The sequence below is a fragment of the Pseudomonas sp. BF-R-30 genome (genome assembly GCF_019956175.1).
Lineage (GTDB): Bacteria > Pseudomonadota > Gammaproteobacteria > Pseudomonadales > Pseudomonadaceae > Aquipseudomonas > Aquipseudomonas jessenii.
Map to the genome: position 1 here is coordinate 1 of NZ_JAHBDE010000001.1, position 57,671 is coordinate 57,671.

The following is a 57,671-nucleotide window of genomic DNA, read 5'->3' on the forward strand; positions in this document are numbered from 1 at the left end:
TACCGGCCCTGGTGGACAACCTGGGCAACATCGTCGAAGGCGAGGCCGAGGGCAACCTGGTGATTCTCGATTCGTGGCCAGGCCAGGCGCGTACGCTGTTTGGCGACCATGACCGCTTCGTCGACACTTACTTCAAGACCTTCCGTGGCATGTACTTCACCGGTGACGGCGCCCGTCGCGATGCCGATGGTTACTACTGGATCACCGGTCGCGTGGACGACGTGCTCAACGTGTCCGGCCACCGCATGGGCACCGCCGAGATCGAAAGCGCGATGGTCGCGCACCCGAAAGTCGCCGAAGCGGCGGTGGTCGGTGTGCCGCACGACATCAAGGGGCAGGGCATTTATGTCTACGTCACCCTTAAGAACGGTGAGGAGCCGAACGAGCAGCTGCGCCTGGAGCTGAAAAACTGGGTGCGCAAGGAGATCGGTCCGATAGCTTCACCGGATGTGATCCAGTGGGCGCCGGGGCTGCCGAAGACTCGTTCGGGCAAGATCATGCGCCGGATTCTGCGCAAGATTGCGACTGCTGAGTACGAGGGGTTGGGCGATATTTCGACCCTGGCCGATCCGGGTGTGGTGCAGCATCTGATCGACACCCACAAAACCATGAGCGCTTCATAAACTACAAAAAAGCCATGTCGAGCATGAAGTTTCGTCCGGTCATTTACCGGGAGGAGCTTCTTTGCCGATTGCTGCCTGTCGCGAAGGGCCGCAGTCAACTGTGGACACTCAGAATGATGCGAAGAGGCGATTAACCTTTGGACGAACCAGAACGATCCAGGGGGGAGTTAAAGGCGACGTAGAAATGATCTGACAATCGATTTCGTAACATCGCTTGTGTCTGAGTCATGAAACGTGTTCAGAGAATGCCAAATGCACTCGATGATCTCGTTTTGAGGCGTAGCGTTTTCGGCATCTGGGACAGAGGCTTCAAAAACATGGTGGCGTGTGTTGCCTGCATCGAAGTCAAAAATGTACAGGAGCTGATCAACATGCAATTTGCCTGCTCTTGGCTAAAAAGCCGAAATAAGCACCAGATTGCGGTGTGTGAAGACGCAATGAACCGAAAGTTCGAGAAACACACAAATCTATCGCATACCCATTCGCTGGAGCGTTGCACAAGCAACGAACCGGTTACCGAATTTCTTGACGACCATAGAGCGTTGGAACCACCTGATCCCACCCCGAACTCAGCAGTGAAACGATGCATCGCCGATGGTAGTGTGGGGTTTCCCCATGTGAGAGTAGGTCATCGTCAAGCTTAAATTCCGAAACCCCTATCTGCGCATACAGGTAGGGGGGTGTTTGTCCTCGAAAAAGTATCCGGAGACTGGTACGGAGTACCCGCTGGGTTTGCGCTAGCTGTTGATTGCTCCTTGCCCGTCTTTCCATTGAAAATCACGGGCCCTTATCAGCATGGAGAGATTATGCGACTGTATTATCGTGATCTTCTTCTTGGGAGTGGAGTATTAGGCGGATCACAGGTGGCGATCCGCGAGAATGCTTACTCTGGCATTGTCCAGGATTGTAGCTTGTAGCCCTCCTGGCTCAACTCGGCTCGCACCTCTTCCAGCAGGCTTTCCAGCTGCGCCGGGTCGGAATAGGCACTGCTTGGAATCTGTTTGCGACAAATACGAGTGTTGGCCCGGTCGATGACGGTCAGGCTCAGTTCGCCATTACCGTCTTGCGGAGCCCAGGCGACGCATTGAAAAGGTTCGAATGCGTGGCCGGCAATCAAAAGTGCTTCGTTGATACGGAGCGGGGTGTTCATGGGGCGTCTCTCCTTGTATCCAAACAAATGATGTGCCGTCGGGTGGGCTTGCCGGTCGGCTGTTTATTAGTAGGGAGGCGGGTCACACGTAGTAATAATTTTGTTTAAACTTTATTTCATTCACAAAAATTAACCCGCGATTGTGAAAGTTGAATGGACGGTAGTAATTCGTTAGGGAAGCTCTGAAAAAGACTCCTGGATTTGGTGAGATTGTTGGCGCTGATTGAAAACTCACACACCCTGCCGATTGAAATTTGACCCAGGGCGGAGTGCTGATTGTGCAGCAGCAATTGTGGATAAACTTAGCAGCGTGCCGATCACATGAGCCGCGGAAGACCTGCTGCATGCAGTCATGCAGCAGGGAATTTCCACAACTACAGTCAAAATAGCTGGTCTTCCTCCGTACCAACCTCGTCCTTGCGCTTACGTTTGCGTGATTTGATCTTCGTCTGTGCAATCAAACTGCTGTGCTGCGGGCGGTACGACTCGTTGTCCGTTTCCGATCAGTCCTGTTTCGGCACAATCCACAATATCTCGACGCTGCCGTCATCCAGGAAGTCGAGAGTCACGTATCAGAAAGTGTCGCGCTCTGGCCCACAGCAATCTTTCATTGTTTTACATAACTGCCTGGCGCCGGTTCCAGAGGCGGGAATTTGTCATTCCCTGTGTGCGCAACCGCCGGTTGGCGCTCGCCGGAGTGTCCCTCCAGCCAGCTGAACCAATCATTCCACCAGCTACCGGGTTGCTGCTCAGCATTCTTGAACCAGGTCTCCGGGTTTTTCGTGACCCGATTATTGGTCCAGTAATGGCGCTTCTGCTTGGCTGGTGGATTGATGACGCCGGCGATATGCCCTGAAGCTCCCAATACAAAACGCTTGGCCCCGGAGAGCAGGTTGGTGCTGGCGTAGGCGCTTTTCCAGGGCACGATGTGATCGTCATGGGTGGCGAGGATGTAAGCGGGAGCGTCAATTGCACGCAAATCCAGCTTGACCCCGCAGCATTCCAGCTCGCCTGATTTCAAATCGTTTTGCAGATAGGTGTGGCGCAGGTACCAGCAGTACATCGGGCCCGGAAGGTTGGTGCTGTCGTTATTCCAGTACAGCAGATCAAGCGGAATCGGCTTTTGCCCCTTAAGGTATTTGTCGACGTTGTAGTTCCACCACAATTCGTTGGGGCGCAGCAGGGAGAAGGTATTGCCCATGTCCTCGCCACGAAACAGACCGATGGGACCATTTATGCCGCCGATTGTGCGCTCGCGGTAGGCCACCAGTTCTTCGTCGACGAAGACGTCGATGGGGCCGGTATCGAGGTAATCAAGGAACGTGGTGAACAGGCTCACGCTGGCGATCTCTCTGTCGCCACGTGCAGCCAGTACGGCCAGTGCAGTGCTCAACAGGGTGCCGCCGATGCAGAAACCCACGCAATTGAGTCGCTGCTGGCCACTGATCTTGCGGGTCACTTGCAGGGCGTCGATCACCCCGTGCTCAATCAGGTCATCCCAGGTGGTGCCAGCGTGTTCCTGGTCAAAGTTGCGCCAGGACATCAGGAATACGGGATGTCCCTTTTCCAGCAGGTGGCGGACCATCGAGTTGTCCGGACGCAGATCAAGGATGTAGTACTTGTTGATCGAAGGTGGTACGACGAATACCGGGTGCCGGTACTGGGTTTCGCTTTGCGGGTAGTACTGAATCAGCTGGAACAGGTGATTCTCGAAGACGATTTCGCCAGGGGTGCTGGCCAGATCGACGCCAACCTTGAAGGCGTCTCTATCACACTGACGCATTTTGCCTTCGTTCATGTCGCTGACCAGATGCTGCATACCTGTGAGCAGGCTGGCACCTTGAGTCTCGACCACACGCTGGAGCGCGTCAGGGTTACTGACCAGAAAATTGCTCGGCGCACTGACGGCAATGGCTTGCTCGACCAGATAGCGCAGGCGTTGGCGCGGTTTCTTTTCGTCGATCAGCAGTTTGTCGAGCAGTTTCAGGAGAAAGCTGGAGTTGAGCAGGTAAAACGCAGCGAGGGAGCCGAAAAGTGGATCACTCCAGTTGCCGCTGGCAAAGCGTCGATCATCGAAACTGAAGGCTTGGCCGGTCAGCAGTTTTTGGCCAAGTTGGCCCCATTCAACCTGGTAGTCCGCTTGCAGGCTGTCCAGGGTTTCGCGAGGCAGATCGAACCAGCTGCCGTGCTCATGCCCGGAAAACCAGGGATTAGTGCTGACCCACAGGCGCAATTGTTGCACTGCAAAGGAGGCGATGAACGGAACCTGTCCTGACCAATAGGTTTGGAATGTATGCGCGTTGTTGTCCATAAAGATCCTTGCCCATACCGATGAGCCGGGCAGAAAAAAGCCGCGCTATGCCGGATTCCGGCGTAGCGACGGCAGGGATGCGGGCAACGTTGTCTGATGCCAGCCTGATGCGCGGAGCAAGGGTCCCAAGTCCGCGCATTGGCTAATCGGATGACGTTGGTTAGCGCTCGATAGCCAGGCCGACGCCTTGTCCGCCTCCGATACACAAGGTGGCCAGCCCTTTCTTGCCATCGCGACGGATCAGTTCGTGCACCAGCGACACCAGAATCCGTGCCCCCGACGCGCCGATCGGATGGCCAAGGGCGATCGCGCCGCCGTTGACGTTGACTTTACTGGTGTCCCAGCCCATCTCTTTGCCAACCGCCAGCGCCTGGGCGGCGAAGGCTTCGTTGGCTTCGATCAGGTCCAGGTCCTCGACGTTCCAGCCGGCCTTTTGCAGGGTCAGGCGTGTAGCCGGGACCGGGCCAATGCCCATGATCGACGGGTCCACACCGGCGCTGGCATAGGCTTTGATCCGTGCCAGTACCGGAAGGCCCAGCGCTTGTGCTTTAGCGGCGCTGGCCAGCAACAGCACGGCAGCACCATCGTTGAGGGTCGAAGCGTTGCCGGCGGTCACGCTGCCGTCTTTCTGGAATGCCGGTTTGAGTTTCGCCAAGGCTTGCGCGGTACTGTCGACACGCGGCTGTTCGTCGGTGTCGAAGGCCAGGGGTTCACCCTTGCGTTGAGGGATCAGGATCGGCGTGATTTCGCTCTGGAAGCGCCCGCCCTCAATGGCGGCGGCGGCCTTCTGTTGCGAGGCGGCAGCGAAGGCATCCTGTGCTTCACGAGAGATCTCGTACTTCTGCGCCAGATTCTCGGCGGTGATACCCATGTGGTAGTCGTTGAAGGCGTCCCACAGGCCATCCTGGATCATGCTGTCTTGCAGTTGCGCATGGCCCATACGCAGACCGGTACGTGCCTTGGGCAGAACATAGGGAGCCAGACTCATATTTTCCTGACCGCCAGCGATCACCAGTTCCGCGTCGCCGCAACGGATTGCCTGGACGGCGAGATGGACCGCCTTGAGACCGGAGCCGCAGACCTTGTTCAAGGTCAGGGCAGGTGTGGTGTTTGGCAAGCCGGCCTTGATCGCTGTCTGGCGTGCCGGGTTTTGTCCAGCGCCGGCAGTGAGTACCTGGCCCAGAATCACTTCATCAATCTGAGCAGCATCGAGACCCGTCTGCTCCAGCAAGTTGCGAATCACTGCGGCACCCAGCTCGGTCGCGGGAATTGCAGACAAAGAACCCTGGAAACTGCCAATGGCGGTACGAGTAGCGGCAACGATTACGACTTCGTTCATGCGTGACCTCAAGGAAAAGACAAAATTCGTCGAGCAAACCAGGGCATTCAGGCCCTGGTCAGGGTTACTGCATGTTCATGCCGCCGTTTACCGAGAAGTCGGCACCGGTGCTGTAGGCGGACTCATCGGATGCCAGCCAGGCCACGATCGAGGCGATCTCTTCCGGTAGGCCAAGGCGACCAACCGGTATTCCCGCGATCATGCCTTCGAGAATGTCCGGGCGAATGGCCCCGGTCATGGCGGTCTGGATGTAGCCTGGAGATACGGTATTGACGGTCACGCCCTTGCCGGAGACTTCCCGGGCGAGTGCCATGGTGAAGCCATGGATGCCTGCCTTGGCGGCGGAGTAGTTGGTCTGACCGAACTGCCCACGTTGACCGTTGATGGAGGAGATATTAATGATCCGCCCCCAGCCTTTGGACAACATGCCTTCAATGACCTGCTTGGTGGTGTTGAACAAGCCCGTCAGGTTGGTCCCGATCACGCTGTTCCAGTCTTCCGGGGTGAGCTTGCGAAACGACGCGTCACGAGTGATGCCGGCGTTGTTGACCAGCACATCGATCGGGCCGAATTGTTCACGAGCCATCTCGAAAGCCTTGCGGGTCGTCTCCCAATCGGTGACGTCACCATAGATGAACTCGAACTCATAACCCGCCTCACGCTGGCTGGCAGCCCAGTCGTTCTTGCGGCTGGAATCAGAGCTGCAGCCGACGATTACCTTGAAGCCTTCCTTGTATAGACGTTGGCTGATTGCCGTACCGATACCGCCCATACCACCCGTTACCAAAGCAATACGACTACGCGATTCCATACATCTACTCCGTTTTTTGCGCTGCAGGAGAGAAGATTGTTCGATATCGACGGGTCGTGCGGAAGTGTTTGAAGGTGACGATTTCCTGTCCATCGGTGCCACGCGGGTGTTCTGGCCTGATGGCAAAAAAATGAGGAGTAACCCTACTTGGATCAATTCTTAGAACTGAATGGGTAGTTAATATTCTTGAAACATTATTGAAATATGTTCAACGCATGTCAGTATCGGCTCCGGACAGGACGTTCGGTTCCACAGGTCAATGAGGACGCCATGTATAGAATGAGTTCAGGTTATGCCAGCATGCTGGCGAATACGTTTTTGGCCCAAGGACTGGACCTTGCCGGTCTGTGCCAGGAGGCGGGACTGGATGTCGAGTTCGTGAATAAACCAGGAGCATTCTGTGAGCGAAGCGTTATCTATCGTCTTTGGGACCTGGCTGCTCAGGCTTCGGATGATCTGAATATCGGTTTGAAGGCCTACGGGGAATTCCATCCCAGTAGTTTTCAGATCGTGGGCTACACCATGATGTCCAGTTCGAACCTGAAAAGGGCGCTTGAACGTCTGGTTCGTTTCAGCCCGTTGATCGGTACCGGATTCAGCCTTTTCCTTGTCCAGGAGCAACAGCATTACCGACTGGCCAGCCTCGATCATCAGCAACCTGGCTCGGTCAAACCCCGGCAATATACGGATGCAGCCTTGGCTTCGCTGCTGGGTTTCTGCCATTGGCTGGCCGGTGGCAAGTCACCGCAACCTTTGAGTGTGGAGTTCACTTATCCCGAACCCGAAGACACGTCGGAGCATCAGCGGCTTTTTGGCTGTCCGCTGAGTTTCGGGGCGGCGTATGACAGCATCCTGTTCGATGGCCAGGAGCTTCTGAGTCCTTTGAGCATGGCCAACGAGGCGTTGGCCACACTCCATGACAGTTTTGCCGTGGCTCAATTGGACCTGTTGTCCGGTGGCTCTATCATTGGCAGGATTCGCTCGCTGATTACCGAGCGCTTGAGCCTGGGGCAAGGCCAAGGGCCGTGTGATATGGAATCGATTGCGGCGGCACTGAACATCAGCAAGCGAACGCTTCAACGAGGCCTTGAGAAGGATGGCACGCAATTCAAGGACGTCCTGAACGATGTGCGCCGGCAGATGGCTGACTTCTATTTGCGCCATTCTCATTTCAACATGAAGCATGTGACTTGCCTGCTCGGCTTCCATGATCACAGCAGCTTCCATAAGGCATGCATCCGTTGGTTCGGTATGACCCCCGGTCAGTATCGAACCGACGAGTTGTCGCCTGTGGTCGAAGAAGTCGCGCCGGTTCGACCCATGAACCCCGTCGGTCTGTACAGAGATCATAAGGTCACAGGCTTCGCCGAACGGATACACCGCTAATCCCTTGTGAAGGTTTATTGAGGTTTGGGGCCTTTTGTCTTTCTGCTCGCTTTGCGCTTCGGGGCTTTAACTACGATGGCGGGAGCGGGCGTCGGTGTGATCTGCGGCGTCAGCGTTGCTGCAAGCGGAGATGGCTCCGCAGGGGTGTCCTGCTGCGGGATGACAACTGTTTCACTGGGCGGTTGGGTCAGGCTAAAGCCCGGCAGGGGGACCTCGAGCAGTGCGTGGAGTTCACGCCAGAATTCGCCTTTTGCTCCAGTTGTCGCTAGCAGTTCAGGTATCAATTGCCCAACGGCTGTCAGGACCTGTTGGCGCTCCTTTGCCTCTGGTAGCAACAAGGGCAGGGTGCGCAAGCTTTCTTGCGGGTGGGCAAAAACCAGCAGGTTCTGCAAGCGGATGGCCTCGCGCAGGGCCGTGGGCTCATTGCTGTAATCCTGGACCAGCAGATGCACCTGCTGGATCAATTTTTCGATGCTTTCCTTGCCCGCCTTGTCGCTGTCGCGGCCCAGCAAAAACAGAATCCTCACCAACGCTTCCAGGGGGCCACCATGGGGTAGCGAATCCTGCAGGCGTTCGATCAGGGCCTGGTCCTGCCGGTCGGCATGTGCCTGGAGATTTCGCGCAGGCTTGTTGCCGGTGAGGGCATTCAGTGCGCCATAAATCCCGTAAAAACACAGCTCCTGAGTGGCATCACGCGCATCACGGTACGCATTCAGGGTGTCTTGCATCTGGTTGGAGAACAGTTCCTGCCAGGCCAGCAACGGGTTGTCTTTGCATGCGGGACGACGATCACTGCTGACTTTGGATAGGCTCCCGGTTAACCACCACAGCGCCGGATTCAGGCTGCTCCATAGCAATTGCTGCTGATGGAAGGGGTGCGTCCTGCGCATCAATTCGGCAATGGGCTCGTTGACCATCGGACGCAGCCACGGACGTATGAACCCGTCGTAAAACGCGCTGTTGATTTCAGAGATGCGCTCTACCAAAGAGAATTCGCGATCGTCATCACGGGCCGGCTCGATGTCATCATGGATATCGGCGATTCGCCTTGATTCGAATTGCACTCGGTATTGCACGTTACTGCTGCCTGAAGAGGCCGGCAGATCGTCAATCAGCATTTCATACAGCCCTGCCGGCAGCGCACTGATGGCTTCGACCGCGCCCAGCAACCCCCGGTGTTCACGCCGCGCCACCTTGCCGGAGACAAAAATGCCTAAATGGCCGATGCTGGCGTGCCGAAGGTAGACGATGGTACGTCCTGCCTCATGCAAAGCGAGATCGCTGGGATAGACATCGGCGATCCAGTTCAATGCCTGCTGGGGAGGGGTGATGTTGTCGCCGTAGGAGCAGAACACCACCACCGGTACTTCGATCCGTTTCAGGTCAATACCGCTGCTCTTGCGGTCGAGCCCGCCGGACAATTGGTTGCCGATGAAAAGATCATCGACAATCATCTCGATCTCTTCGCCATTGAGCAGAGTCGGGCTGCCCCACCAGCGTTCGAAGTCGAGGAAGCGCGCAGCCTCGCTGTCGACCTGGCTGAACAACTGGTAGTACTTTCCCCAATAGGTGTTGGCCGGGTCCAGGTTTTCGAAATTGCTGACTAGCCAGCTACCGTCAAAACGGCCATTGCCCAAGTCGCTGCCCAGGCGAGCCAACCAGCCGCCACCCAGCAGGCCACCGGTATAGCGCATCGGATTGCGTCCATTGACACCGGCCCAGTATGACAGGGGGGCACCATTGATAATGATCAACCCCGGCAGTTCCGGTCGTGTTGCCGCCAGTCCCATCAAGGCCCAGCCGGCTTGGCAGTTACCGATGATGATCGGCTTGCTGTTCGCCGGGTGAAGGGCGCCGACGACTTCGATGAACCGGGCCTGGGCTTCGGCGATATGGGCCAGGGTTTGCCCAGGCTGTGGTGAGTGACTGAAAGAGATGAAATAGGTGGGGTGGCCGGCTCTGAGGCTTTCACCTAATACCGAATCCTGTTTGAAGCCGCCGATTCCCGAGCCGTGGCCGCCGCGTGGGTCAATGATGACCACCGGCTGGGCGTTGCTGTCGATTTCTTGCTCTGGGCCGGGGAGGATTCGCAGCAGTGAATAGTTAACCGGGTGTGGGAGCTCGGGGCCTGCGATCAGGGTTTCATGATCGAACTTGAGCAGCAGCGGATACCCGGCGCGTTCATGGGCCAGCGTATTGTCGCCGCGCTGGCGCAGGGTGTCCCAAAACAACAGGCAGCGTTGGCCGAGGTCCGTGACATATTCCTGCCATTCAGCGGGCGTAGGTTGTCTGAGTTGACCCCGCTTCAGAGGCGCGAGGGTTTTTTCCTGGCGCTGGTGAAAAGCAAAAAGGAAGTTCAGCGTATTGAGGCGCTGCAGATGACTCAGGTGTTCGAACAGGCCGCGTTGAGAGGAAAGTCTGTCATATTGCGATGCAATAATATCTTCCTGGCCCATGGTGATCTCCTGGTTTTATGCATGAGAAGCAGCTCGCCTGCATCTCATCATCAAAGAGAGCTTGGCCGGCCGTTTGCCTTTCAGGAGTCTATAGCGAATAGCGGCGGGAGGTAAAAGATTTTTGTGCGATGCACAAAAAAACATTGCCAAACGAATTTGTGCGCTGCAATATCAAGGCTAGCGCGATGACCGGCAGGATCGCTATCGCGTCCTCAGGCCCACGTCGGCCTTTCAGAATCAGGAGATTCAAGCATGTCTTTTTTCAACTTGGAAAAATTGCAAGACGCTCAGAAAGCCAACCTAGACCTCCTGCAGCAAATCAGCGGCAAAATCTTCTCCAGTGTTGAACAGCTCAGCCAATTGCAGTTCAAGACCCTGCAGGCCTCCACCGAGGAGCAGTTCGACGGTTTTCGCAAACTGCTGGCGGTACGTGATCCGCAAGGGTTCGCTGAGCTCCAGGCTTCTTTCACCCAGCCTAATGTGCAAGCCGAACGCCTGGCTGAGTTCAATCGTCAAGTACACGCGCTGATTGTTGGCACCCAATCGGAAATTGCCCAACTGACCACGCGTCAGGTCGAGGCGGGCACCAAGCAGGTGCAAGAGTTCGTTGAAGAGATCAGCAAGAATGCACCGGCTGGCTCCGAGTCTGTTGTGGCCGGATTCAAGTCATCGCTGGCGAATGCCAGTACCGTTTTTGAAAGTGCACAGAAAGCCGTAAAACAGGCTGCTGACGTTGCCCAGAGCGGTTTTGGCGCAGCGACCGCCGCAGCCGGCAAAACCGCTCCTGGTGCCAAGGCTACAAGCGATAGCAAATAAGTCGGATTAGAACGGTTACATGATGGCGATGGGTTTATTCCCCATCGTCATTTTTTTTTGGCCCGCCCCCGGCCCCCGGCTTGCCTGCTGGCATGGCGCCGAACAGGCCGAAGAGGTTCTGAGTGTTCATGTAGAGGGCTTTTGACTGGTCGACATACTGGCGCATCAAATCCTGCATGACCGGTGCTTGCTGGTGCATGAATGCGCTCCAGGCTTCAGAGGACTGAGCGCCGGTCTGGGACTGGATGTCGATGACCGTCTGGATGCTTTTATCCAGGTAGCTGCCGAGGACACTCTGGTAGGGACCGTAGAACTGGATAATCCCCATGAGCATCTCACTGGAGAATATCGGCTCACCGCCACTTTCGGCTTCCAGAATGACCTGCAGTAAAATACTTCGGGTCAGATCCTCGCCAGTCTTGGCGTCGACCACCTCGAACGGGATTCTATCGACGACCAATTGGCGTATATCCGCAAGGGTCAAATGACTGCTGGTGTGCGTGTCATACAGACGGCGATTCGGGTACTTCTTGATCAGACGGGTGGTGTTCCGACTGTTATCTGTCATGCGGGGCTACTCACAGCGAGCCTGAATTGCAGGCATCTTATCCTACTCTGATCACTGCCACTCCAATGCCTCTGTTTCGCAGCCATCTGCGGGTAACCGCGCCCAACCAATTTCCATGCCTTCCAATTGATCGCTTGGACGACTGTGGCTCATGCAGTCCTATCGAATAGAAAAGTCGTTAGCCTGGGGGGCAAGCGGGAGTCATGCATTTCAATCGCATGTGCTCTTTGGGAATCAGGCATCTGATTTATGAGCGAGCCGATGGTTAGCTTCGGCCCGTGCCATCTCGCTGGTAAAGAGGCCTTCCGCTGTAAACCCGGACGGTTTGCAGTTTAGGTGGCGACAGCTCATTTCAATTTCTGGTGAATTGGTTTTTTTCTGCTGAACGCCTACGGCACGTCGCGTTCGGCTGTTGCTGCTGCCCTCAATTATAAGTTGCCGTAATACTTCGAATAATAAATAGAAAATTGACTAATCATGGCCCGGGAACGAAAAATCATCCCCAGACCAGCGCCGCCAGAGCGCCGCGGATTTGCCGTTTCTCTCCTGCCAGAAAAATAACCAAAGGAGCCCGACCCATGAAGCCTCAAGCTTCGTCCCAGCCGCGCCGTGCGGCCGCCGCTGCCTTCATTGGCACCATGATCGAGTGGTACGACTTTTACATCTACGCCACCGCCGCCGCGCTGGTATTCGGTGCGCTGTTCTTCCCTTCGGACGACAAGCTGTTCAGCACCATGGCCGCTTTCGGCACCTTCGCCGTGGGTTTCTTTGCGCGGCCGTTGGGCGGGATTGTCTTCGGTCATATCGGTGACCGCATCGGCCGCAAGAAGTCGCTGATCATCACCTTGTTGATGATGGGCGTGGTCACGGTGTGCATCGGCTTGCTGCCGACTTACGCGCAAATCGGCGCCGCTGCCCCGGTGCTGCTGATTCTGTTGCGCATCGTCCAGGGCATTGCCGTGGGTGGCGAGTGGGGCGGGGCGGTGCTGATGGCCGGCGAGCATGCGCCGAAAGGCCGGCGCAATTTCTTCGCCTCGTTTGCGCAACTGGGCAGCCCGGCGGGTTTGATCCTGTCGCTGCTGGCCTTCAGCGCCGTCACCCGTCTGCCGGAAGAAGACCTGATGAGCTGGGGCTGGCGCCTGCCGTTCCTCGCCAGTTCGCTGTTGCTGCTGGTGGGCCTGGCGATTCGCCTGGGGGTCAATGAGTCGCCGGAGTTTCTCGCCAGCCGCGAATTGGCGAGCAAAAACAAACGCAAGGAGCAGGCGCCGGTCATGGAAGTGCTGCGCACCGCGTGGCGTCCATTGTTGCTGTGCATCGGCGCCAACACCCTGGGGATCGCCGGGGTGTATTTCACCAACACCTTCATGATCGCCTACACCACTCAGCAACTGGAACTGCCGCGCTCGCTGATCCTTGAGTGTCTGTTTGTCGTCGCGATCATCCAGTTCTGCATTCAACCGCTGGCGGCCTGGGTCGCCGAGAAGATTGGCGCCACCCGCTTCCTGTGCCTGGTGTCGCTGCTGGCGATGGCTTCGCCGTACCCGATGTTCGTGCTGGTCAGTTCGGCCCAGGCGCCGCTGATCATCCTCGGCATTGCGTTGGCGGTGGTGTGCATGGCGTCGTTCTACGCGGTGATCGCCGGCTACGTCAGCGGCATGTTCGAGCCCCGTGTGCGCTACACCGCGATCTCTCTGGCGTACCAGATTTGCGGCGCTGTGGCCGGTGGCCTGACGCCACTGATCGGCACGTTGCTGGCACACCGGTTCGTCGGCCAGTGGTGGCCGATGGCGGTGTTCTACAGCCTGATCGCCGCGACTTCGCTGCTGTGTGTGCTGTCCCTTGCCCGTCGCCATGCCAGCGCTGAACGCCTGGAACTGGCCAAGGCCTGACCCCTGAATTTTCCTGGAGAAACACATGTTGAAGATCAATGGCGAACGCCTCTGGGCGAGTCTGATGGCGATGGCCGAAATCGGCGCCACCGCCCGTGGCGGCAGCTGCCGCCTGGCCCTGAGCGACGAGGACAAGGCCGGTCGGGAACTCTTTGCCCACTGGTGCCGCGAAGCCGGCATGACCCTGAGCGTGGATGCCATCGGCAACCTGTTTGCCCGCCGCGCCGGCACCGATCCTGATGCCGCGCCGGTGATGATGGGCAGCCACCTCGACACCCAGCCCGAAGGCGGGCGTTTCGATGGCGTGTACGGCGTGCTCGCCGGCCTGGAAGTGGTGCGCTGCCTGAACGATCTGGGCATTCAGACTCGCAAGCCGCTGGAAGTGGCGGTGTGGACCAACGAAGAAGGCGCACGCTTCACCCCGGCCATGTTCGGCTCGGCGGTGTTCACCGGGATCATGGATCTGGACGCTGCGCTGGCGGTGCGCGATATCGATGGGATCAGCGTCGCCGAGGCGCTGCAACGTACCGGTTATGCCGGCGAGCGCCCGCTCGGCGGCGCGGTGGATGCGTACTTTGAAGCCCACATCGAGCAAGGGCCGATCCTCGAAGACAACGCCAAGAGCATCGGCGTCGTCAGTGGCGGCCAGGCGATTCGCTGGCTCGACGTACGGATCGAAGGCATGGCGGCCCACGCCGGCACCACGCCTATGCCGCTGCGCAAGGACGCCTTGTACGGCGGGGCGCAGATGATCCAGGCCATCGAAGGCCTGGCGGCGGACTTCGCCCCCGAAGGCCTGACCACGGTCGGTGAATTGAGCATCAACAAATCGTCGCGCAACACCATTCCGGGGCTGGTGAACTTCACCGTCGACCTGCGTCATCACCGTGATGAAACCATCGAGACCATGGAACAACAGGTCCGTGCGCGGCTTCAGGCGATTGCCGGCGCTCGCGGTTTGAAACTGGCGATCACCCCGCACTGGATCAGCCCGGCGACGCCGTTCGACGTGGACTGCGTGGCGGCGGTGCAACAGGCCGTGGACACCCTGGGCTACGCTCAACAATCGATTGTCAGCGGCGCCGGACATGATGCGATCCACCTGGCGCGGTACTGCCCGACAGCCATGGTGTTCATCCCGTGCGTGGGCGGCCTGAGCCATAACGAAGCGGAAGATGTGCTGCCCGAGGATGTGCGCCAGGGCACCGATGTGTTGCTCAATGCCGTGTTGGCCCGCGCAGTAATCGTTGAATAAACACAATTCCCATGTGGGAGCGAGCCAGCTCGCGATTGCGGTGGATCAATCGCCATCAATATTGAATGTGCTGACCTCATCGCGAGCAGGCTCGCTCCCACACTGACAGGTACTCATTCCATGCGCAGTTTTTTCCACCCCGAACAATTGCTCCACCACCCACGCAGCTACTACTCCCGTGGCCAGATGCGTACGCCGCAGGAAGTGCCGGAGCGTGCGCAGCGCCTGGTGCAGGCGTCTCACGCTTTGGGTTTTGCCGTTGAGCAACCGGCCGATGCCGGGCTCGATCCGCTGCTGGCGGTGCACGGCGCACCGTACCTGAGGTTTTTGCAGGAAGCCCATCAGCGCTGGAAAGAGATTCCCGAGGATTGGGGCGACGAGGTGATGTCGAACATCTTTGTCCGCGAACCCAATGCCCTGCGCGGAATTCTCGCGCAAGCGGCGCGCTATCTGGCCGATGGCAGTTGCCCGGTGGGCGAGCAGACCTGGCGTTCGGCCTACTGGTCGGCGCAAAGCGCCATCGCCGGTGCCCGGGCTTTGCTCGATGGCGAGCCGGCAGCCTATGCCCTGTGCCGGCCACCGGGTCACCACGCCCGGGCCGAAGCGGCGGGTGGTTTCTGTTATGTGAACAACGCGGCGGTGGCGGCGCAGGTATTGCGCGCCGGTTATTCGCGGGTAGCGGTGCTGGATACCGACATGCACCACGGTCAGGGTATTCAGGAGATTTTCTACGACCGCGATGACGTGCTCTACGTGTCGGTGCACGGCGATCCGACCAACTTCTATCCGGGCGTCGCAGGTTTTGCCGAAGAGCGTGGTGTCGGTGCGGGCGAGGGTTTCAACCTCAACCTGCCGATGGCCCATGGCGCGAGCGAGGCGGTTTTTCTCGGGCAATTGGAAGTAGCGCTGAAGGCGGTGAAGGACTTCGGCGCCGAGGTGCTGGTGCTGTCCCTGGGCTTCGATATTTTCGAGCTGGACCCGCAAAGTAAAGTAGCGGTGACCCGCGAAGGGTTTGCCCTGCTCGGTGAGCGGATTCGCAGTCTGGGGTTGCCGTGCCTGATTGTGCAGGAGGGCGGGTATCACCTGGAGAGCCTGGAGGATAATGCCCAGGCGTTTTTTGTGAATGCCGAGGTGTGGCAGCTCTGAGTTGTGGCGAGGGGGCTTGCCCCCGTAGGGCTGCGCAGCAGCCCCAAAATTCGCGACCTTATAGTCCCGCAAATACGACGTTCGTCGGTTTACGACTGCTGCGCAGCCGAACGGGGGCAAGCCCCCTCGCCACAGGACTTGCCATAGCCCTGACGTTAACGTAAAGATTGCGGCAGGGCGCCGACGTATGAAGGCGCAGGGTGGATGACCCGGAGCGCTTGATGACGCCAATAAAAACAAACTCCCCCAAACTGCATCGCGAAGCCCGGCTGGCTCGGGAAAAGTTGCACCTGGAAGGCGAAGTGCCGGATGGCGTCCTGCGTGCGGAAATCGATGCCTCGTGGCGACGCAGCCTCAGCCATGGCGTGCATTTCAATGCCAAGCATGAGCTGGCGCTGGAATCGAGTGCCAGCCTCGATGTGTTGCTGTCCAGCAACCGTTTGCTGATCGACGCCGCGTTGCCGGCCATCGATTACCTGGCCGAGCGTCAGGGCAAGGAAGGGCTGATCATCCTCGCCAACTCCGACGCCACCATCCTCGCCGTCGAAGGCCGCGCCGACCGTCTCAAGGGCAGCGGCCTGCAGGACATCACCCTCGGCACCTGCTGGAGCGAAGCGGTTCGCGGCACCAACGCCCTGGGCACGGCACTGGTGGAAGCCCGGCCGACCCTGATCGATTGTGGCGAACATTATCTGGATCGCCTCAGTGATTTTTCCTGCACTTCGGTGCCGATCCATTGTCCCCAGGGCGACATTCTCGGCGTTCTCGACCTGACCCGAGAAGGCCCCCTCGGCCGTGCCCACGACAGCACTGCGCTGCTGGCCATGGCGGTCAGCCAGATCGAAAGCCGAGTGTTCAACGCCAGTTATCCGGACGAAATCGTCCTGGCCTTCCACAGCCGCAGGCAATATCTGGAATCCCCGTGGCAAGGCCTGCTGGCCGTGAGCCTCGGCGGGCAGATCCTGGCGGTCAGCGCCCAGGCCTGCCAGTTGCTCCACGCCGAGCGCTCGGCCCTGATCGGTCGGCGCTGCGAAGAGTTTCTCGGAGTCGACGGCCTGCAATTGTTGGCGCGTCTGCATCAGGGTGGAGCCGGCAGCCTGCAAACCGCCAAGGGTGAATTCTTCTACAAGACCCTGCGCGCGCCGCAGCGCTCGATCAACGTCAGCAGCCCGCCGCGCACAGTCGCGAAACCGGCCAAGGCGCAACCGGACCTGGAAGCGCTCGCCGGCAGCAATACGCGCTACGCCCGTGCCTTGCGCATGGCCCGCCAAGGCCTGGCCAATGAACTGCCGGTCCTGTTACTGGGCGAAACCGGCACCGGTAAAGAGGTGATCGCCCGTGCCCTGCACATGGCCGGAGCGCGCTGCGACAAACCCTTCGTGGCGGTGAACTGCGCGGCCATTCCCGAAGGCCTGATCGAGTCCGAACTGTTCGGCTATCGCGAAGGCGCGTTCACCGGTTCACGCCGGGGCGGCATGGTCGGGCGCTTGCAGCAGGCCCACGGCGGCACCTTGTTCCTCGATGAAATCGGCGACATGCCTTTGGCTTTGCAGGCCCGGTTGTTGCGGGTGTTGCAGGATCGCAAGGTCGCGCCCCTGGGTGCAGGCGAAGAGCAGGACATCGACGTCGCGCTGATCTGCGCCACCCACCGCGACCTCAAGCGTCTGGTGGAAGAAAAACACTTTCGCGAGGATCTGTTCTACCGGGTCAATGGCATCAGCGTGATGCTTCCGGCCCTGCGCGAGCGCGAAGATTTCGGCGCGCTCGTCACTCGCATGCTGACGACATTGGGCGCACCCGCCGTGGTCCTGCACGATGATCTCGATCGCTTGCTCAACGGTTATCAGTGGCCGGGCAACATCCGCCAATTGGAGATGGTCCTGCGCACCGCGCTGGCCATGCGCGAACCGGGCGAAACCGTGCTGACCCTCGACCACTTGCCCGACAGCATGCTCGACGAGTTGACCACCAGCGAACGGCCCCAGGCCGGCAGCATCCGGGAAAACGAACTGGATCTGATCCGTCAGTCCCTGGACACGCACCAGGGCAATGTCTCGGCCGCCGCCGACGCACTGGGCATCAGCCGCGCGACGCTTTATCGCAAGCTCAAACAGTTGCGTTCGTGATGCAGCGCTTGATCGTTCGGCTGATCGACAGCCAGAACCCCGAGGCTCTGCAAGCGGCATTGCGTTGGCTGTACAGCTTCGTGCGACCCCATCGCCTGGCGATTGCCGGGCTGCTGGGTTTGTCGGTCTGCGCCTCGGCGCTGGTGCTGGTGCAGCCGTGGCTGACCAAACTGCTGATCGACGATGGCCTGTTGGCGCGCAATTTCCCGATGCTGGTAATGATCGCCGGGCTGATGATCGTTGCCGGGTTGCTGGGCACGGCGCTTTCGGGCATCAACCGCTACCTGCACACGCGACTGTCCGGGCGCATGCTGTTTGCCCTGCGCGATGACCTGTACCGGCATTTGCAAACCCTGTCACCGAGCTTTTACGGCCAGCGGCGTATCGGCGACCTGATGTCGCGCCTCGATGGCGATGTCGCGGAAATCCAGCGGTTCGCCGTGGACTCGCTGTTCTCGGCCGTGTCCAGCGTGATCGGCCTGGTGGTCGCGGTAGCGATGCTGCTGACCCTGTCCTGGAAACTCTCGCTGCTGGCCCTGGTGCTGATTCCCCTCGACGTGCTCTGGCTGCGCTGGATGCGGCGCAAGGTCGAGCGCGATGTGCGGCAGTTGCGCGAGCGTTCGGCGGACATGTCGTCGTTCATGGTCGAGACGTTGCCGGTGATGAAATTCATCCAGTCCGCCGGCCAGCAACAGCGCGAAGCGCGGCGCCTCGAGACGCTGGGGCAGGGCTACATGAGCCAGTTGCTGCGCCTGCAAGTCACCGAATTTTTCACCCAGGCCGTGCCCGGTACCCTGACCTCGCTGTCCCGGGCCTGCGCATTTCTGATTGGCGGTTACTGGGTGGTGCAGGGCACCTGGCAGCTCGGCGCCCTGATTGCGTTTTCCACTTACCTGGGCATGGCCGTGGGACCGGTGCAGAGCCTGCTCGGGCTCTACGTCGCGATCCAGCGGATGACCGTCAGCCTCGGTCGGGTCATGGAGTTGCGCGGCGAACAACCGACGGTGTTGACGCCCGCCACGCCAAGGGCAATGCCCACTGGCGGCGATCTCTGGTTCGACAACGTGCACTTCGCCCATCCCGGCCGCCTATCGACCCTGCGCGGTATCGAGGCGCGGATTCCCTACGGTATGAAAGTGGCCCTCAGCGGCGGCTCGGGCGTGGGCAAGTCCACCCTGATCGACCTGCTGCAACGTCATCACGATCCGCAATCGGGCCGGGTACTGCTGGGCGACGTCGATCTGCGCGAGCTGGATCTGTTCCAGTTGCGTCGGCGCATCGCCATCGTCAGCCAGGACATCGTGCTGTTTCGCGGCAGCCTCGCCGACAACCTGGCCTACGCAGCACCGGACGCCACCCGCGAGGCGATTGCCGACGTGGCGCGACTGGCGCAACTCGACAGCCTGATCGAGTTGTTGCCCGAAGGTCTCGACAGCCCGTTGGGCGAGCGGGGCCAGCAGTTGTCCGGTGGGCAGAAACAACGCATCGCGATTGCTCGGGCGCTGTTGCAGGACCCACTGATCCTGGTGCTCGATGAAGCCACTTCCGCGGTGGATGAAGCCACCGAGCGCGAAGTCATCGACGCCATCGACCGCCTGTTTGCCGGGCGTACGCGCATCCTGATCAGCCATCGCCCCTCAACCCTGGCCGACGCCGACCTGCGCTTCGAATTGCTCGACGGCGTACTGACCTCGAAAACGGTGCTGCATGAAACCTGAGTTGCGCATTGGTGTGGTGGACAGCGGTCACTCGGCGGCACAACGGGTGCAAGTAATCACCGGTCGACGCTTTTCATTGCTCGAAGACGGCCTGGCCGAGGGCGACTTGCGCGAAGACCCGCTGGGGCATGGCAGTGCGGTGATCGAGGCCATCGGCCGGCGTGCACCCTCGGCGCTGTTTTGCGTGGCTCAGGTGTTCGACCAGCGGGGTGTCACCAGCGCCTTGCAGATCGCCACGGCGATTGACTGGCTGCTGACGCAGGACGTGCGACTGATCAATTTGAGCCTTGGCCTGCGCCAGGATCGCAGCCTGTTGCGCGCGGCCTGCGCGGCGGCGGTGGCGCAGGGCGTGCTGCTGTGTGCGTCGAGCCCGGCCCAAGGGGAAGGGGTGTTTCCGGCGAACTATCCGCAGGTGTTGCGGGTGACCGGCGATGCGCGGTGCGCCGAGCAGGAATGGTCGTGGCTCAACAGCGCCCAGGCGGATTTCGCCGCGTGTGTGCATGGCACGTACCCGGGGCAATCCGGGGCGAGCCTCGGTTGTGCTGCCTTGAGTGGACACATCGCCGGGTTCCTCGTCGAACAGCCTGGTGCCAGCAATGAGCAAGTCATCGAGTGGTTGCGCGAGCATGCCCGTTATCGTGGCCCTGAACGGCGCTTTGGGCCGTGAACGACATCGTCATTCTTGGCGCCGGACCGGCCGGCGCCGCTGTCGCGCTGGGTTTGAAGCGGCTGGGCCATGGCGTCACGCTGATCAGCGAATGGCGCCGGTTCGCGGCGCTCGAAGGCGTGTCCGTGCGGGTTCTGGAAGCCTTGCGCAGTGCGGGCCTGCACCAGGCGTTGGCGGAGGCGACGCTGCCTTCTCAACGCCAGGTGAACTGGAATGGCCAGCAGCATGCGCAGAACATCGAATACTTGCTCGACCGTCCGGTGTTTGACCGAGGCCTGCGTGAGGATTTGCGCCTGGCGGGGGTCGAGTTGATCGAAGGCCGGGTGCTGACGGTTCAGTCATCGACCAATGGGTACCGAATCGAAATCGACGGCCGCGAACCGCTGCTCGCGCCGTTTCTCGTAGAGGCCCGTGGACGTCAGGCCCCCACTATCGGCAAAGGCTTGCGTGGCCCCGAGACCGTCAGCTTGCTCAATCGCTGGCAGGGTTCGTCGGGCAGCACCGCCAGCGCCGTGGAAAGCCTTGAGGACGGCTGGGCATGGATGGCGCGGCGCGCCGACGGCCAGTGTTACTGGCAATGGACGGTGGATGTGGCCAGTGCCGGGTTGCCGGGCAAGGCTATGTTGCTCGATTACTGCCGACAGCGGCGCGAGGGTTCGCGGCTGGCCACTGCATTTTTTGCTGGCGAAGCGCAAAGCGATCTACAACTGCACGCCCGCAGCAGCACGGCGATTCTGAGCCCGCAGGTGTGTGGCGATAACTGGATTCGGGTCGGCGATGCGGCAATGGCGGTGGACCCATTGTCGGGCAACGGGATCTTTCAGTCCTTGTCTTCGGCGTTGCAGGCGCCCGCGGTGATCAACACGCTGCTGTGCAAACCCGAACGAGCGGCTCTGGCCCAGCGTTTCCACCAGCAGCGGGTGGAGCAGTTGTTTTTGCGGTTTGCGCGGATCGGCCGGGATTTTTATGCCGATGAGCAACGCTGGCCGGACCAGCCGTTCTGGCAGGCACGGCGGAGCTGGCCGGATGCCGAGGTGGCCCATGCCGAGGCGGATTTCAATGCGCTGAGGATTGAGCGGGCGCCGGTATTGCGTGATGGGCTGGTCGATGAAGCCGAGGTGGTGATCACGGCGGATCAACCGCTGGGTATATGGCATGTGCATGGGGTTGAGGTGGCGGCGTTGGTGCAGAGGTTAAGGCAGGGAGAGCCGGCGGATCAGGTATTGGCCGGGCTGACGGTGGAGCAGGGGCGGATGGTTCGCAGCTGGTTGCTGGGCCAGGGTTTCAAACCCTGAATGAAGAACGTCCGGATACGGCGAAAAAGCCTGTTCTCCCAGCGCAAAGCATCGTAATTTACGCGCCATAATGACAAGGAATGTTGGGGTGTAAGTGGGAGTCTATCGTCTGCTATTGGCCGTTCTGGTGGCCGTTTCTCATATGGGCAAGACGTTCATGGGGCTAAACCCCGGCGTGATTGCCGTGATTTCTTTCCTGATCATCAGCGGTTTCGTGATGACCTCGCTGATCGAACGCAACTACAAGACGCCGGAGAAAGTCGGCCTGTTCTACCTGGACCGCGCCCTGCGGCTCTATCCTCAATTTCTGTTCTACTTCGTGGTTTCCTGTGCGGTGATCTATTTCCTGCTGCCCGGCACGCCTCAAGCCGCCGAGCTGACGCTGCGCAACATCGCCGCAAGCCTGGCTATCGTGCCACTCGGCTTCTACATGTTCGGCGCGGCGGGATCGTGGATCTTGCCGCCGGCCTGGTCTTTGGGGCTTGAGATGTGCTTCTACCTGATGATCCCTTTCCTGATCATCTATAGGGCGCGGGGCGTTGCGTTTGCTCTATCCGTCGTTGTCTTCATGGCCGCGTGCCTGGGTTTCATCAACACCGACCTGTACGGCTACCGTCTATTGCCGGGTGTGCTGTTCATGTTCCTGTGCGGCAGCTACCTGTACAAAGCGCAGCCGAAGGATCTGGCGATCGCTGCCGGCACCACCGTGGTGGCGGCCCTGATGTTTGCGGCCATCATGGCGGGATGGATAGAGCGCCGACCGTTCAATGCCGAAGTGACCGCCGGCATAGCGCTGGGCGTGCCCGCCGTGTACCTGCTGACAAAGCTCAGGTTTCACCGGATTGACGAATTCCTCGGCAATATCAGCTATGGCGTGTTCCTGAATCACTATGTGGTGATGTACTTCCTGCACGCTGTCTGGTCGGTTGCCTACGATGGGGCCGTTGTTGCAACAGTGCTGGCCTTGTCGTTGCTGCTCAGCGGCGTTTCGTACTACTGCGTCGAACGGCCGGCCCTGAAGCTTCGTCACGCGCTTCGGGCCGGCGCAAAATATGGGGTGGGTCATCCGCAGGGCCGCGAAACAGCGGCGTAGTGGCTGGGGGGGCGCCTTCGCGGGCAAGCCCGCTCCCACAGGGGAACGCATTCCAATGTGGGAGCGGGCTTGCTCGCGAAGGCGGCCTGAAGAACGCTACGAATCACAACTTGATCAGCACCGACTTCAACTCGGTGTAATGCTCGATCGCCGCATACCCCATCTCACGCCCGACCCCGGACATCTTGTAGCCTCCGAACGGCAGCGCCGGGTCCAGGGCGCTGTGGCAGTTGACCCACACCGAGCCTGACTTGATGCGCGGAATCATCCGGTGCACCGCCGCCAGGTCATTGGACCAGATGCTCGCGCCCAATCCATACGGACTGTCATTGGCCATGCGCAGGGCATCAGCTTCGTCATCGAACGGGATGGCCACCAGCACCGGGCCGAAGATTTCTTCCTGCACCAGTGAGTGCTTCTGATCGACGTCGACAATTACCGTTGGCTTGACGAAGAACCCCGGGCCGAACTGCTCGCCACCGCAGGCGATGGTCGCGCCGCTTTCCCGACCCTTTTCGATGTACCCGTAGACGCGCTCCTGCTGGCGCGCCGAGATCAAGGGCCCCATGTCGACGCTTGGGTCCAGGCCGTTGCCGAGTTTCATGGCGTTGGCAATGTCGCTGATGTCCGCCACCACATTGTCGAAGTGCTTGCGCTGCACATACAGCCGCGAGCCTGCGCAGCAGACCTGGCCCTGGTTGAAGAAAATCGCGCTGGCAGCCCCGGCCGCGGCGGTTTTCAGGTCGGCGTCGGCCATGACGATGGTCGGTGATTTACCGCCTAGCTCCAGGGTGACCCGGGTCATGGAATCCATGGCGATCTTGCCGATCTGCTTGCCGACGGCGGTGGAGCCGGTGAAGGTCAGCTTGTCCACCAGCGGGTTGTGGGTCAAGGCAGAACCTGCGGTGATGCCGGTGCCGGTGACCACGTTGAATACGCCTTCGGGATACCCGGCTTCCAGCACCAGCTCGGCGAGTTTCAGGGCGGTCAGCGGGGTTTCGTCGGCGGGTTTGAGCACCACGGTACAACCGGTGGCCAGGGCCGGGCCGAGTTTCCAGCAGGCCAGCAACAGCGGGAAGTTCCAGGCAACGATGGCACCGACCACGCCCACCGCTTCACGTCGAATAAAACTGTGGAACTGGTCGTTGGGCATCAGCGGTGCCGACACGTCAACCGTAGAACCTTCGATCTTGGTCGCCCAACCGGCCATGTAGCGCAGGAAGTCGATGGCCAGTTGCACGTCCATCACCTGGGCCACCGCCGCGCTTTTACCGTTGTTCAGGCATTCCAGTTGCGCCAGCAGTTCGGCGTCGCGCTGCATCAGGTCGGCGAGTTTCCACAGCAGGTTCTGCCGCTCCCGGGGACGGGTGCGGGTCCAGGCCGAATCGTCGAACGCCTGGCGGGCGGCGAGCACCGCACGGTCGACATCTTCCGGTGTTGCCCGTGGCACCACGCACAGCACCTCACCGGTGGCCGGGTTGTGCAGGGGCATGGTCTGGCCGTCGGCGGCCTCGACCCAGTCACCGCCGATGAGCATGCGAGGGGCGCGCTGGATGAATGCCGAAGTGGCGGGAAGCAGGTTTGGGAGCGACATTGGCGAGGCCTCTTGTTGTTCGTGAGAACCGGGCTTTCGCAATGCCTGTGCCAGTTGTGTTTTTTCGGCCCGAAGGCCCGATCTACTGGGGTGACAGATATTTTCCGGGTCACCGTGAGATCGATAAACGTCGCAAATTGCGACGACGTGAGACGTCCCGAACACAACACCCTGTAGGAGCGAGCCTGCTCGCGATGGACGAAAGAGCACCACGTTTAGCCTGTAAGCACGCGATATCGTTAACGACCATCGCGAGCAGGCTCGCTCCTACAGAAAACTATGCTTGTCTCAGAGTGAAACAGTTGTCGCGAAATTAAACGTGCAACGCCCATGACGTCTCCCGAAAAAAAAACGGTTATTAGTCACAAGTCATTGATTCATTGAAATATTCATAAGCTGGCACGCTCCGTGTATTGCTCATCGCAGACGTTTCTCTTGCCTCCGTCAGCGGATCAACGCCGGCGGCAGAAACCATAAAAACGATAAGCCACAACAATAAGAACGCACCGTGCGAGGTTCGACGTTGATGAAGAGAAAACTCCGATCAGGCATGAGCGCCAGCCTGCTGGCCGTAGCCGCTTGTGTAGCGCTGCATTCGCCTCATAGCCTGGCAGCCCGCGACGCCCAGACCATCCTCAAGGAAACCTGTCAGGGCTGTCACACCCCCGAAGCCGATAACGCCCTCAGCCGCATCAGCCACCAGCGCAAAACGCCGGAAGGTTGGCTGATGAGCATTGCCCGGATGCAGACCATGCACGGTTTGCAAATCAGTGATGAGGACCGTCGCACGCTGGTCAAATACCTGGCCGACACCCAGGGCCTGGCGCCGAGCGAAACCGACGGCGTGCGCTATGCACTGGAGCGCCGGCTCAATACCGTCGAGCAGTTCGACGACCAGACCAGCCAGATGTGCGGCCGCTGCCACTCCGGTGCGCGGGTTGCCCTGCAACGGCGTCCGGCCCAGGAGTGGGAACGCCTGGTGAATTTCCACCTCGGTCAGTGGCCGTCCCTGGAGTACCAGGCGCTGTCCCGGGACCGCGACTGGTTCGATATGGCCCGCAAAGAGATGGTGCCGCTGCTGGCCAAGCGTTATCCGCTGGACAACCCGGCCTGGAAAAAATGGCAGAGCGCCGCGCCGAAAGCCGATGCCCTGGTGGGCGACTGGAGCTTCAGCGGCCACTTGCCGGGCAAGGGTGAGCTGGCGGGTGTAATGACCGTGAGTGCCGATGGCAGCGACACCTTCAAGGTCAGCGTCAAAGGCCAGTACGCCGACGGCACGCCGTTCAACGGCGACGGCAGTGCAATCCTCTACACCGGCTACGAATGGCGCGGCAACGTGACCATCGATGGCGTGACCATGCGCCAGGTGTTCGCCGCCCAGGGCAATGCGATGCAGGGCCGGATGTTCGAGGCCGAGCACGACGAGCGCGGCCTGGACTTCGTCGCCGCCAAGCAAGGCTCCAACCGTTTGCTGGCGGTGCAGCCGGGTTATCTGAAGGCCGGCAGCGAAACCGAAGTGACCCTGATCGGCAGCGGCCTGACCGGCAAGCCGGACTTCGGCAAAGGCGTGGAAGTGCTCGAAGTGGTCGAGCAGAGCCCTGAGCGGATCAAGGTCAAGCTCAAGGCCGCCGCCAATGCCCAGCCAGGTTTGCGCGCGGTCAGCGTCGGCACGCTAAAGGGCCCGAGCCTGTCGGTGTACAGCAAGATCGCCTCGGTCAAGGTTGTGCCGGAATTCTCGGTGGCACGGATCGGCGAGGGCGGTGGTTCGACGCCGAAAGTCCAGGGCCGTTTCGACGCGGAAGCCTGGGGCAAGGGTGCTGATGGCAAGCCGTACCGCATCGGTGTGTTCCCGGCGCAGTGGAAGGTCGAGGCCTTCGACGACCGCGCCAGGGAAGACGAAGACGTCAAGTTCGCCGGCACCATGCAGGCCGACACCGGCGTGTTCACTCCGGGCGATGCCGGGCCGAACCCGGCACGCAAGATGTCCACCAACAATGCCGGCAACCTCAAGGTGATCGCCGCCGTCGACGACGCAGGGAAATCCCTGACCGGCGAAGGCCACCTGATCGTGACCGTGCAACGCTGGAACAATCCACCCATTCCGTGAGTTGGCTGACGGCACAGGCTTCAGACACTTTTCGGAATGACCGCAAGCCCCGCCAAGCGGGGCCTGCACAGGAGGTTTGCCATGGGCGCTATCTTGAATCTGGTCGAACGCAACCTGCACGAAGTGCAGGTCGATGCCGACCGCATGCTGTTTCACATCCCCAGCAGTTCGCTGTTCGCCAGCGATGAACTGACGGGCACCATCATCGACACCTTGCGCGGGCCAGGTTGTTCCTCGGACGACCTGATTCAGCGCCTGGCCGCGCGTTTCAACGGCGAGGAAATCACCGAGACCCTGCGCGAGCTGATGGCCCTGGAGCTGGTCAGCGACGGCTCGCCGCTGACCCCGGACATCGCCACCAAACGGGTCGAGCGCACGGCGATCAATACCGTGGTGCTCAACGTCAACACCGGCTGCAACCTGAGCTGCACGTATTGCTACAAGGAAGACCTCGACAAGCCGTCGGCGGGCAAGAAAATGGACGTCGAAACGGCGATCGCCTCGGTGGAAATGCTGCTGCGCGAATCCCCGGACGAAGAGCGTTTCACCGTGGTGTTCTTCGGCGGCGAACCGCTGAGCAACCGCAAGCTGATCGAGTACATGGTCGACTATTGTGAGAAGCGTTTTCGCGAAGCGGGCAAGTTCGTCGAATTCGTCATGACCACCAACGCCACGTTGCTCACCGAAGAAACGGTGGATTACCTCAATGCCCATCGTTTCGGGCTGTCGGTGAGCATTGACGGGCCGAAGACCGTGCACGACCGCAACCGCATCACCGTGGGCGGGCAGGGCACCTATGACGTGGTGCGGCGCAAGGCCGAGATGCTGTTGTCGCGCTACAACAGCCGTCCGGTCGGAGCTCGCGTAACGCTCACCACCGGCGTGACCGATGTCGAAACCATCTGGGATCACCTGTTCAACGAACTGGGCTTTGCCGAAGTCGGCTTTGCCCCGGTGACCTCCGGCGACATCAGCAGCTTCAACCTCACCAGCGATGAACTGGTGCAGGTGTTCGCCAACATGAAGGCGCTGGGTCGTCGTTACCTGGAAGCGGCGCTGGAGCACCGCAACATCGGTTTCTCCAACCTGCACCAGCTCATCACCGACATCCACGAAGGCCACAAGAAAGCCCTGCCGTGCGGCGCGGGCCTGAAGATGCTGGCGGTGGATCACAAGGGCGAACTGAACCTGTGCCACCGTTTTACCGGTTCGAGCCTGCCGACCTTCGGCAACGTCCATAGCGGCGTGAAACAGGTGGAGTTGAACGACTTCCTGTCCCAGCGCCTGGACCGTACCAACACTGGCTGCGAAGACTGTCAGATCCGCAACCTGTGTTCCGGCGGTTGCTACCACGAGAGCTACGCCCGCTATGGCGATCCGACCCACCCAACCTATCACTACTGCGAACTGATGCGTGACTGGGTCGACTTCGGCATCGAGGTCTACACCCGGATCATGGCCAATAACCCTGCGTTCATCAGCAGTTACATCACTCCGCGCAAGGCTCACTGATATGAAACATCTCAAGGCAATCAATAACAAAGCGTTGAAACTGGATCAGGCCGCGGATGAAAACCGCATAGAAGAAGTGGTGGCCATGAGTTCCGTGGCGGGCTGTGCCTCGACCACCGACCCGGGCTGGGAAATCGATGCGTTTGGCGGTGTGTCGTCGTTGTGCCAGCCGATGGAGGCCGACCTCTACGGGTGCTCCGACCCTTGCTGGTGGCCGGCCCAGGTGCCCGACATGATGAGCACCTACCCGGACTGGAACAAGGATGCCCAGGCGTCCAACGACAACTGGCGCAACCTCGGCACTGTCTTCCCCAAAGACAAGTGATCACAGAAGAAGGATTCCAGCATGCGTAACATCAAAGCCTGCGGCCTGGCCGCGTTCGCCGTCCTGAGCAGCTGTTCTGTCAGTGTTCTGGCCGATGAAAATACCGCGCTGCAAGTCGGTCACGAATACATGGTGACCACCAACTACCCGAACAACCTGCACGTGATCGACCTGGCCACCGACACGCTGTTCAAGACCTGCAAGATGCCCGATGCCTTTGGTCCCGGCTCCGTGCAGTTGTCGCCGGACCGCAAGACCGCCTACGTGCTGAACAATCACTATGCGGATGTCTACGGTGTCGAACTGGACAACTGCAAGCAGGTGTTCCACGCCAGCATCACCCAGAAGCCGGGTGAGAAGGCCAGGTCCATGTTCGCCTTCACGGTCAGCCACGACGGCAAGGAACTGTACACCGTCGCCAACCCGACGCTGATGATGAACGATCGCTACGAAGTGCAGCAGCCACGGCTCGACGTGTATTCGACCGATGCCGGCATGGACGCCAAGCCGCTGCGCAGTTTCCCGGCGCCGCGCCAACTGACCATCATGCAGAGCGGTGACGACGGCACGCTGTACGTGGCCGGGGCGGACGTTTACAAGGTCAATGTGCAAACCGGCAAGTTCGACGTACTGATCCCCAGCCGTCACTGGAAACGCCCGAACTACAGCGCGCCGGACGTGCTCTACGTGTGGAACCAGCAGACCTACCGGCATGACTTCTCGCTGCTCTACACCGCGGCGAAATTCAAGGACAAGAAACAGGACCCGGCCACCGCCGAATACCTGTACGGCCTGTTCAGCGTCGACCTGAAGACCGGCAAGACCGAAACCACCGACTTCGGGCCTCTGACCGAAATCTACTTCAGCGGCATGCGTTCGCCCAAGGACCCGAACCTGATGTTTGGCGTACTCAACCGCCTGGCCAAGTACGACATCAAGCAGAAGAAAATGCTCCAGTCCGCCGCGCTCGATCACTCGTACTACTGCATTTCCTTCAACAAGGACGGCAGCAAGATCTACCTGGCGGGGACGTTCAACGACGTGGCGATCTTTGATGCCGACAGCCTGAAGCAGACGGGCAGCATCAAGTTGCCGGGCGGAGATATGGCGATTACCACGGCGCAGATTTTTGTCCGGTAATTGCGGCGCCTGAACTGACGCCTTCGCGGGCAAGCCCGCTCCCACAGTGGATTCGCAGTGTGATCACTATCGCGTGAACACCACTGAACCCTGTGGGAGCGAGCTTGCTCGCGATGGGGCCCTCAAAAACACCGCAGAAACAGCAAAAATCAACCCCCCGGCACCGGGCAACTCAGATCCCCCTCCTGGCACTTCAGGTAGTTCTTGAACGTCTGAACCCGTGCCTTGGTCAGTTCCGTGGTGCAGTTGCTGTATATCAGCGGATACACACTCCCGCCTTCCACCCCGGATGCCGAAAACTTGCACTCGGCATCGCGGAACGCAACCCACGCCCGCTGCGCACCCACCAACTGCTTCTTGCTGTCCGGGTTGCTCTTGAACCGCGAAGTGATCTGCTGGTACAGCGCATTCAATTCCTTGTCGGCGGCCGCGTTCTGCTGCGCCGCGCACTGGTTCATCGTCGCCTGATCGCTGGCGTTGTCGCAGTCCACGGCGAACGCCATGGAGGTGAACAACAAGGGTGTCAGCGCCAATAAGAAGCGTGGGTTCATGCTGGAGTGCTCGCTGTGACCGAAAGAGAGGTGCAGTGTAGCGCCGAGGGGCATTTGGCTCTCTACGCTTGCCATTGCACGTGCTTTTCCACCGAATCGTATTCAAGCCATGGCACATCGTGAGACGTCCAGATATGCGCTTGGGGCGTCACCCGCGGATCGGTATCCAGCGTCGCTACCCGAACAATCACGTGAGGCTGGGCCGGCCGTTCGGCCATCAGGTGTGAACCGCAGACCGAACAGAAATACCGAAACTTGCCCGGCGACGATTCATGGCGGCTCAGGCGATCCTGGCCTTTGGTCCAGCGAAAATGCTCGCGCATGACCCCGGCGGTCGATGTAAAAGCGGCTGCGTGTGCCTTGCGGCAGGTTTGGCAATGGCAGTGGCTGATGGGCATGTCGAGGCTATCGAGCTCGTATTCGATGGCCTTGCACAGGCAACTGCCGCGCAGATTTTTCATGTCGCTATCCTTTTCCATGCTGTTTCGAGGGCGAACGTTAGCAGTTTCGACCCGCTGACTTTGCGATTGCCCAGAACTTATCCACGCAAATGCAACCGAATATCTCAGGTATGGTTGATTGCACATCCCGATTGGTACAACTTTAGGGTTGGTCTTGTGGTCTTACTGGCCTACTGTTCAAGTACAGGAGGTGACTTATGAACCCAGCATCTGATCGCATCGAAAGGAAAATCCTGCTCAAGGCCAAGCGTTCACAGGTCTGGCGTGTGCTGGCCAATGCCGAAGTGTTCGGACAGTGGTTTGGCGTGGCGCTGGAAGGCAAGCGTTTTGTGGCAGGCGAATGGACCCAGGGGCAGGTTACCTATCCCGGTTATGAACATTTGCGCTGGAATGTACTGGTAGAGCGGGTCGAGCCGGAACGGCTGCTTTCGTTTCGCTGGCACCCGTATGCCGTGAACCCTGAAGTCGATTACTCCCAGGAACCCACCACCCTGGTGAAATTCGAGCTCGAAGACATGGACAACGGCACGTTGCTCAAGGTCTCCGAGTCCGGTTTCGATCACATTCCCCAGGCCCGTCGCGAAAGGGCTTTCCGCATGGACAGTCGTGGCTGGGAAGAGCAAATGAACAATATCGAGCAGTTTTTGATCGACAATGCCAAGTCCCACGAGCAACAGAGTGGCTGAAGTCGGCTCGAAACCTGAGGCGTCTAAGGGTTTTCGGACGGTGGTTTATAGCGAATGTCTTACACGCGATGGTAGCGATATCGCCTGTTACAAATTGGATCCGAAGCGTAATCTGGTCTCACCCACTGAAGCACAGGATGTGCTCAGGATCATGGATGATCGACCATATGCAAGGAACGCTACGACAAGGAGTCGTCATGGTCTTGGAAAAACCCGCTTCGGCGGGTTTTTTTTGCGCGCATGAAAAGTCGTGGCGGCAGGAACCGGGTTCCCGCCGCCATTTTTTCACTGTCGGTCGAGTTTCGCCGCCGCGCGCTCGGTGATCTGCGCCCGCAGTTTCAACGAGCCGGCAGCCCGCTGGCAAGCCTCTCCCAACACGCTGGCCGGGGCCGTCTCTGGGCTGCCCGCGGTAAATGGCGGGGCCGGGGCGTATTCCAGTTGCAGTTGCACCAACTCGGCGGTGGCCTGGTCGAACAGCTCGGCGGCCAGGGTCAGGGCGAAGTCGATACCGGCGGTGATGCCGCCACCGGTCAACAGATTACCGTCACGAACCACCCGGTCTTGCACCGCGATTGCGCCCAGCGGCTTGAGTAGTTCGTGATATGCCCAGTGAGTGGTGGCGCGTTTGCCCTTGAGCAATCCCGCTGCACCCAGCACCAGCGAGCCGGTGCACACCGACGTGATGTACCGCGCGTTGGCGGCCTGGGTCTTGAGAAAGTCCAGAGTCTGGTCATCTTCCATCAAGGGTCCGACGCCACTGCCACCGGGCACGCAGATCACGTCCAGTGCCGGGCAATCATCGAAGGTGGTGGTCGGTTTCAACAGCAGGCCGGTGCTGGCGGTGACCGGCATCAGATCTTTCCAGATCAGATGCACTTTCACATCCGGCAGCGAGGCCAGTACGTCGTAAGGGCCGGTCAGGTCCAGTTGCTGAACCTGTGGAAACAACAGAAAACCGATCTGCAACGTCATGGTGTTTTTTCTCGTGAAGTGGGTGGACGGTTTGACTCTAGGCTCGTAGGCTTTGGCGCATACGCCAATATCCCCACGAATTACGCCAAATGTTGAAAACCATCCATGTACTCGCTTTCGCCAACGTGCAAATACTCGACGTCACCGGGCCGTTGCAGGTTTTCGCTTCGGCCAACGACATAGCCCGCCAGCAAGGCCTGCCGCCACCCTACGCACCGACGGTGATTACCAGTGGCGGCGGGGCGGTGATGTCGTCGGCGGGGTTGGCGCTGTTGGCCGAACCGTTGCCGGATGAGGGCACTGATACCCTGATCATCGCCGGTGGCTGGGGAGTTTACGCAGCGGCGCAAGATGCGCCGTTGGTCGCCTGGGTGCGCGAACATGCCCGTGGCTGCCGGCGGGTTTCTTCGGTATGCACCGGTGCGTTCCTGCTGGCGGCCAGCGGCTGGCTCGACGGCCGGCGCGTGGTCACCCACTGGACCCGTTGCGAGCAGCTGGCGCAGCAGCATCCGCAACTGCACGTCGAGCCCAACCCGATCTTCATCAACGACGGCCCGGTCTGGACCTCGGCCGGGGTGACCGCCGGCATCGACCTGGCGTTGGCCATGGTCGAAGAAGACCTGGGGCGCACCATGGCCCTCGAAGTCGCGAGGCAACTGGTGGTGTTTCTCAAACGTCCGGGTGGCCAGTCGCAATTCAGCGTGACCCTGTCACTGCAACAGGAAGGCAACCGTTTCGACGAACTTCATGCCTGGATCAGCGAAAATCTGGCCCACGACCTTGGCATCCCGACCCTGGCCTTGCAGGCCGGCATGAGCGAACGCAGCTTCGTGCGCCACTACCGCGCCGACACCGGCCAGACCCCAGCCCGGGCCATCGAACTGATCCGCGTCGAAACCGCGCGGCGTTTGCTCAGCGATACCGGCGTGCCGATCAAACGAGTAGCGGTGCAATGCGGCTTCGGCAGCGAAGAAACCCTGCGCCGCAGTTTCCTGCGGGCCATGGGCGTGACGCCACAGGCTTATCGGGAGCGGTTTTCGGTCAGTGCCGGCGCAGATCCACTGGTGTCTTGAGCAACCTTTGCCTGAGTTCGAACATTGTTTAACCCGTATTCACGGCTGCCAAAACCTCTTCTCCCCACTCAACCTCCGATCCAGAAAGCAAGCCGCACTGATCAACGCAAGATGCGTCAATGCCTGCGGCGTGTTGCCCATGTGCCGCCCATGGCTATCGAACTCTTCGGCATACAACCCCAGCGGGTTGGCGTACCTGAGCAACTGTTCGAACTCCAGGTGGGCCTTGTCGAGCTGGCCGGCGCGGGCCAGGCATTCGACGTACCAGAACGAGCACGCGGCGAAGGCGCCTTCGCTGCCGGGCAGGCCGTCGATCTGGCTGTCGTCGTTGCGGTAGCGGTAGATCATGCCGTCGCGTACCAGGCTTCTTTCGATGGCTTGCAGGGTCGCCAGCCAGCGCGGGTCGCGGGCGCTGACGAAACGCACCAGCGGCATCAGCAGCATCGAACCGTCCAGGCCGGTGCCGCCGATGTGCTGGACGAAGTGCCCGCGTTCCTCGCACCAGAAGTTCTCCCAGATGTCGGTGTAGATCGCCTGGCGGGTCTGGTCCCAACGCGCGAACGGTGCCGGTAGCGAGCGCTTTGAAGCGAGGCGGATGGCGCGGTCCAGGGCGACCCAGCACATCAGCCGTGAATGCAGGAAATGGTATTGCTCGCCGCGCATTTCCCAGATGCCGACATCTTTCTGCTCCCAGGTTTCACAGACCTGATCGACCACCTCCACCGTGTGTTTCCAGCCTTCATGGGAGATGGCTTCGCCGTATTTGTTGACCAGGTAAATCGCGTCCATCAGCTCGCCGAAGATATCGAGCTGGACCTGTTCATAGGCCTGATTGCCGATGCGCACCGGTTGTGCGCCACCATGGCCGGACAGGTGCGTCAGCTCGATCTCCGGTAATTCCTGGCGACCGTCGATGGCATACAGGATGTTGAGTTTTATCGGGTTGCCCTGACAGTCGCTGACCCGCCCCCGCAACCAGCGCATGTAGGCGTTGGCCTCTTCGACGAAGCCCAGGCGCATGAATGCATAGACGGTGAACGAGGCGTCGCGGATCCAGGTGAAGCGATAGTCCCAGTTGCGCGAGCCACCAGGGCTTTCCGGCAGGCCGAAGGTGGCGGCGGCGAGAATGGCGCCGTGCTTGCGCGAGGTCAGCAGCTTCATCGCCAGGGCCGAGCGGTTGACCATTTCGCGCCAGCGGCCGCGGTAGTTGGACTGGCCGATCCAGTCGCGCCAGAATTTCAGGGTGCGCTCCAGGCACAGTTGTGCAGCGCCTTCCTTTAAGCGCGGATCGTCGAGGGCACCGAGCAGGAATTGACTGGTCTGGTCTTGTTCGAGGGTGAATTCGGCCACCGCCGCATTGCCGTCGATATGCAAAACCTGATCCGAAGACAGGCGTAGGGACGGCTGATCGACCGCGTCGAAGGTGACGTCTTTTTCATCCATGCGTGCGCGGGTTTTGGCGCGAGCGTAGTCATGACGCACGGCGCAGCGCATCTGGAAGGTGGCGCGGCCGCTGACCACACGGATCCGCCGCATCAGCAGCGGCAGGTCATCCTCGGTGTCACCGACCGGCAGCAGGTCGGTGACCTCGACCACGGCGCGATCGCTGAGCCAACGGGTCAGCAGCACATTGGTGTCGGGCAGGTAGATTTGTTCGCGACGGGCGTCGGGCAGATCCGGCGACAACTGGAAAATCCCCGCCTCGGGGGTGTCCAGCAGCGAGCAGAAGATCGACGGACTGTCGAATTCCGGCCAGCAGAAAAAGTCCACGCTGCCCTTGTCATTGACCAGCGCCGCGCTGCGCATATCGCCGATGATGCCGTGGGCGTCGATGGGGCTTTGGCGTTCGGGGTGATCAGCCATTGTCGCGAAACTCCGGGAACCGGGGGCCTATTCAACTGACTGGTCGGGGTCGGTGAGAGTTCATTTGGCGAAGGGAGGTGAGTTGTCTGTTCTGGCCCCTTCGCGAGCAGGCTCGCTCCCACAGTTGATTGGTGTACGCCGGCCATTGTGGGAGCGAGCCTGCTCGCGATGGGGGCCTTCACATTCAACCAACAATTCCACGCTTCCCCCGCAATCAGCCGTTGTGGCAACGTGCAGTCCCCTGATGAGACCCGTCCCATGGCAAACCCCTATCGCGAGTTGTTCAAAGCCCCCGGCAGCCGCGCATTCGTGCTGGCCGGAATGATCGCGCGCATGCCGATTTCCATGACCGGCATCGGCCTGATCACCATGCTCTCGCAGTTGCAGGGTGGCTACGCAATGGCCGGCGCGGTGGCGGCGACGTTCGCCCTGGCCACGGCGTTTTGTGCGCCGCAGGTGTCGCGGCTGGTGGATCGATTTGGCCAGGGGCGGATTCTACCGGTATCGGCGTTGCTGGGCGGTGGGGCACTGTTGCTGTTGTTGCTGTGCACGCGGTTGCAGGCGCCGCACTGGACGCTGTTTTTCTTCGCCGCGCTGGCCGGTTGCATGCCGAGCATGTCGGCGATGGTGCGGGCACGCTGGACTGAGGTGTATCGCGGCCGCCCCGAGTTGCAAACCGCCTACGCCCTGGAGTCGGTGCTGGACGAAGTCTGCTTCATCGTCGGGCCGCCATTGTCTGTGGGGTTGTGCGTGGTGGCATTCCCCGAGGCCGGGCCGCTGGCGGCCTTGCTGGCGCTGGCCATCGGCGTCACCGCGTTCGTCCTGCAGCGCAGCACGGAGCCGCCGGTGCATCCCCATGAAGAGCATCACCAGGGCTCGATCATCCGTTCCCGCGACATTCAGTTGCTGATGCTGTTGATGGTGGCCATGGGCACCATTGTCGGCGTGGTGGACGTGGTCAGCGTCGCCTTCGCCCAGCATCAGGGCCAACCGGCGGCGGCGAGCATCGTGCTGTCGGTGTACGCCATCGGCTCGTGCCTGGCCGGGTTGGCGTTCGGCGCACTGCGCTCGAAAGTGCCGCTGGCGCGCCTGTTCCTGTACGGCGGGGTGGCGACGGCGGTAACCACCTTGCCGTTGCTGCTGGCGACGAACATTTTCGGTTTGTCATTGGCGGTGTTTGTCGCCGGCCTGTTTTTCGCGCCGACGCTGATTGTCGCCATGGCCCTGGTGGAGCAGATCGTACCGCCGGCTAAACTCACCGAAGGCCTGACCTGGCTGGTCACCGGCCTGAGCATCGGCGTGGCGATCGGTGCCGCCGGCTCCGGCTGGCTGGTGGACGCCTTCGGCGCGCGCAGCGGGTTCTGGCTGGCGATTGCGGCGGGGGCAGTGGTGCTCGGTTCGGCAATCCCGAGCTATCGTCATCTGAAATGAAGATCTGACAGCGGGGCATTTCCCTGTGGGAGCGAGCCTGCTCGCGATAGCGGATTATCAGTCGACATCATTAGTGTCTGACACACCGTCATCGCGAGCAGGCTCGCTCCCACAAGGGATCTCTGTATGACTAATTTCCGGCGTGCCTCATCCGTTCTCCAAGCAGACAACTCTCGAGGAAAGCCCGGTGACCCCGCTGACATTGCTGTGCCTGCCCTATTCGGGCGCGAGTGCCATGGTCTATAGCCGTTGGCGGCGAAAACTGCCGGAGTGGCTCAAGCTGCAACCGGTGGAACTTCCGGGGCGGGGCGCGCGCTACGATGAGCCCTTGCACACCGACATGCGCCGTCTGGCGCTGCAACTGGCCCAGGAACAGAAAGCCACGCTCAAGGCGCCGTATGCATTGTTCGGGCACAGCATGGGGGCGCTGCTGGCCTGCGAGATGGCCCATGCGTTTCGCTCGCTGGGTTGCCCGGAACCGGTGGCGCTGTTCGCCTCGGGCACCGCCGCGCCGACCCTGCGCGCCGATTACGACCGTCAGTATGCCGAGCCGCAAACCGACGCCGAACTGATCGAGCAATTGCGCACCCTCAACGGCACCAGCGAAGAGATCCTGGCCAATGAAGAGTTGATGAGCCTGACCCTGCCGGTGCTGCGCGCGGACTTCCTGCTGTGCGGGCGTTTCGAGCCGGTGCAGCGCCCGTTGCTCAGGTGCCCGGTGCACGTGCTCGGCGGCAAGACCGACCGCGCCACCGCCGAACAGTTGATCGGCTGGAGCCAGGAAACCCGTGGCAGTTTTTCGGTGGACATGCTCGCGGGCGGGCACTTCTTCATCCATGAGCAGGAAGCGAAGGTGCTGCGGGTGATCAAGGATCAGCTTGAGGTGCATCATCGGCGGCTTTCCATGGCTGCCGTGGGTTAACACCACTCCCAAATTTCACCCGATCCCTGTGGGAGCGAGCCTGCTCGCGAATGCGGTTTATCAATCAACGTTGATGTTGGCTGATCCACCGTTTCGCGAGCAGGCTCGCTCCCACATTTTTGATTTTCAGCGGCCCAGAATTTCGCGTTTCATCCCCTCCTGATACTTGTTCCCCTCCGCTAATTTTTCCCGCCTGCATTCGTTTTATAGGGACGACGCGCCCTTGCGCCTGCTGCCTACTGATGCGGATGCCGATAGATGAATGCTGAAGACTCCTTGAAACTCGCTCGCCGGTTTATCGGGTTGCCCCTGGAAAAGCGTCAAATGTTCCTTGCGGCCTTGCACAAGGAGGGCGTGGATTTCGCCCGTTTTCCGATTCCGGCCAGCATCGAGGCTGAGGATCGCCTGGCGCTGTCGTACGCCCAGCAACGCATGTGGTTTCTCTGGCAACTGGATCCCCACAGCGGTGCCTACAACCTGCCGGGCGCGGTGCGGCTGACCGGGTGCCTGAACCTGTCGGCGCTGGAACAGGCGTTCGCCAGTCTGGTGGCGCGGCATGAAACCCTGCGCACGGTGTTCGCTCGTCAGGCCGATGACAACCTGTTGCAAGTCCCTGCCACGGCGCCGCTGCGGATCGAACACATGGATTTCAGCGCACTGCCCGCCGAGGAGCGCGAACGTGCCGTGGCTGAAACCGCCGAACAGCAATCGGTACTGCCGTTCGATCTGTCGACCGGTCCGCTGCTGCGGGTCACCTTGCTCAAGCTCGCAGGGCTTGAGCACGTGCTGTTGCTGACCCTGCACCACATCGTCTCCGACGGCTGGTCGATGAACGTGCTGATCGACGAATTCATCCGCTGCTACGACGCCTTCGATGCCGACACGCAACCGCAGCTGACGCCGCTGCCTATCCAGTACAGCGACTACGCCCTGTGGCAGCGCCGCTGGCTGGAGGCGGGCGAGCAGGCGCGGCAACTGGCGTACTGGCAGGCGCAATTGGGCGATGAACATCCTGTGCTGGAACTGCCGCTGGATCATTCGCGCCCGGCGATGCCGAGTTATCGCGGTACCCGCTACGAATTCGCGGTCCAGGCGCAACTGGCCGAGCAACTGCGCAGCACCGCACAGAAGCACAACATCACCCTGTTCATGCTGTTGCTCGGTGCTTTCAACACTTTACTGCATCGCTACACCGGGCAAACCGACATCCGCGTCGGCGTGCCCATCGCCAACCGCAACCGCGCGGAAATCGAAGGCCTGATCGGCTTCTTCGTCAACACCCAGGTGCTGCGTACCCAACTGGACGGCCAGACCCGGGTCGACGACCTGCTGCGCGCCATCAAGGAAACCGCCCTTGGCGCCCAGGCCCATCAGGACCTGCCGTTCGAACGCCTGGTCGAAGCGCTGAAACTGGAGCGCAGCCTCAGCCACACGCCGCTGTTCCAGGTGATGTACAACCACCAGCCGCATGTAGCCGACATGGCCTCGGTCAGCACCGCGTCCGGCCTGGAGCTGGGCAGCATCGACTGGCAAAGCCGCACCACCCAGTTCGACCTGACCCTCGACACCTGGGAAAAGGGCGGCATGCTGCACGCCGCGCTGACCTACGCCAGCGACCTGTTCGAGGCCGATACCATTGCGCGCATGGCCCGGCACTGGACGCGCCTGTTGCAGGCGATAGTCGACGACTCGACGCAAAAAATCGGCGAGTTGCCGATGCTGACGGCGGATGAGCAGCAAGTGCTGGTGCAGGACTGGAACCGCACCACCGAGATCTATCCGGTCGAGCAGTGCATGCATCAGTTGATCCAGGCCCAGGCCCGACGCACCCCCGGCGCACCGGCACTGGTGTTTGGCGATCGTCAGCTCAGTTATGCGCAACTCGACGCCCGCAGCAATCAACTGGCGCACTGCTTGCGCGAGCAGGGTGTCGGCCAGGATGTGCTGGTGGGGATCTGCGTCGAGCGTTCACTGGAAATGGTCATCGGCCTGCTGGCGATTCACAAGGCCGGTGGTGCCTACGTACCGCTGGACCCGGAATACCCGGCTGAACGCCTGGCCTACATGATCGAAGACAGTGCGATTGGCCTGCTGCTCACCCAAAGCACTTTACTCGGCGCACTGCCCACCGAGGGCGTCAAGGTCATCGCCCTGGATCAGGAGCAAGACTGGCTCGACGGCTACAGCGAGTCCTGCCCGCCAGTTGAAGTGCATCCACTGAACCTGGCCTATGTGATCTACACCTCCGGTTCCACCGGCAAGCCCAAAGGCGCCGGCAACAGTCACGCGGCGCTGGTCAACCGCTTGTGCTGGATGCAGCAGGCTTACGGGCTGGATGGCAGCGACTCGGTGTTGCAGAAGACCCCGTTCAGTTTCGACGTATCGGTGTGGGAATTCTTCTGGCCGCTGATGACCGGCGCGCGCCTGGTGGTGGCGCCGCCGGGTGCGCATCGTGAACCGGCGCGGTTGATCCGCCTGATCGGTGAGTACGGCATCAGTACGCTGCACTTTGTGCCGTCGATGCTCCAGGCGTTCATCCACGAGCCGGGTGTCGAGGCTTGCACCGGCCTCAAGCGCATCGTCTGCAGCGGTGAAGCCTTGCCGCTGGATGCCCAATTGCAGGTGTTCAAAAAGCTGCCGGGTGCCGGGTTGTACAACCTTTATGGCCCGACCGAGGCGGCCATCGACGTCACCCACTGGACCTGCATCGACGAAGGCGCCGACAGCGTGCCCATCGGCCGGCCCATCGCCAACCTGCGCACCCATGTGCTGGATGCACAATTACTGCCGGTTCCGGCCGGCGTGGCGGGGGAGTTGTACCTCGGTGGCGCCGGGCTGGCGCGCAGTTATCACCGGCGTCCGGCGCTCAGCGCCGAGCGTTTTGTGCCGTGCCCCTTCCATGACGGTGCGCGCTTGTATCGCACCGGCGACCGCGTGCGGCAGCGCGCCGATGGGGTGATCGAATACCTCGGGCGCCTCGACCATCAAGTCAAATTGCGCGGCCTGCGCATCGAACTGGGGGAAATCGAAACCCGGCTGATGCAGCATGCGTTGGTGCGTGAGGCCGTGGTGCTGGTGCAGGGTGGCAAGCATCTGGTGGCGTATCTGGTGCTGGAAAACGCCGACACCGATGCGCAGTGGCCGCAAACCCTCAAGGCCTGGCTGCTCGACAGCCTGCCGGAATACATGGTGCCCACCTACCTGATGCCGCTGGACGCCTTGCCGGTGACCGCCAACGGCAAGCTCGACCGCAAGGCTTTGCCGCCGCCCGATGCCACGCCGCAACAGGCATTTGTTGCGCCACAGGATGCGATGCAGATCGCGCTGGCGCAGATCTGGCAGGACGTATTGGGCGCGGAACCCGTGGGCCTCGAAGACAATTTCTTCGAGCTCGGCGGCGACTCGATCATTTCCATCCAGGTGGTCAGCCGTGCCCGCCAGGCGGGCATTCGCCTCAGCCCGCGGGATCTGTTCCAGTACCAGACCGTGCGCAGCCTGGCATTGGTCGCGGCGTTCGACAGCCGCAGCACTGTCGATCAAGGCCCGGTCAGTGGCGAGGTGATCCTGACCCCGGCACAGCATTACTTCTTCGAACAGGCCATCGCCCAGCGTCAGCACTGGAACCAGTCGCTGCTGTTGACGCCCCGGGACGCGTTGAATCCTGAGGTGTTGGAGCAGGCCTTGGTTACCGTCATCAACCACCACGACGCCTTGCGCCTGCGCTTCATCGACGGTGCCGAAGGCTGGCAGCAGCGCCACGCAGCGCCAGTCGAGTCAGCTGGATTGTGGCAGCGTCGGGCGTCTTCGACCGAAGCCTTGACCGCCCTGTGCGATGAAGCGCAACGCAGCCTCGATCTGGCAAGCGGGCCGCTGCTGCGTGCCTTGCTGATCAGCCTCGACGATGGCAGCCAGCGCCTGTTGCTGGTGGTTCATCATTTGGCCGTGGACGGGGTGTCATGGCGGGTGTTGCTCGAAGACTTGCAACAGGCTTACCGGCAAGTGGCGCTGCCCGAGAAAACCAGCGCCTATCAAGCCTGGGCCGCGCATCTGCAACAGCATGCCGGCACCTTGCCTGGGCAAATGCCGTACTGGCAGGCGCAACTGGCGGACGCCCGGGACCTGCCGTGCGACAACCCCCAGGGCAGCTTGCAGCAGCACCACGGGCACAAGATCGAATCCAGACTGGATGCCGAACTGACCCGTCAGTTGCTGCAACAGGCCCCGGCGGCCTATCGCACCCAAGTCAATGATCTGTTGCTCACGGCGTTGGCGCGGGTCATCTGCCGCTGGAGCGGGCAGGGCTCGACGCTGATCCAGCTGGAAGGCCACGGCCGCGAAGACCTGTCCGACGACCTCGACCTGAGCCGCACCGTCGGCTGGTTCACCAGCCTGTTTCCGCTGCGCCTGCAACCCGAGGCCGGGGTGGCAAATTCGATCAAGTCGATCAAGGAGCAACTGCGCGCCATTCCCGGCAAAGGCCTGGGCTATGGACTGCTGCGCTACCTGGGCGAACCGGCGCAGCGCCAGGCCCTGCAAGACTTGCCGGCGCCACGGATCACCTTCAACTACCTGGGGCAGTTCGATCGTCAGTTCGACGACGCCGCGCTGTTCGTCCCGGCCCCGGAAAGCGGCGGCCAGGCTCAGGGCGATGATGCGCCGCTGGCCAACTGGCTGACCGTGGAGGGCCAGGTCTATGGCGGGCAGCTCTCGCTGCAATGGGGCTTCAGCCGTGACATGTTTGCCGAGTCCACGGTGCAGCGACTGGCCGATGCCTACACCGAAGAACTCAAGACGCTGATCGAACATTGCTGTGCGACAGCGCCAGGCCAGGTTACGCCGTCGGACTTCCCGCTGGCGCGCATCACCCAGGCACAACTCGATGCCTTGCCTGTTGCGGCGCCGGCCATCGAGGACGTTTACCCGCTGACGCCGATGCAGCAGGGCATGCTGTTCCACACCCTGTACGAACCCCAGGCCGAGGCCTACATCAATCAATTGCGCCTGGACATCCAGGGTCTGGAACTGGCCGCGTTCGGCCGGGCCTGGCAGGCGGCGATCAACCGACACGACATCCTGCGCAGCAGCTTCCACTGGCTGGGGCTTGAGTGCGCGCATCAGGTGATTCATCGCCAGATCGATCTGCAACTGCAAGTGATCGACGCAGCCGACATCGATCTCGATGCACTGGCCGCCGAGGAGCGCAGCCGTGGCTTCGAACTCGGCGCCGCGCCATTGTTCCGCCTACTCCTGGTGCGTCGGGGCAGTGAAGGCTGGCACCTGATCCATACCAGCCATCACATCCTCATGGACGGCTGGAGCAACGCCCAGTTGCTCGGCGAAGTGATCCAGCACTATGCCGGCCAGACGTTGGCCAGGCCGTTGGGGCAATACCGCGACTATCTGGGCTGGATTCAACAGCAGTCGCTGCTGGCTGGCGAGCAGTTCTGGAGACAGGCGTTGGCGGCGCTGGAAACGCCGACGCTGCTGGCGCAAGCCTTGCCGACGCCTGCCCATGGGTACGGCATGGGTGAACATCAATTGACCCTTGAAAGCGCCGCGCTGCAGCGCCTGAGCGATTTTGCCCGCCAGCAGAAAATCACCCTCAACACCTTGCTGCAAGGCGCCTGGGGCCTGCTGTTGCAACGCTACACGGGCCAGTCCTGTGTGGCGTTTGGCGCAACGATTGCCGGACGCTCCGCGCCGCTGCCGGGCATAGAGCAGCAGTTGGGGCTGTTCATCAACACCTTGCCGATCATCGCCGCGCCGCAAGCGGGGCAGTCGGTGGCCCAGTGGCTCAACGACCTGCAAGCCCTGAACCTGAGCCTGCGCGAGTTCGAACACGTGCCGCTGTACGACATTCAGGGCTGGGCCGGGCAACAGGGAGCGCTGTTCGACAGCCTGCTGGTGTTCGAGAACTTCCCGGTGGCCGAAGCCCTCAAGCAAGGGGCGCCGGCGGGCCTGACCTTCGGTGCGCTGCACAATCACGAAATCACCAGTTACCCGCTGACTCTGGGCATCGAAGTCGGCGCCAGCCTGCGCCTGGATTTCAGTTTCGACCGAGCCCGGTTCAGTGCCGCGCAGATCAGCCAGTTGGGCGCCAGCCTGTTGCAGGTGCTGGAGCAGTTCGTCGCACAGCCACAACAGGCATTGGGCGCGGTCAGCTTGCTGGATGCACTGGCGCAAGCAATGGTGCTGGCGTGTTCCCGTCCGCCGGTGCCGCCAATCGATAGCCCGTTGTTGGCTCATCAGCGGTTTGAGCAACAAGCGGCACGCACCCCCGATGCGCTGGCGGTGATGGTCGGTGACGAGCGCCTGACCTACGCCCAGCTCAATGCGCAAGCCAACCAGCTCGCCCATCGCCTGCGTGCCCAGGGCGTGGCGCCGGGGCAGCGGGTGGGCCTGTCGGTGCGGCGCAATGGGCAGATGATCGTCAGCCTGATGGCGATCCTCAAGTCCGGCGCCGGTTATGTGCCGCTGGACCCGGATTACCCGGCCGAGCGCCTGGCCTACATGATCGAAGACAGCGGCATGGACCTGCTGCTGGCGCAACCGGGCCTGCTGGCCGATGTAGCGCTGCCGCAAGGTTTGCCGCGCCTGGCGCTGGAGCCGGGCGCAGACACCGGGTATTCCACCGACAACCTGATCAACCTCGCCAGCGCCGAAGACCTGGCCTATCTGATCTACACCTCCGGCTCCACCGGACGCCCGAAAGGCGTGTGCCTGGCCCATGCCGCACTGCGCGAGTTTTGCGTGATCGCGGCGCACTATTCACAACTCACCCCGCAAGACCGCGTGCTGCAATTCGCAACGTTCAGCTTCGACGGCTTTGTCGAGCAGTGCTACCCGCCATTGTGCGTGGGCGCGGCGCTGGTGATGCGCGGCGATGAACTGTGGGACACCGACACCCTCTATCGCCAGATCATCGAGCATGGCGTGACCCTGGCGGATTTGCCGGCGGCCTACTGGTTCCTGCTGTCTCAGGAGTGGTCCGCGCACCCGCAGCGGGACAAGGGGCGTTTGCGTCAGGTCCACGTCGGCGGCGAAGCCATGTCCCTCGAAGGCCTGAAGCTGTGGCACGCCGCCGGTCTGGGCGATGTGCGCCTGCTCAACACCTACGGGCCAACCGAAGCCACGGTGGTGTCCAGTACCCACGAATGCACACTGGCCGATACCCGCAATCACATTGGCGTGCCCATCGGCAAAGCCCTGCCGGGGCGTGCGCTGTATGTGCTGGACAGCGAAGGCCACCTGCTGCCGACCGGTTGCGTCGGCGAACTGTGCATCGGCGGCGACGTAGGCCTTGCCCAGCGTTATCACCAGCGACCGGGCTTGAGCGCCGAACGCTTCATCGCCGATCCGTTTTCCAGCACGCAGGGCGCGCGGCTTTACCGCAGCGGCGACCTGGCGCGCTATCGCGAGGACGGTGCGCTGGAGTACCTGGGACGCATCGACCATCAAGTGAAAATCCGTGGTTTCCGGGTTGAGTTGGGTGAGCTGGAAGCGCATCTGCAAGGCTTGCCGATGATCAGCGAAGCCGCAGTGCTGGTGCATGAAGGCGTTGGTGGCAAGCAATTGATCGGCTACGTAGTGCCAGCCAGTGATGAATGGCTGAACTCAGATCCCCGTCAACTCACCGACACTGTACGCCGCGCCTTGGGCGAGCGCCTGCCGGAGTACATGCTGCCGGCGCAACTGGTGTTGTTGGCCGCGTTGCCGCTCAACCGCAACGGCAAACTCGACCGCGCCGCGTTGCCGGCCCCGCAGGTCTGGGAGGCCGACGTTGGCAGCGCCCCGCAAGGCGCACTGGAAATCGAACTGGCGCAGATCTGGCGGCAGGTGTTGCAGGTCAATCGTGTCGATCGGGAAAACAGCTTCTTCGAATTGGGCGGGCACTCGTTGTTGGCGACGCAAATCGTCTCGCAGATCCGCCAGCGCCTGGGCCTTTCGGTGAGTTTGCGCAGCCTGTTCGAACACCCGCGCCTCGAGGATTTCGCCGCTCAGGTGCAGGCGCTGCAACACAGCTGTGAGCGCCCGGCGCTGGTGGCGGATACCTCTGGCGAACGTCAGCCGTTGTCCTTTGCCCAGCAGCGCTTGTGGTTCCTGTGGAACCTCGAACCGGACAGTTCGATGTACAACATGCCGGGTGCCTTGCGTCTGCGCGGCGAACTGAACCTCGATGCCCTGCGCCGAACCTTCGAAACATTGGTGCAACGTCACGCCGTATTGCGCACCACCTTTTACGAAGAAGACGGCCAGACCTGGCAGCGGGTGCATCCGCAACTGCCGCTGAGTTTTATCGACAGCGACCTGCGGCATCTGCCGGCGCCGGACGTCGAAGCGCAGCAACTGGCCCGCGAGGAGGTCGCCCGGCCATTCGACCTGCGCCACGGTCCGTTGTTGCGGGTGCGGGTGCTGCGGGTCGCGGATGACGAACATGTGCTGTTGCTGACGGTGCACCACATCGTCGCCGATGACTGGTCGTTCCGCGTACTGATCAATGAATTCGTCACGCTCTATCCAACCCTCAACCGTGGCCAGACCCCGCAACTGCCGGCGCACAGCGTGCAGTACGCCGACTTCGCCAAATGGCAGCGCCAGTGGCTGGAGCAGGGCGGCGAGTTGCAGCGCCAACTCGACTACTGGCAGCAGCGTCTTGCCGAGCCACAAGCGGTGCTCGAGTTGCCCGCCGATGGCGACCGGCGCACGGCGCAAGAGGGTGCCAGTGCTCATTTCACCTTCAGCGCCGAACTCAGCCAGCAGGTGCGCGACTTTGCCCAACAGCGCGATCTGTCGCTGTTCATGCTGCTGCTGGCCGGCTTTACCCTCGTCCTGCGCCAGCGTACCGAGGTCAGTCGGGTGCGTATCGGCACCGATATCGCCAACCGAAATCAAGCCGAGCTTGAAGAAATGGTCGGCTTCTTCGTTAACCAATTAGTACTGCAAGTGGAGGTCGATGCCGAGCAGTCGGCGGCGCAGTTGCTGGAGGCCTGTCGCCGGGCGGTGCTGGAGGCTTCGGACCATCAGGACCTGCCGTTCGAGCGTCTGGTGGAAGCCTTGCGCTTGCCGCGCCGGGCCGGCCGTTCGCCGCTGTTCGACATCAAGCTGATCTACCAGGAAGGCGTCGGTCGCTTGTCGTCGATGGAGGGCCTGGAGGTCGAGGACTTCCCGTCCGGGCGCCAGGCCGCCGAGATCGGCATGGTCGCCGCGTTCTACAACGATGCCGAGCACATTCACCTGAGTTTCGAAACGCCGGTGGGCCAGTACCTGCCGAGCACGCTGGAGTGTTTGTTCGAACAGATTCAGGCAGTGCTCGAAGCGCTGATACGAGGTGACGGGTTGCAGGTTGGCGAGTTGCTGAACCTGGCCGGCGATGTCCAGCGCCTTGCCGATGCGCGCTTGAGCGAGCAACGCAAGGCGTTGCTCGGCGGCGCCATGGCGATCAAGCGCCGCTCGGCGAACCGTGGCGCACCGGCGACGCAATCCGCGGCGGACTGATTCAGTCGGCGGCGCCTTTGAGCGCCGCCGTCAACATTTTCTGGAGGGGTTTATGACCGTTTCAACGACCAAGTCCATTCCCAAGATGGGTCGTGGTGCCCGCAAGAGCCTGTCCACCGATCCGACGCGGCTGGTGAGTTTTGCGCCGATGTTCGAAGGCCTCAGCATGCCGCTGGTGTGCCGTCCGGCCGTGTCCGGCGTGAGCCTGGTGGAATGGGCGACCCAGAATCGCGCGCTGATCGAAAGCAAGCTGCTGGAACACGCGGTGATTCTGTTCCGTGGCTTCCAGGTGGCTGATATCGGCGAGTTCAACCGCTGCGTCGACGGGATTTCCGGCGGTGCCCTGGAGTACCTGTTCCGCGCCTCGCCACGGACCCAGATCAGCGGCCAGTTCAAGATCTACAGCTCCACCGATTACCCGGCGCCGGAGAAAATCTTCCCGCACAACGAACACTCGTATTCACCGGTATTCCCGCGTCACCTGTATTTCTACTGCGACACGCCGTCGACCACCGGTGGTGAAACGCCCTTTGGCGATACCCGCCGGATCCTCGCGCGGATCGACCCGGCGGTGCGCGAAGAATTTGCCCGCAAACGCATCATGTACGTGCGCAACTACGGCGACGGCATGGGCCTGCCATGGCAGACCGTGTTCCAGAGCGAGGATCGCGCCGAGGTCGAAGCCTACTGCGCAAAAATCGGTATCCAGGCCGAATGGAAGCCGGGCAATCGCCTGCGCACCCGGCAGAACGGCCCGGCCATCGTGCGCCATCCACTGACCGGCGAGCGCATCTGGTTCAACCACGGCACCTTCTTCAACGCACTGACCCTGCCGGACAGCATCCGTGACAACTTGCTGCGTGAATTCGGCCCGCAAGATTTGCCGCAAAACACCTTCTTCGGCGACGGCTCGCCGATTCCCGAGGACGTGATTCGTCACCTGCAAGGCATCTACCGCGAGGTGATGGTCGAGTTCGCCTGGGAGAAGGGCGACGTGGTCCTGCTCGACAACATCCTCAGTGTGCATGCGCGCAACGAATTCACCGGCTACAGAAAAATCCTCACGGCCATGGCCATCGCGCAGAAAAGCGCCGACCTGGAACAGGAATAAGGACACCCGACATGAACACCACCGCCCTCGAACCATCGGTAGACGTATTCCAGACTTCGGCCCAGCAGGCCTTTTATTTGCGTGCCCAGGAGCTGGGCGCACGACCGCTGTTCGCCGCGCTGACGTTGCCGGTCGCCCGGCCAGTGGACGCCCAGGTATTGCGCAGGGCACTGGAAACACTCAGTCAGCGCCATGAAATCCTGCGCACGCTGTACCGTCGTCTGCCGGGCATGAAGTGGCCGGTGCAGAGCCTGTGCGATGGGTTGCCGCTCACCCTTCTGGGTAACCAGCCTTCAGTGGCCGATGCCTTGAGCCGCAGCCGTGAAGTCATGGTTGAAGATTCGAATCAGGCGCTGGTGGTGGCGCAGGTTGAAGACGAGGCAGGGCAGCCTTTCATCACCCTGCTGGCCCCGGCATGCAGCATCGACGAGGCATCGCTGCGGGTGCTGGCGAGTGAACTTGGCAGCCTGTTGCGCGGTGAAACCCTGGTCGACGACGAGGACGCGCTGCAATACCTGGACTACAGCGCATGGCAGGAAGAACTGCGCGAAGAGGACATCGGCCACCAGGGCGCGGCGTTCTGGCGCAACCTGCAATCGCAGTTCGTCGTGGCTCATCGCGTGCCGTTCGAAAAAGCCGTCGAAGTCACTCTGGTTCGTCGTCAGGCAACGTTGATTGACGCCCCATGGCTTGCTGGCGTGCAACGGGCCGCTGCTGGAGCAGGCGTTGAGGCAGAGCAATTGGCGCTTTTGCTGTGGACCGCATTCGTTGCACGCATCGGCCACCAGGAAAAGCTGCTGATGGGCTGGCAGGTGGAGGGGCGCAACGAGCAAACCATCGCCACCCTCGGACGCTTCGCCCGGCGTTTGCCGGTGGCCTTCGATCACCGCAGCCAGCAGACACTGGCACAAGCGTTGGTGGCGTTTGCCGCCAGCGTCGAACAGTCGCTGTCGTGGCTCGATTGCCTCAATGAATTCGAACTGAGCGCCGAAGGTACCGCGCCGCTGCGTTACGGCTTCGTCTATCAGGCCGCCATTGAAAGCGCTATCGAGGTGGACGACGGCAACCCCGAAGTCCTTCGCCTGCGTGTGCAGGGCGATCAGTTGCAGTTGTCGTGCCTTGACGGTGCACTGCCCGAATCGATGCTGGTTGAATGGCTGGAGCAGTTTGTCGAGTTCAGTCACCAATTGCTGGACTCGCCCGAAATGACCCTGGCTCAGGCGAATCTGGTCGATGACGCACAACTGACCCGATTGGTCGAAGGCTTCAACCCGAATGCCACCGAGCAGGCATTGCCGTTCCGCTTCCTGCAAGAACTGTTCAGCGAACAGGCGCACCTGCATCCGCAACGCATCGCCCTGAGCGTCAACGGTCAGCGCCTGAGCTATGCCGAACTGGATGCACGCTCCAATCAGGTGGCCAATGCCTTGCGCGGCCAAGGCGTGACACCGGATGAAGTTGTTGCGGTCTACGGCCAGCGCTCCCTGGAAATGGTCATCGCCCTGTTGGGCACGCTCAAGGCTGGCGCTGCGTACTTGCCGCTGGACCCGAACTACCCGATCGAGCGTCTGGCGTTCATGCTCGCCGATACCGGCGCGCGCCATGTGCTGGCCTGCCAAACGCTGCCGGATGCATTGCCCGGTGAGCGGATAATTTCCCTGATGCCGGGGGCCGAAGTCTGGTCCGCCGCGCAAACCCGGCCTGAGCCACAAGGCGACAGCGCCAATCTGGCCTACGTCATCTACACCTCCGGTTCCACCGGAAAACCCAAGGGCGTGATGATCAGCCATGCCAACGCCGTGGCCTCGACCCTGGCGCGCAATGCCTTTTATCGCCAGCCGCTGCGCGGGTTCCTGATGCTCTCGTCATTCTCCTTCGACAGCTCGGTGGCCGGGGTTTTCTGGGCGTTGGGGCAGGGCGCGACCCTGTGCCTGCCGGACGAAGACAGCTACAAGGATCCGGCGCAACTGGCGGCGCTGATCCAGCGCGAAGAGATTTCCCACTACCTGACCTTGCCGTCGTACCACGCACAGATTCTCGAACACCTCGACCGCCAGGCGCTGGCCTGTGTGATCGTCGCCGGCGAAGCCTGCAGCAACGCACTGCTGCAGCGACATCGCGAGGCATTGCCGGGGGTGGCGCTGGTCAACGAATACGGCCCGACCGAGGGCACCGTGTGGTGTTCGGCCTGGGAGTTGCCCCTCAGCGATGATGACGACAGCATCCCCATCGGCCAGCCGATTGCCGGTATGCGCATCCATTTGCTCGGCCCGGACCTGCAACCGGTGGCCGTGGGCGTCGAAGGCGAGTTGTATGTCGGCGGGGCCGGCATTGCCCGAGGCTATCTGCAACGGGCCGCGCTGACGGCCGAGCGTTTTGTCCCCGACCTGTTCGCGAAGGCGGCGGGCCAGCGCCTGTACCGCACCGGCGACCTGGCGCGCTATCGCGCCGATGGCGTGCTGGAGTATCTGGGGCGGGTCGATCACCAGGTGAAAATCCGCGGTTTCCGCATTGAGCTGGGCGAAATCGAGTCGGCCATGCGCAACGCGCCGGGCATCGAGGACGCGGCCGTGATTGCCCGGGAAACCCCGACCGGCCCGCAATTGCTTGGCTTCGTGGTGTCCCCGGCCGACACCGCCGACATCCGCCTCAACGAATTGCGCAGCCACTTGGCCGAGGCACTGCCCGAGCACCTGCAACCGGCGCGCTTGCAGGTGCTGGAGCGCTTCCCGTTGATGCCCAACGGCAAACTCAATCGCCAGGCCTTGCTCGATCTCGATGTGCGCCGCAGCGTCTTCGTGGCGCCGCGCAACGACCTGGAAAAAACCCTGGCGGCGATCTGGGCCGAAGCGCTGCACGTCGAACGCGTCGGCGTGCACGACAACTTTTTCGAACTCGGCGGGCACTCGCTGCTGGCCACACGCATTCGTGCGCGGATTCAGGAAGAACTGAACCTGGCGATCCCGCTCAAGTTGTTTTTCGACGGTGACACCCTGGAACGCCTGGCGGCGCAGATCGAGCAGTTCCGTCAGCACAGTGAACATAAAGAAAACGATGTAGACGCTCTTGAAGCGTTGTTCGACGAAGTGGATGAGGAACACGCGCGATGAGTGCTGCACCGGACAGAATGATGACCCTGGCCCAGCGTTTCTGCGGCTTGAGCGCGGACGCCCGGCGCGCGTTGCAACAGAAGATGCATGACCAGGGGCTGACCCTGGAACTGCTGCCGATCCCGCCACGGGACCGCGCCGTCGACACGCTGCCGGCGTCCTATGCACAGCAGCGCTTGTGGTTCCTCTGGCAGATGCAGCCCCAGGCCACTGCCTACAACCTGACCGGTGCCTTCCGCCTGAGCGGCGAACTCAACCCTGAGGCGCTGGCGCAAACCCTGAGCGCGCTGGTGCAACGTCATGAAGTGTTGCGCACCACCTTTGTCTTCGATGATCAACAAGTGCTGCAAAAGATTCACCCGCAGATGGACACCCCGCTGGTCGAGGCCACGGCGGCCAGCGAGGTCGAACTGCAACGCCAGATCGCTCTCAACGCCGAGCAACCGTTCGACCTGCAGCACGGTCCGTTGATGCGCTGCCGCTTGATCCGCCTCGATACGCAGCAACATGTGCTGGTGCTGACCTTCCACCACATTGTCACCGACGGCGGCTCGCTGCCGATCCTGTTGCAGGAGTTCACGCGGCTCTATGCACAACTGAGCGCCGGGCAGACCCCGCAGCTACCGGAGCTGGGCATTCAGTACGCCGACTTCGCCCGCTGGCAGCGCCTGTGGCTGGAGGCCGGCGAGGCCGAACGCCAGCTCGATTACTGGCGCGTGCAGTTGGGCCGCGAACACCCGCCACTGAACCTGCCGACCGACCGTCGTCGCCCGGCGATCCCGAGCCAACAGGGGGCCAGCGTCGAGCTGGAAATCCCCACTGCGTTGACTGCTCAACTGCGTGAGCTCGCCCGCCGCGAAGGCTGCACCCTGTTCATGGTGCTGATGGCAGCGTTGCAGACACTGTTGCATCGCTACAGCGGCGAGCAGGACATTCGTGTCGGCGTGCCGATTGCCAACCGCACCCGCCAGGACGTGGAAAACCTGCTGGGCTTTTTCGTCAATACCCAGGTGTTGCGCAGCCAGCCACGGGCCGACCAGCCGTTTGGGCAATTGCTGGCCGAGATCAAGGCCGCGGCGCTCGGCGCACAGGCCCATCAGGATTTGCCCTTCGAGCAACTGGTCGATGGCCTGGGCGTGGAACGCAGCCTGAGCCACACGCCGCTGTTCCAGGTGATGTTCAACCACCAGCGCGACAGTGGCGGCCCGCAACGCTGGGACCTGCCGGGGCTGAGCGTCGAACCGCTGATCTGGGATGAGAAAACCACCAAGTTCGACCTGATGCTCGACACCGTCGAAAGCGACGAGGGCATCCATACCTCGTTCGTGTATGCCACCGAGCTGTTCGACGTCTCGACCATCGAGCGTCTTGGCCGGCACTGGCTGAATCTGTTGCAGGCGATTTGCACTGACAGCACGGTTGCCTTGGCGGACCTGTGCATGCTCGACGCCTCCGAGCAGCAGGCCACCTTGCGCGACTGGAATCGCACTGCCGGGTTGAACAGCGATCAGGCGAACCTGTTGTGCGCCCATCAACTGATCGAAGCCCAGGCCGCCGCGCACCCGAACAACATCGCCGTGACCTGCGACGGCGTCACCCTCACTTACGCCGAACTGAACCGACGCGCCAACCGCATCGCCCATTGCCTGCGCGAGCGCGGCGTTGGCCCCGATGTGTTGGTGGGCATCGCCCTGGAGCGTTCGCTGGAGATGATCGTCAGCCTGGTGGCGATCCTCAAGGCCGGTGGCGCCTACGTGCCGCTGGACCCGCAATACCCGCAGGACCGCCTGGCCTACATGCTCGCCGACAGCGGCACGCGCCTGTTACTGACCGATTCCGCGCTGTTGCCGCACCTGCCGTTGAACGAAGGCATTGAAGTGATCTGCCTCGATCACGCCAGCGACTGGCTGTTGGAGGCCAGTGCCGACAACCTGCCGAACCTGACCGCTCCAGCGAACCTGGCCTACGTCATCTACACCTCCGGTTCCACCGGCAAACCCAAAGGCACGCTGCTGCCCCACAGCAACCTGACGCGGCTGTTCAGCGCCACCGAGCACTGGTTCGGTTTCAATGCGCAGGATGTGTGGAGCCTGTTCCACTCCTATGCCTTCGACTTTTCCGTGTGGGAAATCTTTGGCGCGTTGTTCTACGGCGGCAAGCTGGTGGTGGTGCCCCACGCGGTCAGCCGCTCCCCGGAAGACTTCGCCCGCTTGCTCAGTGATGAGGGAGTCACGGTACTCAACCAGACCCCTTCGGCCTTCCGCCAGTTGATGCCATTCGCCTGCGCCAACGCGCCAGACATGGCCCTGCGCTGCGTGGTGTTCGGCGGCGAGGCGCTGGACGTGACCAGCCTGCGTCCGTGGTATGACGCCTTCGACGACCGGCAGCCGTTGCTGATCAATATGTACGGCATCACCGAAACCACCGTGCATGTAACCTACCGGCCGCTGTCCCGCGCCGACCTCGATGGTGCCAATAGCTCGCCGCTGGGGGAGCCGATCGGCGATCTGCGCTGGTACGTGCTCGACCCGCGCCTGAACCCGGTGGCCAAGGGCTGCGTCGGTGAGTTGTACGTCGGCGGTGCCGGCCTTGCCCGCGGTTATCACCAGCGGCCCGATCTGACCGCCACGCGGTTCGTCCCGGACCTGTTCGCCGCCGAGTCGGGCGCGCGCCTGTATCGCACTGGCGATCTGGCGCGTTATTGCGCCGATGGCAGCATCGAGTACGCCGGGCGTATCGACCATCAGGTGAAGATCCGTGGTTTCCGCATCGAACTGGGGGAAATCCAGGATCGTCTGCAAAGCCATCCGGCCATCGAGCAGGCGCTGGTCCTGGCACCGCAGGTCAATGGCAGCCCGCAATTGGTCGCGTGGTTCACCGCGAGCGGCGACGACAGTGATTTGCGCCACTCCCTGCGTGAACATTTGCAGGCCGGTTTGCCGGACTACATGGTGCCGGCGCATCTGATCAAACTCGACCAATGGCCGCTGACCAGTAACGGCAAGCTTGATCGCGCTGCATTGCCCAAGCCCGACGCAACGCTGGCGCAGCAGGCATACACGGCGCCGATGGATGAGCTGCAAACCGAGTTGGCGGCGATCTGGCAAGACGTGCTCAAACTTGAGCGCGTGGGCATCGACGACAACTTCTTCGAACTGGGCGGCGACTCGATCATCTCGATCCAGGTGGTCAGCCGCGCGCGACAGGTCGGGATTCGCATCACCCCGCGGGACCTGTTCCAGCACCAGACCGTGCAGAGCCTGGCGAAGGTCGCGGTACGCAGCGCCGGGTTGGTCATCGACCAGGGGCCGGTGCGTGGCGAGGTGCTGCTGACGCCGATCCAGCACTGGTTCTTCGAGCAAGACATCGAGGCCCGTCACCACTGGAACCAATCGCTGCTGCTGGAACTGCGCGAGCCGCTGGACAGCGACAGCCTGCAACAGGCCTTGGCCGCGCTGGTAGAACATCACGACGCGTTGCGTCTGCGGTTGCGTCAGGTTGACGGCGTCTGGCAACAGGCCCAGGCCGAGCAGTGGAACCGTGCCGAGGTGCTGTGGCAGCGCCAGGCTGCCAATACCGATGAATTGCTGGAACTGTGCAACGCCGCGCAAGCCAGCCTGAATCTGCAGGACGGCCCGCTGTTGCGCGCCTTGCTGGTGGACATGGGCGCGGCGGGTCAGCGCCTGCTGCTGGTGGTGCATCACCTGGCGATGGACGGCGTGTCCTGGCGATTGCTGCTGGAAGATTTGCAAACCGCGTATCAACAAGCGCAGCAAGCTCAACCCCTGCGTCTGCCAGCGAAAACCAGCGCCTACCAGGCCTGGGCCGCTCGCCTGCAAACTCATGCGCAAAGTGCTGCATTGGCCAGCCAAGCCAGTTACTGGCAAGAGCAGTACCGCGACGTGCAGGTGCAACTGCCCGCCGACAACCCCCAAGGCAGCCTGGCCAGCCAGCATGCCGTGAGCGTGGAAACGCTGCTCGACAGCACATTGACCCGGCAACTGCTGCAGGACGCCCCGGCGGCTTACCGCACCCAGGTCAACGACCTGTTGCTGACGGCACTGGCGCGGGTGCTGGGCAACTGGACCGGTCAAACTTCGACGCTGGTGAAACTGGAAGGCCATGGCCGCGAAGACCTGTTCGACGACATCGACCTGACCCGCACCCTGGGCTGGTTCACCTCGATCTTCCCGGTGAAACTCACCCCGGCGGGCGATCTGGCTGCAAGCATCAAAGCGGTCAAGGAACAGCTGCGCGCTGTGCCTGACAAGGGCATCGGTTTCGGCATCCTGCGTTATCTGGCCGACGCCGGTCTTGAGGATCTGCCGTCACCGCAGGTCACCTTCAACTACATGGGCCAGTTCGATGCCAGCTTCGACGAGCAGGCGCCGTGGCGCCCGGCCCGGGAAAGCGGTGGCGCCGAGCAGGGCGCATCGGCTGAACTGGACCGGGGCCTGAGCATCAACGGTCAGGTGTATGCCGGGCAACTGCGCCTGAGCTGGACCTTCAGCGGTGACGTGTTCAACCCGCAGACCGTGCAGCGTCTGGCCGATGCCTATGCCCTGGAGCTGCAACAGCTGATCGAACATTGCCTGAGCGGTGCCGGCGGGTTGACCCCGAGCGACGTGCCACTGGTGCGCGTCGATCAGGCGCAGCTGGATGCCTTGCCGCTGGCGGCCAGCCAGATCGAAGACATCCTGCCGCTGTCGCCGATGCAGCAGGGCATGTTGTTCCACAGCCTGTTCGCCCCGGATGCCGGAGCCTACGTCCCGCAGATGCGCGTGGATGTGCAGGGGCTCGACGTCGAGGCGTTCCGCGATGCCTGGCAGCAGACGCTGCAGCGCCATGAAGTGCTGCGCGCGGCGTTCTTCAGCGAGAGCAATGGCTCGCGGCCGCTGCAAGTGATCCTGGCCGACGCCACGCTGCCGCTGACCGTGCTCGACTGGTGCGATCAACCCAAGGTTACCGAAGCGCTGGATCGGCTGGCCGAGGACGACCGTCTGCGCGGTTTCGACCTGACATTGGCGCCGTTGCTGCGCCTGACCCTGGTGCAGACCGCCGATGACCGCCATCACCTGATCTTCACCAACCACCACATCCTGCTGGACGGCTGGAGCACTTCGCAGTTGTTCGGCGAAGTGCTGCAGCGGTATTGCGGAATCATGCCGGCGCCGAGTGTTGGCGGTTATCGCGATTACATGACTTGGCTGGGCACCCGGGATCGCGCCGCGTGCGAAGCGTTCTGGCTGGAGCAATTGCAGTCGTTCACCGAACCGACGCGACTGGCCGGCGCCTTGCCGGGGCCGGTTGCCGGGCAGGGCGATGCTCATCGCACCCTGCACCTGAGCCTGGACCGCGCGGCCACCGAGCGCCTGAGCGGCTTTACCCGTCAGGCCCGCGTCACGCCCAACACCCTGCTGCAAGCGGCGTGGCTGTTGCTGTTGCAGCGCTACACCGGGCAGCAAACAGTGGCGTTCGGCGCCACGGTGTCGGGGCGTCCAAGCGAATTGCAAGGGATCGAGCAGCAGATCGGTCTGTTCATCAACACCTTGCCGGTGATCGCCACACCGCACCCCGAGCGCACGGTCAGCCAATGGATCGATGAAGTCCAGGCGCTCAACCTCAAGTTGCGCGAAGTCGAATACACACCGCTGGCGGATGTGCAGCGTTGGGCCGGTCACTCTGGCGAGGCGCTGTTCGACACGCTGCTGGTGTTCGAAAACTACCCGGTGGCCCAGGCGCTGGAGGAGGGCAATGCCAGCGCGCTGAAGTTCTCCGGCATCAGCAATCACGACCAGACCAGCTTCCCCTTGGCCATCGCCGCCGAGCTGGGTGAATGCCTGGATTTGCGTTTCAACTACGACACGGCGCTGTTCAGTGCAGAGGCTATCGAAGGTCTGAGCACACGTCTGCTGGCATTGCTCGATGCCATGGTCAGTGAGCCGCAGCAGCCATTGGGGCGCTTGAACCTGCTCGATGCCGCACAAACGGCGCAGCAGATCGAGGGCTTCAACCGCACCGCGCAGGCCTGGCCGGATGTGCGTCCGGTTTACCAGTGCTTCGAAGCCCAGGTGCTGCAAACCCCGGAGGCCCCGGCCCTGGTGTTTGCCGGCCAGACCCTCGGCTATCGCGAACTCAATCGACAGGCCAACCGGCTGGCGCACTACCTGCGCAGCCAGGGCGTCGGCGCCGAAGTGCTGGTGGGCATTGCCGCCGAGCGTTCGCTGGAACTGGTGATCGGCCTGCTGGCGATCATGAAGGCCGGTGGCGCCTACGTGCCGCTGGACCCGGACTACCCGCGCGAACGCCTGGAGCACATGTTCGACGACAGCGGCGTACACCTGCTGCTGACCCAGCGTCATTTGCTTGAGCAGTTGCCGATTCCGCCCGCCACCACGGCGATTTGTCTCGATGACATGGCCGGTTTGCTGGACGGCCTGAGCAACGAAAACCTGCCCTGTGTGGTCGAGCTGCAATCGCTGGCCTACATGATCTACACCTCCGGCTCCACCGGCAAACCCAAGGGCGCGGCCAACCACCATGAGGCCTTGTACAACCGCTTGGCGTGGATGCAGGGCGCGTACCCACTGGATGGGCGCGACACCGTATTGCAGAAAACCCCGTTCAGTTTCGACGTGTCGGTCTGGGAGTTTTTCTGGCCATTGATGA

Annotated in this window: 34 protein-coding genes and 1 rRNA gene (1 of these 35 running past the window's edge); 24 read left to right on the top strand and 11 right to left on the bottom strand. The window is 61.6% G+C overall.

The genetic code is table 11. The features are described 5' to 3' along the window. Together KGB20_RS00005 and rrf are read left to right on the top strand one after the other, a co-directional pair. The coding region (locus tag KGB20_RS00005) for an AMP-binding enzyme (RefSeq protein WP_223531589.1) at window positions 1–623 on the top strand (623 nt) is incomplete at its 5' end. A 524-nt stretch (window positions 624–1,147) separates the two neighbouring features. Beyond that, window positions 1,148–1,263: ribosomal RNA gene (rrf, locus tag KGB20_RS00010) — 5S ribosomal RNA — on the top strand. A gap of 243 nt (window positions 1,264–1,506) precedes the next feature. On the opposite strand, the gene KGB20_RS00015 is transcribed toward rrf, so the two are convergent. The 4 genes from KGB20_RS00015 to phbB form a co-directional block, all read right to left on the bottom strand. Beyond that, complete coding sequence (locus KGB20_RS00015; RefSeq protein ID WP_223531591.1) at window positions 1,507–1,773, bottom strand: hypothetical protein; 267 nt, start codon at window positions 1,771–1,773, stop codon at window positions 1,507–1,509. 607 nt (window positions 1,774–2,380) lie between these two features. After that, window positions 2,381–4,084: a class I poly(R)-hydroxyalkanoic acid synthase gene (gene phaC / locus KGB20_RS00025; RefSeq protein ID WP_223531593.1), complete on the bottom strand. Its 1,704-nt coding sequence runs from the start codon at window positions 4,082–4,084 to the stop codon at window positions 2,381–2,383. Window positions 4,085–4,244: 160 nt separating this feature from the next. After that, window positions 4,245–5,423, bottom strand: a complete 1,179-nt coding sequence (locus KGB20_RS00030; protein WP_223531595.1) for an acetyl-CoA C-acetyltransferase — start codon at window positions 5,421–5,423, stop codon at window positions 4,245–4,247. Window positions 5,424–5,487: 64 nt separating this feature from the next. After that, window positions 5,488–6,234, bottom strand: a complete 747-nt coding sequence (gene phbB, locus KGB20_RS00035; protein WP_223531597.1) for an acetoacetyl-CoA reductase — start codon at window positions 6,232–6,234, stop codon at window positions 5,488–5,490. Window positions 6,235–6,504: 270 nt separating this feature from the next. On the opposite strand from phbB, the gene KGB20_RS00040 reads away from it, so the two are divergent. Then, entirely contained in the window at window positions 6,505–7,620 is a 1,116-nt protein-coding gene (locus KGB20_RS00040; RefSeq protein ID WP_317850876.1) for an AraC family transcriptional regulator, read from the top strand. Window positions 7,621–7,634: 14 nt separating this feature from the next. On the opposite strand, the gene KGB20_RS00045 is transcribed toward KGB20_RS00040, so the two are convergent. Further along, complete coding sequence (locus tag KGB20_RS00045) at window positions 7,635–10,076, bottom strand: DUF3141 domain-containing protein (RefSeq protein ID WP_223531601.1); 2,442 nt, start codon at window positions 10,074–10,076, stop codon at window positions 7,635–7,637. A 252-nt stretch (window positions 10,077–10,328) separates the two neighbouring features. Between KGB20_RS00045 and phaP the strand changes: the two genes are divergently transcribed. After that, complete coding sequence (gene phaP, locus KGB20_RS00050; RefSeq protein WP_223531603.1) at window positions 10,329–10,892, top strand: TIGR01841 family phasin; 564 nt, start codon at window positions 10,329–10,331, stop codon at window positions 10,890–10,892. 34 nt (window positions 10,893–10,926) lie between these two features. On the opposite strand, the gene phaR is transcribed toward phaP, so the two are convergent. Beyond that, window positions 10,927–11,460: a polyhydroxyalkanoate synthesis repressor PhaR gene (phaR, locus tag KGB20_RS00055; RefSeq protein WP_223531605.1), complete on the bottom strand. Its 534-nt coding sequence runs from the start codon at window positions 11,458–11,460 to the stop codon at window positions 10,927–10,929. Window positions 11,461–12,038: 578 nt separating this feature from the next. Between phaR and KGB20_RS00060 the strand changes: the two genes are divergently transcribed. The 8 genes from KGB20_RS00060 to KGB20_RS00095 all read left to right on the top strand — a co-directional run bounded on the left by KGB20_RS00060 (window position 12,039) and on the right by KGB20_RS00095 (window position 22,649). Continuing rightward, on the top strand, window positions 12,039–13,349 hold the full coding sequence (locus tag KGB20_RS00060) for an MFS transporter (protein ID WP_223531608.1): 1,311 nt from the start codon (window positions 12,039–12,041) through the stop codon (window positions 13,347–13,349). Window positions 13,350–13,374: 25 nt separating this feature from the next. After that, window positions 13,375–14,604 (top strand): Zn-dependent hydrolase, encoded by a 1,230-nt coding sequence (locus KGB20_RS00065; RefSeq protein WP_223531610.1) that lies wholly within the window; start codon window positions 13,375–13,377, stop codon window positions 14,602–14,604. Window positions 14,605–14,724: 120 nt separating this feature from the next. Continuing rightward, entirely contained in the window at window positions 14,725–15,750 is a 1,026-nt protein-coding gene (locus tag KGB20_RS00070) for a histone deacetylase family protein (RefSeq protein ID WP_223531612.1), read from the top strand. A gap of 221 nt (window positions 15,751–15,971) precedes the next feature. Further along, window positions 15,972–17,876 carry a sigma-54-dependent Fis family transcriptional regulator gene (locus KGB20_RS00075; RefSeq protein ID WP_154861499.1) on the top strand — a complete coding sequence of 635 codons (1,905 nt, stop codon included), beginning with the start codon at window positions 15,972–15,974 and terminating at the stop codon, window positions 17,874–17,876. Then, window positions 17,876–19,594 carry an ABC transporter ATP-binding protein gene (locus KGB20_RS00080; protein WP_223531614.1) on the top strand — a complete coding sequence of 573 codons (1,719 nt, stop codon included), beginning with the start codon at window positions 17,876–17,878 and terminating at the stop codon, window positions 19,592–19,594. The genes KGB20_RS00075 and KGB20_RS00080 overlap by 1 nt, the downstream gene beginning before the upstream one ends. Further along, window positions 19,584–20,261, top strand: coding sequence for a S8 family serine peptidase (locus KGB20_RS00085; RefSeq protein WP_102671066.1), 678 nt, complete (start codon window positions 19,584–19,586; stop codon window positions 20,259–20,261). Before KGB20_RS00080 ends, KGB20_RS00085 begins: the two co-directional genes overlap by 11 nt. After that, a complete protein-coding gene (locus KGB20_RS00090) occupies window positions 20,258–21,556 on the top strand; it encodes an NAD(P)/FAD-dependent oxidoreductase (RefSeq protein ID WP_223531616.1) in 1,299 nt (432 codons plus the stop codon). Before KGB20_RS00085 ends, KGB20_RS00090 begins: the two co-directional genes overlap by 4 nt. A gap of 94 nt (window positions 21,557–21,650) precedes the next feature. Continuing rightward, window positions 21,651–22,649, top strand: a complete 999-nt coding sequence (locus KGB20_RS00095) for an acyltransferase family protein (RefSeq protein ID WP_223531618.1) — start codon at window positions 21,651–21,653, stop codon at window positions 22,647–22,649. Window positions 22,650–22,752: 103 nt separating this feature from the next. Here KGB20_RS00095 and KGB20_RS00100 read toward each other — a convergent pair whose 3' ends face one another. Next, on the bottom strand, window positions 22,753–24,243 hold the full coding sequence (locus KGB20_RS00100) for an aldehyde dehydrogenase family protein (protein ID WP_057713922.1): 1,491 nt from the start codon (window positions 24,241–24,243) through the stop codon (window positions 22,753–22,755). 526 nt (window positions 24,244–24,769) lie between these two features. Here KGB20_RS00100 and peaA point away from each other — a divergent pair. The 4 genes from peaA (at window position 24,770) to peaD (ending at window position 29,327) form a co-directional block, all read left to right on the top strand. After that, a complete protein-coding gene (gene peaA / locus KGB20_RS00105) occupies window positions 24,770–26,350 on the top strand; it encodes a quinohemoprotein amine dehydrogenase subunit alpha (protein ID WP_090456935.1) in 1,581 nt (526 codons plus the stop codon). Window positions 26,351–26,431: 81 nt separating this feature from the next. Continuing rightward, window positions 26,432–27,862: a quinohemoprotein amine dehydrogenase maturation protein gene (gene peaB / locus KGB20_RS00110; protein WP_008056152.1), complete on the top strand. Its 1,431-nt coding sequence runs from the start codon at window positions 26,432–26,434 to the stop codon at window positions 27,860–27,862. A 1-nt stretch (window position 27,863) separates the two neighbouring features. Further along, window positions 27,864–28,187 carry a quinohemoprotein amine dehydrogenase subunit gamma gene (gene qhpC, locus KGB20_RS00115; protein ID WP_008016081.1) on the top strand — a complete coding sequence of 108 codons (324 nt, stop codon included), beginning with the start codon at window positions 27,864–27,866 and terminating at the stop codon, window positions 28,185–28,187. A 21-nt stretch (window positions 28,188–28,208) separates the two neighbouring features. Next, complete coding sequence (gene peaD, locus KGB20_RS00120) at window positions 28,209–29,327, top strand: quinohemoprotein amine dehydrogenase subunit beta (protein WP_090456933.1); 1,119 nt, start codon at window positions 28,209–28,211, stop codon at window positions 29,325–29,327. 149 nt (window positions 29,328–29,476) lie between these two features. On the opposite strand, the gene KGB20_RS00125 is transcribed toward peaD, so the two are convergent. Next, window positions 29,477–29,878, bottom strand: coding sequence for a lysozyme inhibitor LprI family protein (locus tag KGB20_RS00125; RefSeq protein ID WP_223531620.1), 402 nt, complete (start codon window positions 29,876–29,878; stop codon window positions 29,477–29,479). A gap of 62 nt (window positions 29,879–29,940) precedes the next feature. Beyond that, window positions 29,941–30,339, bottom strand: a complete 399-nt coding sequence (locus KGB20_RS00130) for a GFA family protein (protein ID WP_223531622.1) — start codon at window positions 30,337–30,339, stop codon at window positions 29,941–29,943. A 197-nt stretch (window positions 30,340–30,536) separates the two neighbouring features. On the opposite strand from KGB20_RS00130, the gene KGB20_RS00135 reads away from it, so the two are divergent. After that, window positions 30,537–31,025 carry an SRPBCC family protein gene (locus KGB20_RS00135; RefSeq protein ID WP_223531624.1) on the top strand — a complete coding sequence of 163 codons (489 nt, stop codon included), beginning with the start codon at window positions 30,537–30,539 and terminating at the stop codon, window positions 31,023–31,025. Between the two features lie 285 nt (window positions 31,026–31,310). Here KGB20_RS00135 and inhA read toward each other — a convergent pair whose 3' ends face one another. After that, window positions 31,311–31,997, bottom strand: a complete 687-nt coding sequence (gene inhA / locus KGB20_RS00140; RefSeq protein WP_223531626.1) for an isonitrile hydratase — start codon at window positions 31,995–31,997, stop codon at window positions 31,311–31,313. 89 nt (window positions 31,998–32,086) lie between these two features. Between inhA and KGB20_RS00145 the strand changes: the two genes are divergently transcribed. After that, a complete protein-coding gene (locus KGB20_RS00145) occupies window positions 32,087–33,070 on the top strand; it encodes a GlxA family transcriptional regulator (RefSeq protein ID WP_223531628.1) in 984 nt (327 codons plus the stop codon). 39 nt (window positions 33,071–33,109) lie between these two features. Here the strand turns inward: KGB20_RS00145 and KGB20_RS00150 are convergent, their stop codons facing one another. Further along, on the bottom strand, window positions 33,110–34,933 hold the full coding sequence (locus tag KGB20_RS00150) for a glycoside hydrolase family 15 protein (RefSeq protein ID WP_223531630.1): 1,824 nt from the start codon (window positions 34,931–34,933) through the stop codon (window positions 33,110–33,112). Window positions 34,934–35,191: 258 nt separating this feature from the next. On the opposite strand from KGB20_RS00150, the gene KGB20_RS00155 reads away from it, so the two are divergent. The 6 genes from KGB20_RS00155 to KGB20_RS00180 form a co-directional block, all read left to right on the top strand. Next, a complete protein-coding gene (locus KGB20_RS00155; RefSeq protein WP_057713932.1) occupies window positions 35,192–36,364 on the top strand; it encodes an MFS transporter in 1,173 nt (390 codons plus the stop codon). Window positions 36,365–36,551: 187 nt separating this feature from the next. After that, window positions 36,552–37,286 carry a thioesterase II family protein gene (locus KGB20_RS00160; RefSeq protein ID WP_223531632.1) on the top strand — a complete coding sequence of 245 codons (735 nt, stop codon included), beginning with the start codon at window positions 36,552–36,554 and terminating at the stop codon, window positions 37,284–37,286. A gap of 258 nt (window positions 37,287–37,544) precedes the next feature. Beyond that, window positions 37,545–46,781: a non-ribosomal peptide synthetase gene (locus tag KGB20_RS00165; protein WP_223531634.1), complete on the top strand. Its 9,237-nt coding sequence runs from the start codon at window positions 37,545–37,547 to the stop codon at window positions 46,779–46,781. 52 nt (window positions 46,782–46,833) lie between these two features. Next, window positions 46,834–47,892, top strand: a complete 1,059-nt coding sequence (locus KGB20_RS00170) for a TauD/TfdA family dioxygenase (RefSeq protein ID WP_057713934.1) — start codon at window positions 46,834–46,836, stop codon at window positions 47,890–47,892. Window positions 47,893–47,903: 11 nt separating this feature from the next. Further along, a complete protein-coding gene (locus KGB20_RS00175; RefSeq protein ID WP_223531636.1) occupies window positions 47,904–51,002 on the top strand; it encodes a non-ribosomal peptide synthetase in 3,099 nt (1,032 codons plus the stop codon). Next, a protein-coding gene (locus KGB20_RS00180; protein WP_223531638.1) for a non-ribosomal peptide synthetase crosses the window boundary here: on the top strand, window positions 50,999–57,671 show its 5' portion. It continues 5,132 nt past the right edge of the window; only the first 6,673 of its 11,805 coding nucleotides appear in the window; the start codon lies at window positions 50,999–51,001; its stop codon lies off the right edge, out of view. Before KGB20_RS00175 ends, KGB20_RS00180 begins: the two co-directional genes overlap by 4 nt.

Coding starts and splice junctions, on each gene's coding strand:
- KGB20_RS00030 (WP_223531595.1), bottom strand. CDS start 5,423: ATGAACGAAGTCGTAATCGTTGCCGCTACTCGTACCGCCATTGGCAGT.
- peaB (WP_008056152.1), top strand. CDS start 26,432: ATGGGCGCTATCTTGAATCTGGTCGAACGCAACCTGCACGAAGTGCAG.
- peaA (WP_090456935.1), top strand. CDS start 24,770: ATGAAGAGAAAACTCCGATCAGGCATGAGCGCCAGCCTGCTGGCCGTA.
- KGB20_RS00080 (WP_223531614.1), top strand. CDS start 17,876: ATGCAGCGCTTGATCGTTCGGCTGATCGACAGCCAGAACCCCGAGGCT.
- KGB20_RS00085 (WP_102671066.1), top strand. CDS start 19,584: ATGAAACCTGAGTTGCGCATTGGTGTGGTGGACAGCGGTCACTCGGCG.
- phbB (WP_223531597.1), bottom strand. CDS start 6,234: ATGGAATCGCGTAGTCGTATTGCTTTGGTAACGGGTGGTATGGGCGGT.
- KGB20_RS00165 (WP_223531634.1), top strand. CDS start 37,545: ATGAATGCTGAAGACTCCTTGAAACTCGCTCGCCGGTTTATCGGGTTG.
- phaC (WP_223531593.1), bottom strand. CDS start 4,084: ATGGACAACAACGCGCATACATTCCAAACCTATTGGTCAGGACAGGTT.
- KGB20_RS00100 (WP_057713922.1), bottom strand. CDS start 24,243: ATGTCGCTCCCAAACCTGCTTCCCGCCACTTCGGCATTCATCCAGCGC.
- KGB20_RS00075 (WP_154861499.1), top strand. CDS start 15,972: ATGACGCCAATAAAAACAAACTCCCCCAAACTGCATCGCGAAGCCCGG.
- inhA (WP_223531626.1), bottom strand. CDS start 31,997: ATGACGTTGCAGATCGGTTTTCTGTTGTTTCCACAGGTTCAGCAACTG.
- phaP (WP_223531603.1), top strand. CDS start 10,329: ATGTCTTTTTTCAACTTGGAAAAATTGCAAGACGCTCAGAAAGCCAAC.
- KGB20_RS00150 (WP_223531630.1), bottom strand. CDS start 34,933: ATGGCTGATCACCCCGAACGCCAAAGCCCCATCGACGCCCACGGCATC.
- KGB20_RS00125 (WP_223531620.1), bottom strand. CDS start 29,878: ATGAACCCACGCTTCTTATTGGCGCTGACACCCTTGTTGTTCACCTCC.
- KGB20_RS00040 (WP_317850876.1), top strand. CDS start 6,505: ATGTATAGAATGAGTTCAGGTTATGCCAGCATGCTGGCGAATACGTTT.
- KGB20_RS00170 (WP_057713934.1), top strand. CDS start 46,834: ATGACCGTTTCAACGACCAAGTCCATTCCCAAGATGGGTCGTGGTGCC.
- KGB20_RS00145 (WP_223531628.1), top strand. CDS start 32,087: ATGTTGAAAACCATCCATGTACTCGCTTTCGCCAACGTGCAAATACTC.
- KGB20_RS00175 (WP_223531636.1), top strand. CDS start 47,904: ATGAACACCACCGCCCTCGAACCATCGGTAGACGTATTCCAGACTTCG.
- KGB20_RS00070 (WP_223531612.1), top strand. CDS start 14,725: ATGCGCAGTTTTTTCCACCCCGAACAATTGCTCCACCACCCACGCAGC.
- KGB20_RS00060 (WP_223531608.1), top strand. CDS start 12,039: ATGAAGCCTCAAGCTTCGTCCCAGCCGCGCCGTGCGGCCGCCGCTGCC.
- qhpC (WP_008016081.1), top strand. CDS start 27,864: ATGAAACATCTCAAGGCAATCAATAACAAAGCGTTGAAACTGGATCAG.
- KGB20_RS00135 (WP_223531624.1), top strand. CDS start 30,537: ATGAACCCAGCATCTGATCGCATCGAAAGGAAAATCCTGCTCAAGGCC.
- KGB20_RS00130 (WP_223531622.1), bottom strand. CDS start 30,339: ATGAAAAATCTGCGCGGCAGTTGCCTGTGCAAGGCCATCGAATACGAG.
- peaD (WP_090456933.1), top strand. CDS start 28,209: ATGCGTAACATCAAAGCCTGCGGCCTGGCCGCGTTCGCCGTCCTGAGC.
- KGB20_RS00045 (WP_223531601.1), bottom strand. CDS start 10,076: ATGGGCCAGGAAGATATTATTGCATCGCAATATGACAGACTTTCCTCT.
- phaR (WP_223531605.1), bottom strand. CDS start 11,460: ATGACAGATAACAGTCGGAACACCACCCGTCTGATCAAGAAGTACCCG.
- KGB20_RS00155 (WP_057713932.1), top strand. CDS start 35,192: ATGGCAAACCCCTATCGCGAGTTGTTCAAAGCCCCCGGCAGCCGCGCA.
- KGB20_RS00065 (WP_223531610.1), top strand. CDS start 13,375: ATGTTGAAGATCAATGGCGAACGCCTCTGGGCGAGTCTGATGGCGATG.
- KGB20_RS00015 (WP_223531591.1), bottom strand. CDS start 1,773: ATGAACACCCCGCTCCGTATCAACGAAGCACTTTTGATTGCCGGCCAC.